This window comes from Carboxylicivirga longa, from assembly GCF_050589825.1.
Taxonomy (GTDB): Bacteria; Bacteroidota; Bacteroidia; order Bacteroidales; family Marinilabiliaceae; genus Carboxylicivirga; species Carboxylicivirga longa.
The window spans coordinates 230,686-288,356 of the sequence record NZ_JBNGOZ010000001.1 but is presented as its reverse complement, the minus strand read 5'-3'; the positions used below and the strand labels follow the sequence as shown (position 1 = coordinate 288,356).

Annotated in this window: 45 protein-coding genes (2 of these 45 only partly in view); 17 read left to right on the top strand and 28 right to left on the bottom strand. The window is 37.4% G+C overall.

Translation table 11 applies throughout. From position 1 onward, the window contains the following. The 5 genes in view from ACRD7A_RS01180 to ACRD7A_RS01160 are tightly spaced (at most 24 nt apart) and all read left to right on the top strand, a layout consistent with a single transcriptional unit that may run on beyond the window. Nucleotides 1-608, top strand: the 3' end of a protein-coding gene (locus ACRD7A_RS01180; protein ID WP_430809508.1) for an ABC transporter permease. It extends 2,515 nt beyond the left edge of the window; 608 of the gene's 3,123 nt are visible here — the last part of the coding sequence; its start codon lies beyond the left edge, outside the window; the stop codon is at nt 606-608. A 1-nt stretch (nt 609) separates the two neighbouring features. Further along, a complete protein-coding gene (locus ACRD7A_RS01175) occupies nt 610-1,881 on the top strand; it encodes a glycosyltransferase family 4 protein (protein WP_430809507.1) in 1,272 nt (423 codons plus the stop codon). 13 nt (nt 1,882-1,894) lie between these two features. After that, nucleotides 1,895-3,172: an outer membrane protein assembly factor BamB family protein gene (locus ACRD7A_RS01170; protein ID WP_430809506.1), complete on the top strand. Its 1,278-nt coding sequence runs from the start codon at nt 1,895-1,897 to the stop codon at nt 3,170-3,172. Nucleotides 3,173-3,196: 24 nt separating this feature from the next. Then, the gene (locus ACRD7A_RS01165) at nt 3,197-4,210 is read left to right on the top strand and encodes a sensor histidine kinase (protein ID WP_430809505.1); all 1,014 of its coding nucleotides are present in this window, start codon (nt 3,197-3,199) and stop codon (nt 4,208-4,210) included. Between the two features lie 3 nt (nt 4,211-4,213). Then, nucleotides 4,214-4,969: a LytR/AlgR family response regulator transcription factor gene (locus tag ACRD7A_RS01160; RefSeq protein WP_430809504.1), complete on the top strand. Its 756-nt coding sequence runs from the start codon at nt 4,214-4,216 to the stop codon at nt 4,967-4,969. Nucleotides 4,970-5,530: 561 nt separating this feature from the next. Here the strand turns inward: ACRD7A_RS01160 and ACRD7A_RS01155 are convergent. The 10 genes from ACRD7A_RS01155 to ACRD7A_RS01110 form a co-directional block, all read right to left on the bottom strand. Beyond that, entirely contained in the window at nt 5,531-7,087 is a 1,557-nt protein-coding gene (locus ACRD7A_RS01155; RefSeq protein ID WP_430809503.1) for a sulfatase family protein, read from the bottom strand. A 20-nt stretch (nt 7,088-7,107) separates the two neighbouring features. Then, entirely contained in the window at nt 7,108-9,540 is a 2,433-nt protein-coding gene (locus ACRD7A_RS01150) for a glycoside hydrolase family 2 TIM barrel-domain containing protein (RefSeq protein WP_430809502.1), read from the bottom strand. Between the two features lie 11 nt (nt 9,541-9,551). Then, entirely contained in the window at nt 9,552-10,997 is a 1,446-nt protein-coding gene (locus tag ACRD7A_RS01145) for a sulfatase (protein ID WP_430809501.1), read from the bottom strand. A 28-nt stretch (nt 10,998-11,025) separates the two neighbouring features. Beyond that, nucleotides 11,026-12,480 (bottom strand): arylsulfatase, encoded by a 1,455-nt coding sequence (locus ACRD7A_RS01140; protein WP_430809500.1) that lies wholly within the window; start codon nt 12,478-12,480, stop codon nt 11,026-11,028. 90 nt (nt 12,481-12,570) lie between these two features. Continuing rightward, nucleotides 12,571-15,036, bottom strand: a complete 2,466-nt coding sequence (gene galB / locus ACRD7A_RS01135) for a beta-galactosidase GalB (RefSeq protein ID WP_430809499.1) — start codon at nt 15,034-15,036, stop codon at nt 12,571-12,573. Between the two features lie 35 nt (nt 15,037-15,071). Continuing rightward, a complete protein-coding gene (locus ACRD7A_RS01130; protein WP_430809498.1) occupies nt 15,072-16,532 on the bottom strand; it encodes a hypothetical protein in 1,461 nt (486 codons plus the stop codon). Between the two features lie 99 nt (nt 16,533-16,631). Continuing rightward, nucleotides 16,632-18,104 carry a hypothetical protein gene (locus ACRD7A_RS01125; RefSeq protein WP_430809497.1) on the bottom strand — a complete coding sequence of 491 codons (1,473 nt, stop codon included), beginning with the start codon at nt 18,102-18,104 and terminating at the stop codon, nt 16,632-16,634. Nucleotides 18,105-18,171: 67 nt separating this feature from the next. Continuing rightward, complete coding sequence (locus ACRD7A_RS01120) at nt 18,172-19,206, bottom strand: hypothetical protein (RefSeq protein WP_430809496.1); 1,035 nt, start codon at nt 19,204-19,206, stop codon at nt 18,172-18,174. Nucleotides 19,207-19,227: 21 nt separating this feature from the next. Continuing rightward, complete coding sequence (locus ACRD7A_RS01115; RefSeq protein ID WP_430809495.1) at nt 19,228-20,751, bottom strand: RagB/SusD family nutrient uptake outer membrane protein; 1,524 nt, start codon at nt 20,749-20,751, stop codon at nt 19,228-19,230. Between the two features lie 14 nt (nt 20,752-20,765). Continuing rightward, nucleotides 20,766-23,789 (bottom strand): SusC/RagA family TonB-linked outer membrane protein, encoded by a 3,024-nt coding sequence (locus ACRD7A_RS01110; RefSeq protein ID WP_430809494.1) that lies wholly within the window; start codon nt 23,787-23,789, stop codon nt 20,766-20,768. Between the two features lie 383 nt (nt 23,790-24,172). Here ACRD7A_RS01110 and ACRD7A_RS01105 point away from each other — a divergent pair, with 383 nt between their 5' ends. After that, nucleotides 24,173-25,549 carry a choice-of-anchor Q domain-containing protein gene (locus ACRD7A_RS01105; RefSeq protein WP_430809493.1) on the top strand — a complete coding sequence of 459 codons (1,377 nt, stop codon included), beginning with the start codon at nt 24,173-24,175 and terminating at the stop codon, nt 25,547-25,549. Between the two features lie 73 nt (nt 25,550-25,622). After that, nucleotides 25,623-28,025, top strand: a complete 2,403-nt coding sequence (locus tag ACRD7A_RS01100) for a T9SS type A sorting domain-containing protein (protein WP_430809492.1) — start codon at nt 25,623-25,625, stop codon at nt 28,023-28,025. Nucleotides 28,026-28,169: 144 nt separating this feature from the next. Here ACRD7A_RS01100 and ACRD7A_RS01095 read toward each other — a convergent pair whose 3' ends face one another. The 3 genes from ACRD7A_RS01095 to ACRD7A_RS01085 form a co-directional block, all read right to left on the bottom strand. After that, the gene (locus tag ACRD7A_RS01095) at nt 28,170-32,219 is read right to left on the bottom strand and encodes a two-component regulator propeller domain-containing protein (RefSeq protein ID WP_430809491.1); all 4,050 of its coding nucleotides are present in this window, start codon (nt 32,217-32,219) and stop codon (nt 28,170-28,172) included. A gap of 754 nt (nt 32,220-32,973) precedes the next feature. Beyond that, nucleotides 32,974-33,279: a hypothetical protein gene (locus ACRD7A_RS01090; protein ID WP_430809490.1), complete on the bottom strand. Its 306-nt coding sequence runs from the start codon at nt 33,277-33,279 to the stop codon at nt 32,974-32,976. Continuing rightward, nucleotides 33,258-33,491, bottom strand: a complete 234-nt coding sequence (locus tag ACRD7A_RS01085) for a hypothetical protein (RefSeq protein WP_430809489.1) — start codon at nt 33,489-33,491, stop codon at nt 33,258-33,260. The genes ACRD7A_RS01090 and ACRD7A_RS01085 overlap by 22 nt, the downstream gene beginning before the upstream one ends. Before the next feature lie 425 nt (nt 33,492-33,916). On the opposite strand from ACRD7A_RS01085, the gene ACRD7A_RS01080 reads away from it, so the two are divergent. From ACRD7A_RS01080 to ACRD7A_RS01060, 5 genes are read left to right on the top strand one after another with little or no spacing between them, the layout of a single operon-like run. Then, a complete protein-coding gene (locus ACRD7A_RS01080) occupies nt 33,917-34,132 on the top strand; it encodes a helix-turn-helix domain-containing protein (protein WP_430809488.1) in 216 nt (71 codons plus the stop codon). A gap of 4 nt (nt 34,133-34,136) precedes the next feature. Next, nucleotides 34,137-36,446 carry a sensor histidine kinase gene (locus ACRD7A_RS01075; protein WP_430809487.1) on the top strand — a complete coding sequence of 770 codons (2,310 nt, stop codon included), beginning with the start codon at nt 34,137-34,139 and terminating at the stop codon, nt 36,444-36,446. Nucleotides 36,447-36,449: 3 nt separating this feature from the next. Continuing rightward, complete coding sequence (locus ACRD7A_RS01070; protein WP_430809486.1) at nt 36,450-37,541, top strand: hypothetical protein; 1,092 nt, start codon at nt 36,450-36,452, stop codon at nt 37,539-37,541. A 4-nt stretch (nt 37,542-37,545) separates the two neighbouring features. Further along, nucleotides 37,546-38,310 (top strand): hypothetical protein, encoded by a 765-nt coding sequence (locus ACRD7A_RS01065; protein ID WP_430809485.1) that lies wholly within the window; start codon nt 37,546-37,548, stop codon nt 38,308-38,310. Further along, nucleotides 38,307-40,127 (top strand): HsdM family class I SAM-dependent methyltransferase, encoded by a 1,821-nt coding sequence (locus tag ACRD7A_RS01060; RefSeq protein ID WP_430809484.1) that lies wholly within the window; start codon nt 38,307-38,309, stop codon nt 40,125-40,127. Before ACRD7A_RS01065 ends, ACRD7A_RS01060 begins: the two co-directional genes overlap by 4 nt. A gap of 351 nt (nt 40,128-40,478) precedes the next feature. On the opposite strand, the gene ACRD7A_RS01055 is transcribed toward ACRD7A_RS01060, so the two are convergent. Next, nucleotides 40,479-41,240 carry a metallophosphoesterase gene (locus ACRD7A_RS01055; RefSeq protein ID WP_430809483.1) on the bottom strand — a complete coding sequence of 254 codons (762 nt, stop codon included), beginning with the start codon at nt 41,238-41,240 and terminating at the stop codon, nt 40,479-40,481. A gap of 302 nt (nt 41,241-41,542) precedes the next feature. Here ACRD7A_RS01055 and ACRD7A_RS01050 point away from each other — a divergent pair, with 302 nt between their 5' ends. The 5 genes from ACRD7A_RS01050 to ACRD7A_RS01030 all read left to right on the top strand — a co-directional run bounded on the left by ACRD7A_RS01050 (nt 41,543) and on the right by ACRD7A_RS01030 (nt 45,803). Continuing rightward, the gene (locus ACRD7A_RS01050) at nt 41,543-42,607 is read left to right on the top strand and encodes a hypothetical protein (protein ID WP_430809482.1); all 1,065 of its coding nucleotides are present in this window, start codon (nt 41,543-41,545) and stop codon (nt 42,605-42,607) included. Between the two features lie 40 nt (nt 42,608-42,647). Beyond that, a complete protein-coding gene (locus ACRD7A_RS01045; RefSeq protein ID WP_430809481.1) occupies nt 42,648-43,070 on the top strand; it encodes a hypothetical protein in 423 nt (140 codons plus the stop codon). A gap of 129 nt (nt 43,071-43,199) precedes the next feature. Next, nucleotides 43,200-44,147, top strand: coding sequence for a DUF6557 family protein (locus ACRD7A_RS01040; RefSeq protein WP_430809480.1), 948 nt, complete (start codon nt 43,200-43,202; stop codon nt 44,145-44,147). A 979-nt stretch (nt 44,148-45,126) separates the two neighbouring features. Then, nucleotides 45,127-45,378 (top strand): hypothetical protein, encoded by a 252-nt coding sequence (locus ACRD7A_RS01035; RefSeq protein ID WP_430809479.1) that lies wholly within the window; start codon nt 45,127-45,129, stop codon nt 45,376-45,378. 86 nt (nt 45,379-45,464) lie between these two features. Beyond that, nucleotides 45,465-45,803, top strand: coding sequence for a cyclic-phosphate processing receiver domain-containing protein (locus tag ACRD7A_RS01030; protein WP_430809478.1), 339 nt, complete (start codon nt 45,465-45,467; stop codon nt 45,801-45,803). 30 nt (nt 45,804-45,833) lie between these two features. Here the strand turns inward: ACRD7A_RS01030 and ACRD7A_RS01025 are convergent, their stop codons facing one another. The 14 genes from ACRD7A_RS01025 to ACRD7A_RS00960 all read right to left on the bottom strand — a co-directional run. Continuing rightward, a complete protein-coding gene (locus ACRD7A_RS01025) occupies nt 45,834-46,109 on the bottom strand; it encodes a hypothetical protein (protein ID WP_430809477.1) in 276 nt (91 codons plus the stop codon). Nucleotides 46,110-46,280: 171 nt separating this feature from the next. Next, the gene (gene parA / locus ACRD7A_RS01020) at nt 46,281-46,925 is read right to left on the bottom strand and encodes a ParA family partition ATPase (protein ID WP_430809476.1); all 645 of its coding nucleotides are present in this window, start codon (nt 46,923-46,925) and stop codon (nt 46,281-46,283) included. Further along, on the bottom strand, nt 46,922-47,722 hold the full coding sequence (locus ACRD7A_RS01015) for a DUF5712 family protein (protein WP_430809475.1): 801 nt from the start codon (nt 47,720-47,722) through the stop codon (nt 46,922-46,924). The genes parA and ACRD7A_RS01015 overlap by 4 nt, the downstream gene beginning before the upstream one ends. Before the next feature lie 2 nt (nt 47,723-47,724). Further along, on the bottom strand, nt 47,725-48,333 hold the full coding sequence (locus tag ACRD7A_RS01010; RefSeq protein WP_430809474.1) for a hypothetical protein: 609 nt from the start codon (nt 48,331-48,333) through the stop codon (nt 47,725-47,727). A 159-nt stretch (nt 48,334-48,492) separates the two neighbouring features. After that, complete coding sequence (locus ACRD7A_RS01005) at nt 48,493-49,128, bottom strand: P-loop NTPase family protein (protein WP_430809473.1); 636 nt, start codon at nt 49,126-49,128, stop codon at nt 48,493-48,495. Next, nucleotides 49,112-49,909 carry a hypothetical protein gene (locus tag ACRD7A_RS01000; RefSeq protein ID WP_430809472.1) on the bottom strand — a complete coding sequence of 266 codons (798 nt, stop codon included), beginning with the start codon at nt 49,907-49,909 and terminating at the stop codon, nt 49,112-49,114. The genes ACRD7A_RS01005 and ACRD7A_RS01000 overlap by 17 nt, the downstream gene beginning before the upstream one ends. Before the next feature lie 80 nt (nt 49,910-49,989). Beyond that, nucleotides 49,990-50,283, bottom strand: coding sequence for a helix-turn-helix transcriptional regulator (locus ACRD7A_RS00995; protein ID WP_430809471.1), 294 nt, complete (start codon nt 50,281-50,283; stop codon nt 49,990-49,992). Nucleotides 50,284-50,458: 175 nt separating this feature from the next. Continuing rightward, entirely contained in the window at nt 50,459-51,637 is a 1,179-nt protein-coding gene (locus ACRD7A_RS00990; RefSeq protein WP_430809470.1) for a hypothetical protein, read from the bottom strand. A gap of 5 nt (nt 51,638-51,642) precedes the next feature. Beyond that, on the bottom strand, nt 51,643-52,770 hold the full coding sequence (locus ACRD7A_RS00985) for a tyrosine-type recombinase/integrase (RefSeq protein WP_430809469.1): 1,128 nt from the start codon (nt 52,768-52,770) through the stop codon (nt 51,643-51,645). 209 nt (nt 52,771-52,979) lie between these two features. Then, the gene (gene mnmE, locus ACRD7A_RS00980; protein ID WP_430809468.1) at nt 52,980-54,389 is read right to left on the bottom strand and encodes a tRNA uridine-5-carboxymethylaminomethyl(34) synthesis GTPase MnmE; all 1,410 of its coding nucleotides are present in this window, start codon (nt 54,387-54,389) and stop codon (nt 52,980-52,982) included. Nucleotides 54,390-54,594: 205 nt separating this feature from the next. Further along, the gene (locus tag ACRD7A_RS00975; RefSeq protein ID WP_430809467.1) at nt 54,595-55,299 is read right to left on the bottom strand and encodes a YjjG family noncanonical pyrimidine nucleotidase; all 705 of its coding nucleotides are present in this window, start codon (nt 55,297-55,299) and stop codon (nt 54,595-54,597) included. Nucleotides 55,300-55,308: 9 nt separating this feature from the next. Further along, the gene (locus ACRD7A_RS00970; protein ID WP_430809466.1) at nt 55,309-56,181 is read right to left on the bottom strand and encodes a Cbp1 family collagen-binding glycoprotein adhesin; all 873 of its coding nucleotides are present in this window, start codon (nt 56,179-56,181) and stop codon (nt 55,309-55,311) included. A gap of 21 nt (nt 56,182-56,202) precedes the next feature. Continuing rightward, complete coding sequence (gene rsmI, locus ACRD7A_RS00965) at nt 56,203-56,928, bottom strand: 16S rRNA (cytidine(1402)-2'-O)-methyltransferase (protein WP_430809465.1); 726 nt, start codon at nt 56,926-56,928, stop codon at nt 56,203-56,205. A gap of 91 nt (nt 56,929-57,019) precedes the next feature. Next, nucleotides 57,020-57,671 carry the 3' portion of a DUF8457 domain-containing protein gene (locus ACRD7A_RS00960; protein WP_430809464.1) on the bottom strand. 236 nt of this gene lie beyond the right edge of the window, so the window shows 652 of its 888 coding nt (coding positions 237-888); its start codon lies off the right edge, out of view; the stop codon is at nt 57,020-57,022.

The following is a 57,671-nucleotide window of genomic DNA, read 5'->3' as shown; positions in this document are numbered from 1 at the left end:
GTCAGAAAGTGGCCGCTCAACTTGTGGGCACCTTGCCCAATACCATCTTTCAGGGACATGTTTTGATGGACAAAGCCCTCTTTTCTCAGATATGGCCGGATATTACCGGAAGTGAAGTCTTCCTGTTAAACACAAAGCAGGATGCAATTAGTGAAACAAAAACAATCCTGTCGCAGGCTATGTACGAGTATGGAATAAGGATTAACACAACCCACGAAAGGCTGGCTCAATTTAATACAGTTACCGATACTTATCTGACGATTTTCATGACATTAGGCGGAATCGGTCTGCTCATTGGTATCATGGGCTTCGTGATTGTTATCCGTAAAAACCTGAATGTACGGCAGCACGAAATTGAGATGTATGCCCGGTTGGGTTTCAGTAAACAAAAAACGGAAGGCATACTATTCCGTGAAAATATTCCGGTGCCCCTTTATGCTATTGTAACCGGATTGATCAGTGCCGTGATCAGCATTGGCACCAATTACGTCCATGTCAGCTTATCAGTCTGGATCACCGCCCTGATTCTGACAGGTTTATTCATGCTTTTTACACTTCTTTTTATAAGCCGTGTGGTTAAACTTGAAGTTCAACGAAATTATAAGTAAAATGAAGGTTGTCTTTATTATTCCAGGAGTTGGTGATTCGTTTTATTGCGGCAATTGCATGCGCGATAATCTGCAAGCCTCCGCCTTGCAAAAACAGGGACATGAGGTGATTATTGTTCCACTGTACCTGCCCCTGAATAAACATGCTTTTCATACGAAAAGTCCGATCTTCTTTCCGGCTACAAGCTATTACCTGGCACAGAAATTATTCAAACGCATCACCATGCCGAAGTGGCTGGAGCGATTCACAGCATCAGATTCCATGCTTAAGATGGCTTCTTCCCTGTCGGGCACCACTTCTGCCAAAGGTATGGAGGGCATGACCCTATCGATGATACATGGCGATGACCCGGTGTTTCAGAAAGAAGTAAAACGCCTGCTTGCCTGGTTAAGCCAGGATGAAAAACCGGATATTATCCATTTGTCAAGCTCCTTACTCATTGGTATAGCCAAAGCGATAAAAAACAAAATGGATACGCCGGTGGTGTGCTCGTTGCAGGATGAGGAGGTATGGATTGACAGTATGAAAGAAAAGTATGCCCGCCGGGCCTGGAACAGCATTAATGAGAACCTTCGCTACGTAGATCGCTTGGTAACTACCAGTAAATTCTATAAGAAAATAGCAGAAGAAAGGTTACCAAATGCCATAGATATTGAAGTAGTGTACCCGGGTGTTAACCTCAGTAATTACACAGAATCGGAAGCACACGGAACTAAAGTAATCGGATATTATTACCGCCTGAACAAAGACAACGGACTCCATATTCTGGCCAGGGCTTTCGTAAACCTGAAAAAGAAAAACACCATTCCCGACCTCAAACTTAAAATAGGCGGCGGATACACAGATCATGACAAGCAATTTGTGAAGGAAGTAAGGCAAATTCTGGCACCGGTGATGAGCGACGTGGAATTCCAGGATGATTATTCGATGACTCACCATTCCGCGTTTTACAGCTCCATCTCGGTCATTTCCGTGCCCCTCACTTTTGAGGAAGGTGTGGGCTTATATCTGTGCGAAGCCTTCGCATCGGGTGTACCTGCCGTGGCTCCTTCCACCGGCTCCTTTCCGGAAATCATTGGAGATGCAGGCCTTTTATACCAACCCAACACACCAGATAAACTGGCCGAGGCACTGGAAAAACTCCTTAATAATCAGATTCTCTACAAGGAAACTACATCAAAAGCAAAAGAGAGAGCCAGTCAGGTATACAACCATGAGGTACTGGCCGCCCAACTACAGGAAATCTACAAACAAACCATTAATAATGACTAACAACGCAGACACTATGAAAACAATGAACAAACTAAAATTCAAGCTGATAGCATTTATAGCTTGCTATTTGGCCTTGCAACCTGCAGTGGCACAAAACCAACACGGCTGGCGCGGTCCTAACCGTGATGGCACCTATCCGGATACCGAATTATTAAAAGAGTGGGCAGCTGAAGGCCCCGAATTACTATGGGAAACACTGGATGCCGGCAAAGGATGGTCTTCCCCGGTAATTGTGGAAGATCGCTTGTACCTCACCGGAATGAATGAAGATGAAACAAAGGAAATCTTCTCGGCCTATACACTTAAAGGTGAAAAGATCTACTCCATCGAATACGGAAATGCCTGGAACAAATCGTACCCGGACACCAGAACAACACCTACCGTTGTGAATAAAAAGGCCTATGTAATCAGTGGCCAAGGTGAAGTGGTATGCATCGACCTTAAAAAAGGGGATATCGACTGGACGGTTGATGGAAAAGCACAATTTGAAGTAAAAACAGGCTCATGGGGTACTTCTGAAGCTCCCTTGGTTTTTGATAACAAGGTAATTTTTTGTCCGGGAGGAGACCAAACAACCATGGTGGCCTTAAATGCAAAAGATGGGGCATTGATTTGGAAGAGCCAATCTTTAGGTGAATTAAGTAGCTATGTTTCTCCTCTTTTGATCGAGCACAATGGAATAAGGCAAATAATAGGTATTGGGGGTGAAAGCATATTTGGTGTTCAGCCTGAAACCGGTGAAATACAATGGGCATTTAGCAATTGGGGTGAAGATTTTGCCTTTAAAAACGGGGATAAAATTTCATGCAACACCCCGCTTTTTAAAGACGGTAAAATATTCTTCTGCAATGGTTATAACCTCAATTCATATATGTTGCAATTGGCCGATGATGGAAAATCAGTAAGCAAACTATGGAAGAACTCGGATTTAGATACACATCACGGCGGCTACGTGTTGGTGGATGGCACTATTTACGGTTCAAACTGGCTCAATAACTCAAAAGGTAACTGGGTTGCGATAGATTGGAATACCGGTGAAACCCAATACGAAACGCCGTGGGAAGGAAAAGGAAAGGGTTCTATTATAGCAGCTGATAATATGCTTTACTGTTATGATGAAAAAAGGGGCTATGTGGGCTTAGTACCTGCCTCTCCAGAAAAATTTGATGTGATTAGTGAATTCAGAATCACCCAAGGTGAAGGCCCTTTTTGGGCGCATCCGGTAATTAACAACGGTATTTTATATATTCGTCACGGCAACGCCCTGATGGCTTATTCAATCCGTCAATAAATATACATTAAGCGTCTTTCAACTATGAACTTTTTTCAAAAATACAATCCCTATAAACTCATCCTGATCAGTCTGCTTGGGGCACTGCTTATCACCTATCCCAACTTTACCCAGCTTCCCTGGAAGCTGAGTTATCTGGAGGGCATTGAACGTGTCAAGCATATCAATTTCGCCATTATTCGCTTTGTATTTTTTACAATTTTGGCTGGGATTCTCTTTCATATTAACCTGAAAAAGATACCTACCTCCATATTTGGAAGACGCTTAATGCTAAACATGGCCATTTGCGCGCTTGCCTATCTTGCTTATGTGCTCATTTCTTATGCTTATTGCACCTTTGTGGATTGCTTCGGAAGCATCCTTATTTTCCAGTTCTTTTTCATATGCCTGATGGCTGCCTTCATTGGCCATGTTTATCACATGTATAAAGATCAGCGCCAAAAAGAACAAGAGATCGAACAATTGAAAATCGAGAACCTGGAAAGCCGATGCAGCGCCTTATCCAATCAGATTAATCCGCATTTTTTCTTTAACTCACTAAATAGTGTCACGGCCCTTGTGCGCAAAGGGAATGATGAAAAAACAATTGAGTTCGTGAATAAGCTCTCAGACATATTCCGGTACATATTAAACAGTGAAAATAAAGGACTTGTAAGCTTGGGAGAAGAACTGGAATTCGTGGCTTCATTCCGCTATTTAATGGAAGTACGCTTTGCCAATAAGCTGGATTTTCAAATAGACATTGAAGAAAACCAAAGAAGTTTAAAACTACCAAGCTTATCTATTTTGCCGCTAATCGATAATGTGGTTGCTCACAATACGATTGACAGCGAACACAAAATGGTAGTATTAATCAGACTAAACGAAAACAACGAACTGGAGATTCATAATCCAATATTCCCTAAACTCTCACCGGATAATACCAACGGCACCGGGCTCAAAAATCTGGAAAACCGCTTTCAGATCATGATGAATAAAAAAATAAGGGTAATGAATGACGGTCATACATTTATTGTAATTTTACCCTTAAAGCAGTAAAGGATGAAAGTATTAATTGTAGAAGATGAAACCGTGGCCTTTGAAAACCTGGCCACGATACTGAAAAGCATTGATTCATCTATTAAAATTATTGGCAATACAGAAAGCATCCGGCAAACCATCAACTGGCTAAGCACCAATGAAACACCTGAATTGATTATGATGGATATTCACTTGTCGGACGGCAATGCATTTACCATTTTCCAACACATTACCATTGAGATACCCATCATCTTTACTACTGCCTATGATGCTTATGCCATTGACGCGTTTAAAGTGAATAGTATTGATTACCTGCTGAAGCCCATAAAGGTCGTAGAGCTTGCAGGTGCCATTGAAAAGTTTAAAAAATTAAGCCCCGGTGATGAACTCAAGTACCTGAGCAATCAACAGGAGCTTACACCATCTAATACTTACATTGCAAAGATGCTGATCCGCGATGAAAACAAGCTGATTCCGATTGATATTAATGAAGTAAGTTGCTTTTATACCACAGATAAGGTAACCGAAATCTACCTGAAGAATGGTATGCATTACCCATATTCAAAAACTTTGGAACAGATTCTTCACAACCTTAATCCCAAGGACTTCATAAGGGCCAACAAACAATACATTCTGTCACGCGACAGTATTAAAGAAATGCTGATCCGCTATGATAACCGCCTGCAGGTGCAACTTAATATTGAGACACCGGAAAAAATTTTTGTAAGTAAAAATAAGTCGGCTGAGTTTAAGAGTTGGTTTACCCAGCTTATCTAGTTTTTAAAGTTACTTTCCGATACATAATTTTCTATGTGCTTAATATTAGATAGTTACAGAGTTTACGTTGTAAATATTGCGTAAAGAATATAAATCTGTGGTATTCACTACAAACACTATTATTACTGCCTTACGGAGCTATTTTACACCTACATTAAATACTTTGGCAATTTTAGAAAAACCGAAGGGTATTTACAACGCTTTTTCTCACTAAGAGAAGTCAGTTTAATACTTAAAACAGCTAAATGAAAAGTTGTAAAAATTGTAAATGATAATTTAAGAATTTCTGAATGGATTATCACCTGTGTTAATTTAACCGGTTATATATCAAAACCTAGGTTTTATGAGACATTTTCCTTAATTGCCATTGTTTATACTACTCTTTCTAACTAACACTATTCTGTTTTATAAGAAATAACCAAAAGGACATATCTATTTAAATAGAAAGGAGTATATAAAATGGAGGGAATCTAATGAATAATTAAGCCTTCCCTCCACCCTTATTAAGTTTTAAATAACTGAACTAACATTTAAAATAACTAGCCATGCCATAAGCTATATCTACTTCAATTCCATTTTCGTTATTTGCGAATAATCCCCTCTGGTAGTATTAAAGATGTCCAGTAATTCTTGTAGTTTCTCTGGATTGCTTTTGGCCAGATTGTTCTGCTGCCCAATATCTTCTTTTAGGTTATATAGTTGAAAGTTTTGAGCATTACCCAGTTCAATATTTACCAACTTGTTTTTTGCAGGGCCCTTATAAGGTGGAATCATAATCCAATCGCCATGGCGTAATGCGGTGCGGGTAGTCGCTTCTATAACAAGAGACTCACGACCATTAGTACTTTTACCTAAGAATACATCCAGCAGTTCCTCACTGTCTGTTGATGATTCGTTTGTGCCAACCAACTTAGCTAATGAAGCTAATAAATCCATCTGGCAAACCAATGCATCAGAAATACCGGGTTGAATAGTACCTTTCCAATAGGTGATAAACGGAACTCTTGTCCCAGCTTCAAACAAACTGTACTTTCCACCACGCAATTGACCTGCCGGAGTATGATTCCCTAGTTTTTCTACTGCATCATCATAGTATCCGTCGTTCAAAACAGGTCCGTTATCACTTGAGAATACAATTAATGTATTATCTAAAATGCCTTCTTCCTCCAAAGTTTTAATGAATTCTCCAACACACCAATCTGCCTCCAGAATGACATCACCTCGAGGCCCCATACCTGATTTGCCAACAAATCGAGGGTGAGGTGTACGCGGCACATGTGGTTGCTGCATGGCATAATACAAGAAGAAAGGTTTATCCTTCTGTGACTTGACATATTCTTGTGCCTTGACTAAAAAGTGATCGGCCATATCAATATCGTTCCATTTAGCTGCTTCACCACCTTTCATGTAACCAATACGAGGCACACCATTTACAATTGTTGAGTTATGACCATGATGCCACATCATCTCACAAAGTTCAGGGTTATCTTTACCAGTTGGCTGCCCCTCAAAGTTATTTTTATAATCTATCTCAATCGGGTCATTAGCATCGAGGCCTTCCACCAATCCATCTTTTAAATATACAGTTGGCACACGATCCTGTGTGGCAGCCATGTAATAGGCATAATCAAATCCTACTTCATTAGGACCTGGCGAAACAGTCTTATTCCAATCAACATGACCTGTGCCAAGGCCTAAATGCCATTTGCCAACTAATGCTGTTTGATAGCCTTGCTTTTTCAGCATCTTCGCTAAAGTAACCTGGGCTGTATCTATAATTAATGGTGCTGTTCCAGGAAGAATCTTAGCTTGCTTATTTTTCCATGGGTAAAAACCTGTTAACAGGGCATATCTACTCGGTGTACATGTGGCCGATGAAGCGTAGCCATTGGTAAATTTCACACCACCTGAGGCTAAGGCATCAATATTTGGGGTTTGCAATTCTGTTGCTCCATACGAACTTAAATCGCCATAACCTAAGTCATCTAAGTAAATGACAACAATATTTGGTGATTTGGCTTTTTGTTTATTTTGCTTGCCTTGCTTGTTATTGCAAGCCGTTAATCCTATTACTATGCTGAGAAGGATTGCTATAAATGCATGTGCATATCGTAACATGAAATATCTATTTATAATAATTACTCGGATAAAACTATTTTTTTACTACTCGTTAAGGTCTCTGCCTTTGCCGTAACCTCAATCTGACCGCTTTCACCAGTGGCTTGAATCATTAAGAGGCATTTGCCATTAAATGCTTTGCGCTGGCTGACTTTATGAGGTGATAAATCCAGAATATCACCATTTTCGACACCGATAATTTGAGCTGGCCCCTTCACCTCAAACTCAATTAGGTCATTCGCGTGGGGTACCATGGTACCTTGTTCGTCAACAACCGTAATTTCGCAATGCACGACATCTCTATTATTGCTTTTTATCTGGGTTCTATCAGCAACAATGTTTATACCGGTTGGTTCTCCTGCTGTGATATACTGTTTTTCAGCCATTTCAACACCGTTAGTTTTTGCAATGACTGTAAGTTTCCCATCTTGATACGGTACTAACCATACCAACTGTCTTTCTTTACCTATTTTCTTTTCACCTAAAGACTGACCATTTAGAAAAAGTTCGGCTGACTCACAATTAGTATAAACTACTACTGGAATTTCCACATTTTCCTTGTCAGGATGCGTCCAGTGCGGTAATAAATGTACCATAGGTTTATCACTCCACAAACTTTGGTATAGGTAATAATGGTCTTTAGGGAAACCAGCCAAGTCAATTATGCCAAAATTAGCTGTACGCGCCGGCCAATTAAATGATTCACCCAGGTAATCGAAACCAGTCCATCGAAAATTCCCCAGGTAATAGTCTCTTTCCTCAACCCTGTTCCATTCGTGGCGAACTCCAATGCGTACAATCGAATTGTCATAAGAAGACTGGTACCTTGGCGTAATACCGGTAAAAACTTCTTGTTCTGATAAATCATCAATTTTATAGACTTTGTGCTCCATCTTGGCAAATTGTTCGGGTTTCTCCCAAGGGGCAGGATTATCTTTTGTACGATACCACGTTTTTGTGCGGTAAACGCCTCTTGTTTGAAGTGTATGTGTTATCTCCGTACCGATAATGGCTTTCTGCGGATGGTTCTTGTTATACTTTGCCAAACTTCCTTTAAACTCTCCATGGCCGTTAAAGCCAGCAATATCGATATGAGGAGCCATATAACCACGACCTTGTGTGATAGGCCTTGTGTTATCAATTGCTCTAGCAAAGCCAACAATCTCCTTTTGTTCAGCAGCAGTGAAACCATGCACTTCATTACCAATACTCCAGATTACAACAGATGGATGATTACGATCGCGTTTCATGAAGTCAGTCAGGTCGCGTTTCCACCATTCCGCAAAATAATTGCCATAATCATGTTTGGCTTTAGGTTTCCACCATCCGTCAAACGCCTCATCCATCACCATAAAGCCCATGGTGTCACACATGGTATAGAATTCCGGGGAGAACGGATTGTGAGTTGTTCGTAAGGCATTACAACCCATTTCTTTTAGCATCTTCAAACGGCGGTATAAAACATCATCTGGCACAGCAGCACCAACCGGACCTGCATCGTGGTGATTACTTAAACCTTTGAATTTGATAGCTTTATCATTCAAAAGGAAGCCCTTACTGCCTTTTAGCTCTATGGAACGAATGCCCAATGGTGTAGTATATTGATCCATTTTTTCTCCGTTAACAATCAGAGTTGTTTCAATACTGTACATATTTGGTTGTTCAGGAGACCATAACAAGGGTTCTTCTACCTCAAAGCTTTGAGTTAATTCAGCTTGCGCATCTATCTTTATTTCGCTTTCGGCTTTGGCTACTGTTTTACCATCAGCATCTTTAATAAAGCTATTCACTAATACAGAAGTTTTATCGTCTGTTTCATTGTTTAACTGAATCTGTAAATTGACATTTGCTTTCTGAGAGCTCACGTGAGGAGTGGTCACAGCTGTTCCCCATTGCGGAACATAGATGTTCTTTGTTTTTGTGAGCCATACATGACGATAAATGCCAGAGCCAGTATACCATCTGCCACTGGGTGCTTTAGAGTGATCAACACGCACTGCTATTACATTAGTTCCTTCATTGAGGAAGGGTGTTAAATCGTAGCTAAAACTGATGTATCCATAAGGCCTATTCCCCAGATGATGTCCGTTAATCCAAACATCGCTATTCATGTAAACACCGTCGAACTCTACAAAATATTTTTCATCCGGTTTTAAGTCTTCAATGACTAATTGCTTTCTATACCAACCAATACCGGTGGGTAAGAATGCACCGGCAATACCTGCCGGGTTATTTTCATTGTACTCACCTTCAATACTCCAGTCGTGCGGTACATTTAACTGACGCCATTGGCTATCATCAAAGGAAACTTGCTCAGCGTTTTGAATATCTTCCTGAATAAAGTGCCAATTTAGGTCCAGTGATTCCCTTGTCCGAACCTCAACATTGTTATTATTGGTGCATGCTGTTGAGGTTATAAGCATAATAAATGCCAGTAACATATAGTATTTCATAGATATATCGATTAGTCGTTAACAATTCGTTTGTTTTTCTTTCGCTCCTTAATTGGTTCAAACTCGGGATTATTTTTTGGCATTTGTGCATTCACATCTTTTCGCCATATGTCCAGATTATTTTTTAACTCAGAAAGGATATCTGGATATTGACGATGTAAATCATTCTTCTCACCCAGGTCTTCTTCTAAATTGTATAATTCAAAGCTATTAGTTTCCAAGTTTTCTATAAGCTTCCATTTTCCTTGTCGAATGGCACTATGTGGCACTGCTCCTTCCTGATGGTAATGAGGATAGTGCCAATGTATAGCATCACGCTTAAGTGTTTGCTCTCCTTCCAGCAGCGGCAGCCAACTTTGACCATCCAATGCCACATTCTTATCAGCTAAATGAATGCCTGCCAATTCGAATAGTGTAGGATAATAGTCCTCTGTAATAACCGGCTCGTGAATTATGTCATTAGCTTTATTAATTGTTGGCGCATATAAAATGGTCGGTATTCGAATACCTCCTTCGTATATACCTCCTTTACCATGGCGCAAAGGTGCATTACTTGTGATTTTACGCTTCCCTTTACCAATTAAGCCACCATTATCGGAGGCCAACAAAATGATGGTATTTTCAAATAAACCACTTTCTTTTAATTGGGCAACTACCTTGCCGACAGCATCATCAGAATGTTCCACCATAGCAGCATATTTGGGATTATAATGGTTTTTAGCGCTATCACTTAAAGCTACATACTTCTGAATTTTGTTTTCTTTTGCCTGTAAAGGCATATGCACATTGTATAGCCAGAAATTAATAAAGAAAGGTTTATTCTTTTGTTCTTGAATCACTTTACAAACCTGATCAGTGAGGCGTTCTGTCAAATACTCACCTTCTTCGCCATCATTAAGGCGAGGATTACCATAAGGAGAGAAATAGCCTTTTGAACCATTTTTCGCATTTCTATTGGGTGCACCTTTTGACCAACCAGCAATATTAACATCAAAACCATGGTGTTCTGGCCAATCCTTTTCTGTTTCACCCAAATGCCATTTGCCAATATGAGCCGTATAATACCCGGCATCCTTAAAAGCTTCAGCCAAAGTGTATTCTTTTGCATCCAAATACATTTTCCACTCAGGCACTTTTAATTTGGCCCAAGGATATTTATGCCCTTCAATCCAATCGGTCAAATGCAAACGCGCAGGATTCTTTCCTGTCATTAGTGCCGCTCTTGTTGGTGAACATACATTACAAGAGCTATACGAATTGGTGAATAAAGTACCTTCGGATGCCAATTGGTCTATATTGGGTGTTTGATGGTAATCGCTACCGTAACATGCTAAATCAGTCCACCCCATATCATCTACCAATATCATAATCACATTGGGTGATGTTTTGTCATATGATGATTGACAGGCAATCAGGAATAAAGATAAAAAAATGATTATCCCAGAGAGCCACTTCATTTTTTGTATTTTTATTGAGCCACGCATATTAATCCACATTTAAGTAGGTTGGAGCTGCAAACTGATAAACCTCAGACTCTGTTCTTGCTTCTCGCATAATTCGATTCATCTCAATAACAATTTCAGGATAATCTGAAGCAATATTTTTAGTTTCACCCGGGTCGGTGCTTAAATCATATAACTCGATTGATTTCTCAGGTTGTTTTAGGACATTATATTTAACAGCTTTCCAATTGTCCTTACGGATGGCTATGCGTCCTCCTTTTTCATGAAACTCCCAATACAAATAGTCATGTTTCTTTTGATTCGACATACCAAACAGCGTTGGCAAAAATGATATGCCATCTATGTCTCCCTGTAGATCCATTCCAATCATATCGGCAATGGTGGGCATCACATCCCAAAATGCAGAGATATGCTCTGTTGTACTTCCGGGTTTGATTTTACCAGGCCATTGTGCTATCATTGGCACATGAATACCACCCTCGTATAAATCACGTTTATATCCTTTGAATTGGGCATTGCTGTTAAAATAATCGGGATCGGCACCACCTTCCTGGTGAGGGCCGTTATCAGATGTGAATATGATAATCGTATTATCAGCAATACCAAAAGCATTCAGTTTATTCACTATTTCACCAACCTGCTGATCCAATAGCGTCACCATAGCTGCAAACGTTGCATGGCAATCTTTCTGCGAACCATATGGTCCCTGACGATAGTTTTCACCCTCATCAGTTCCTTTATATTGCTTTTCAGGTAATAATTTCCCTTTAAAGGCATCAATGTTTTCCTGTGGCATTAACAGCTCTGCATGCGGTATTGGCGAGGCATAGTACATAAAAAACGCATCATCTTTGTTGGTTTCTATAAAATGCATGGCTTTATCATGAATCAGTTCAGCCGCGTAGTCATTTTGCTCAGCGCCTTTGTTACCCTCTAGTATAACCTTTGTCTGATTATGCCATAAATGATAAGGGTAGTAATGGTGCGCTAATCGCTGGCAGTTATAACCATAAAATTCGTTGAAACCCTGCTTATTCGGGTCGCCCTCAGACCCTGGATATCCAAGCCCCCATTTTCCAAATACACCCGTTTTATAACCGGCTTCCTGTAACATCTCTGCCATGGTGTAAGTACTGTCGGGCAATGGATACTGTCCTTCAGGTCGGACTTCCTTGTTACCTCTAATAGCAGTATGGCCAGTGTGTTGTCCGGTTAAAAGTGCAGAACGAGAAGGGGCACAAACTGTTGAACCCGAATAATGCTGAGTAAACACCATTCCATTCGCAGCTAACTTATCAATATTAGGTGTTTGGAATTTTGACTGACCATTAAAACCTACATCGCCATAACCTAAATCATCAGCCAGGATATATATAATATTAGGCTGTATGCTATTTGTTGCATCCTTTGAGGAGTTGCAAGATGAGAAGCCAGCTAAAATAACCAACAAAAAAAATAATCTATTTATGGTTTTCATATTTCCGTATTTAGTTAGCCTCTTTTGTCTTTCCTCTCACAGTTTCCGACAGATGCAAAAGGAAAGACAAGAAGCTTTAATAATCTCTATCTAATTAGTAATAATCTTTATTTTGCCCGTATTAAGGTTATCGGCGTAAGCTTTTATACTTACCTTACCAGCTTTACCCTTTTCACTTTTGATGATTAACATACATAAACCATTAAACGCTTTGCGATAGTGAGCCTGAAAAGGTTCTGTAGTGGCAGCATTACCATTACCAACAGCGGCAATAGTAGCAGGCCCTTTAATATCAAAATGTATTAGATTATCAGCCATAGGGCAGAAATTCCCTTGTTTATCTTCAATGCGAACGGTAATAAACGATAAATCATAACCATCAGCTTCGATAATCTTTCTGTCAGGCAATAAATTTATTTGTGCCGGCTCTGATGCAGTAACAATGGTCTTACTTGCCGCTACTTCTCCATTATTATAAGCTATTACTTTCAATTCACCCGGCTCATACTTCACATTCCAATTTATTCGGTAAGGAGAATCCCAGGTTGTCTGGGGCTTTTTCCACCAATTAAATACAGATGGAATGGTTGTCTTGTCTTTTCCCATTACCTTTTTACCAAGTGATTTTCCATTGAGAAATAATTCTGCTTCATCACAATTGGTATAGCAAAATACCGGAATGGTATCATGAGGTGAGTCCTCCCAATTCCAATGCGGCAGGATGTGTACCATTGGTTTGTCAGTCCAAACACTTTGATAAAGGTAAAAACGGTCTTTCGGAAAACCACATAAGTCAACGATACCAAAGTAGGAGCTTCTGGAAGGCCAGTCTCCTGTCCACTTCCCATGGGTATGGTTATCCTGTCCGTTATAAGGCGTTGGTTCGCCCAGATAATCAAATCCCGTCCAAACAAACTCCCCTAATGAGCGCGTCATGGTTTGTTGGGCATCAAACTCAAAATCTGGAGGATAAGCCCATGGCGGACTAATAATATCATAACTGCTAACCTGCAACGATTCGTGTTTGTCGTAATTTTCCAACGGCAAATGATAAACCCCTCTTGAACTCACACACGAAGAAGTTTCAGAGCCGTAAACAATCCAATCGGGGTGTTCGGCCAGCAGATTATCATACTGTGTTGGTTTATAATTAAATCCAACCAAGTCAATGGCTTCGGCGAGGCCATTCTTCACGCAAGCCGGATACATATTAAATCCAGCCGTTACCGGCCTGGTTGGGTCTTCATCATGACAAATAGCTGTTAATGAACTGGCCACTTTACCTCCATGTCCCAATCGTTGTTCTACAATTTCATTACCAATGCTATACATGACCACTGAAGGATGATTTCTATCACGCTTAATCATATCACGTAAGTCTCGCTCATGCCATTCGTCCCAATATTTGTGATAGCCGTTTGCAGTCTTTGGTGCTTTCCAACAGTCAAAGGCCTCAATCTGAACCAGGATGCCCATTTTATCACATAGTTCCAGCTGTTCGGGTGAAGGCGGGTTATGGCTGGTGCGGATGGCATTAACACCCATCTCTTTCATAATCTCCAATTGACGTTGCGTAGCCCGATAGTTGACTGCCGCTCCAAGCGGTCCTAAATCATGGTGTAGGCAAACGCCTTGAAACCGTACCTGACGACCATTAAGTAAGAAACCTTCCGTTTTAGAATATTCAATGGTACGTACCCCAAACGTTGAGTTGTAGGTATCAACTGTGGTTCCATCTCTTATTATGATTGACTTTAGCTGATATAAATGTGGATTGTCCTGTTCCCACAATTGTGGTGATTGTATTTCAATTTCCTGCTCTACTATGATTTGCTCCGAATCCAATTTCAAATCAGACTCAGCTGTAGCTACAATTGTCCCTTTGTGATCCATAATCTGCGATAGAAGACGGTAGTTACCTGTCTTATCAGTTGTCCTGCAGATAGTTGTTGATACTTTTACAAGAGCAGATTTAGAAGACACTGTTGGCGTCGTGATATAGGTACCCCAATGGGCAACATGCACCGGATTTTTAATCTCCATCCACACATTACGATAAATACCAGCACCAGGATACCATCGGGAAGATTGTTCTTCTGGGGCTACTTTTACAGCCACCACATTATCATGACCATATTTGAGATAAGGGGTTAAATCAGCCTCAAAACCGATGTAACCATAGGGTCTGTAGGCCACACGATGGCCATTAATATAGACCTCTGCATTACTCATCACACCATCAAACTCCAAGTTGACGATTTTACCCTGATACGATTTATCTAACGAAAAGCGCTTTCGATACCATGCCGTTCCTGATACCGGCAAACCACCCGTACGGGCATTGTGCTCTTCACTAAAGGGTCCTTCAATCGCCCAATCATGAGGCAAGCTCAAGACTCGCCAACCATCATCATTAAACTCAATCGAACTTTCTTTACCTGTTTCACCTATACAGAAGCGCCAATTCTGATTAAATGGAATTCGTTCTCTTTTCTCAAGCCCATGACTAGAAAAAACGATTAAAAAAAGAACTATAAAACTTATCGTATATCTCATCTTTATTTTTTTAGCACTAATTACTTCTCAGAGCTTTAATTACTGTGCAGAACTGCAATGGATAACGCAGGTATAACTACTTCTGCGATTACTTCACACAACACTCTTAACTCCATCTTAGTCGACTCCTCAAAATTCTTATCTAGAGGATTTTCACCTTGTATCCCCGAAAAGTTTAAGCTGCTTAATTTCGATGGCATATTTTGTATTTGAAGCACTACTCTTGATGGAACAGTATTCTTATTCATTAAAAAGACGCTACACTCTTTATTACCTTCATCAATACTGGCATAAGTACGTATGTATGGTGAGTTATTACTCGTATGAACACAATGTTTCATAAAATGCTCATTTACTATTTTAATTACCTCTGCAGTTGGCTTACGTGCATTATTGTCAACTCGTAAGAGTACCGATACATCGTCTGATTCATCATCCTGATAACCTTTCCAGGGTGAATGAGTTCCCCAGTTATAGATGTATGAAACATTGGGCATATTCATCTCATTCATCAGCACCTCAAACCACCATAAGGCCTTGTATACATTATTGATATTCCCCATCCCTTGACCTGATGGCGAAACACCGGTTTCTGTGATCAGTATTTCCATGTCGGGTTTTGATGATTGATGCACCGCATTTCTCATCTTGATAACATTGGGAATGAACGGATCATTGTATTCCTTCCATAACTCATAGTTTTTACATGATTCCTTATAAGCCCACAAGTATTGGTGACATGATGTAAAATCAATTAAATCGGGAGTTTGTGTAATAATCTTTTTGAAGAAAGCTACATTACTAAGGATGCCAGGTCCCACTTTTATATTTGGATCAACGGCTTTCATAGCAGCAGAAATTTGTTGGTAAGCATCAACATACTCGTCTTTACTAATAAGTTTTGGATGATGATCTACTTCATTGCCAATTTGCCAGTATCCAACCTGATAGTTCTTTCGTTTAGCATACTTTACCCATTCAGCTGCAGAAGTAACCAATTCATTAAGAGTTGGTCCTCCTTTATACTTGAATGACAAAGCATTTACTACAACAAGTGGTTTTATATTTAAACGAGCACACAAGGACATGTATTCGTCAAAATCCATAGCTGACATAAATGTGCCATCTTCATTTGTTGCCCAGTCCCATTGTGCAGGCGTTTGCGTTTTAGTTGCAACTGCAGGCTTCAGTCCATTTTGTGTATTATCATATGGAGCAGTATGCCATAGGTAATTATCAGCCAGGTGACCATATGGAAACCTTAAAGAGCCACACCCCAGTTCATTTATTGCTTCAGCAAATGATTTGTGAGGATTGGGTCTTTTTATATCTGAATCAAGCAACCAACATAAATTGGCTGAAGCTGCTCCTTCAGGAGTGGTACTTTTCATTATTTTATTGAAATCAATCCTGATAGTATCCTGTGAATAAGACAACCCAGGCAAAAAAGCAAGCAGCAAAAATAAGTTTAGGAAATGATATTTTTGTAAATTCATAAGGTCCGTATTTTGGTCTCCGCTTAACAAAACAAGCGGAGACTATACAGCTAATCAACATCGTTATGATGTATTAAGCCAGATAACGTTCAAGTTAACTTAGTTTGTAATAACAACTTTAGTTAAAGAGTTTTGAGGCAAACTTAACTTTACCCTGGATGTAGATTCTATGTTTGCTACTGTTTGAACTATTTCACTTGACGTCCCATCTTCAGAACTTATTAACGAATTAGCCGTAACCATTTTAGCAGTTATACCTTTTAAATCAATGCCTGTACTTAATGGTACTTCATTTTGATTTTTATTCACAAGATACATGATTAGCTGATTGTTTTCGTCGTCCCAAATGGCCACATCATAAACACCATTGATAAGAGATGAACACCTTACCTGCATTTTGCCCATGGCATCGCCAAACATTTCAAAAACTTTAACGGCTGGGTTCTCGCTGTAGTTATCAGTTGGATCTAATAAATAACGATTAACAGAAGGTGCATATGTTTCTGTAGGCCAATGCACACCCCAGAAGTTAGCCATAAATAAACCACCATCAATAAATTGGGAGAATTGTTCAGAAATCATCAAGGCAGATTCAAACTTGGATGGTGTTTCAGCTGGTGATGCAGCCGGACCTAAGTTCCATTCGTTGGATGCCAGTTTTATGTGTGTATGGCCAGTACGGTGAAGCAATGGTGTAAACTCCATTATTTCTCTAAAATAACTTAAACCATTATACCATTGATTTTTAGTACTCATTGGATAACTGTTAACCCAACGATTAAAGGTACCTGTTCCAAACTCCCAATACCAATGAACCTCCATGATATTAATATTTTCACCAGCTAATGAAATAAGGGTTTCCATACCTGATAACTGTGTAGAAATATGGCTATCCCAATTGACAATGGTTTCAATGTTTGGATTTACCGCTTTCATTGCCGGCACATATAGGTTAATCTGTTCCGCATATTCTGCTGGTGTCATTCTATAGTTGGCACCAGAGTGGTAGGCCTCGTTATCCAAATACCAGTATTTGACTTCATATCCTTGATCTTTGCAATACTGCACCAGGGCAACTGCCTCATCTATACCATCTTGCACTCGATTGTATTTCATGCCGGAACCCATGTTAATTCCCAGCATTGGCTCAGCACCTATGGCAATAATGTTCGCCATGTATTCATCAACATCCATAAACTCAGTAGCCGGCATATCGTCACTCGGATCATAATTTGGGTCCCAATTATCTTTCCATCCTTGTCCATTAAGGTTGTTCCAATGGTAACGGTTCACAACGGCACCCCCCGGATAACGAACAACACCAGTATTCATGCGTTTAAACATCTCTGGCAACTGTCCAGAACCATTTTGCCACATGGCATCTTTTTCAAAACAGTAGATATTGTTGAACCCCATCAGCAAAGGACTAACAATCCCCTTCTCTTCATTTAAATCCACCATTATATCATAGGTGGTATCATTTAATTTCGGAGTTTCTATTGTATCTTCTTCACAAGCACTAAATCCAATGGTAAAGAGTAATGCTGCAGTATATATATATAAACGATTCATTTTTTCTAGTTTAAAGATGAATGGCAACAGTCGTTTTTATACAGATACCGTTGCCATACATTACTAATTAGTCAACTTTAACGACTTTGAAATTCTTGATGTAATATGGATTTCGTGTGTTATAGCCAGCAGAAAGCTTTAAGCTAAATGCATCAATTTCGTTCACTGCTACATCACCTGTTCTATAACCCCCTGCTTTTTTAATATCCATGGTTACTGAATGCCAGGCATTGGCAGATGGCAGTGTCGCTGTATATGTCTCAAATATACCAGCTTTGTCATTTTTGTATTTAGCAAAATTGGCTAAATAAATATCGAAAGCTAATGCTGATGGCAAATCACTTGGTGCATCCGGGGTAGCCGTATTGTCATAATACACATCGAATTGAATTGCTCTTTTACCTGCCAGTATATCATTGATATATACTTCGGGGATGGCTACACCCAGATTAGCAATCACATTTGTAAAACCACTGTTCTTAATTACTTTAACAGCTTTCTCACCCTCCGGCGCATCTGCATTTACGGTAAATACAGAATTAAACTTAGTCTCATCGGTTAACCAAAGTGCCCGTAATGTATAATTATCTATTTCATGATCGCCTGATGAAGTGATTTTTGCCGCAAAATTACCACCATTCTGGTTAGGAATTGGCTCATCGACAAACTCTTCCAAACCACCCCCCAAATCAACCACTAAAAACTCAGGAGCCAAACGCCCTTCTCCCTTAGCTACGACCTTTTGAGCTGCAACGGTTACACCATCTTCATCAATCACCGAAAATACCAGCGACGTATCTTCAACATCCGGCATCACGAAGGTGTATGTGACATCTTCTTTTAACTGGCCATAAGGAGACGTATGCACTTGCTCATTATTTAATAGCATACCTACCAAACCAGCCTCACCTTCTAGATGAAATGAAAAAGGATAACCATCTTCAATCATAATAGAAACGGTATCAGGCATTTCTTCAGTAAAGGCAATGGTAGGTGCCGGATAACTTGGTAGTCTGGTTTCAAAGGTTGGCTCTGTTTCTTCACAGGCGAAGGAAACTATCGCCAGGAATGTTATAAGAGCTATATAATTTAACGCTTTCATATTCTTTCGTTTAGTTAGTTTTTACCATCCAAAATTCTGGTCTAAATTCCGATTAATTTCTCTCGCAGTAAATGGTATGGGATAGAGATAATTACGCTCTGATGGATACAGATAACCCGATCTATCACCATTTGAGTTACCAGGCTCCAATAGCACACCCAATCGTACATAATCAAACCAACCATGTCCTTCTCCAGTCAATTCCCATTTACGCTCCTGTAATATTTGTTGACGCAAGGTTTCCTGATCGTCTGTTGTTAATGGCTCTAAACCAGCTCTGACACGTACATCATTAATTCCCATTGTTTTATTGGCCGCATCCAATTCATTTAATGCTTCAGAATACATTAGTAAGACATCAGCATACCTTAGAACCGGGAAATCACAACCATAATCTTTACCATCAATGGCACTGAAGTTTGGATCCGGACCTTCCTGAATATCACTTAAGAACTTGCGAAGGTGAGGCGCTACAAGAGGAGAAGTTGGGTATTCTATTGTTGCTCCATTACCGTCGATATATGAAGTCATAAAAGAGGCATCGCGTCTTTGATCTCCAGCAGGATATGAATTAAAGAATTCAATAGGTGTTCCTGCTGATTTCCATTCAACCAGTGCAATTCCAGAACCTTTCGGTACCCATACTGGTGTCCAGGAGTTACCTTCGCCACCTTCCCAACCTCCTGTGCCTGCCATATATTGCACCGAGAATACAGTTTCTTTACCATTGGGATTATCCACATCAAAAACATCTTCGTAAATATCTTCCAACTTGTAAACATTCAGGTCTATAACCTCTTTTAATTTATCTGCTGCTAACTGATAATACTGATTATCACCCTTTTCAAGCTCTCCACTCACATAATTCAAAGCATAACCAGCCATAGTCAGGTAAACTTTACCTAAAAGAGCTTTAGCAGCACCTTGGGTAGCTCTACAAGCTTCCTCCTGAATCACAGGCAAGTTTTCTTCCGCATACATTAGGTCATTAATGATTTGGTCATAAACCTCTGCTCTTGGAACTTGCTCCATAAATTGATTCTCATCGATGGTAGTTGTCTCTGAAGTAATTAAAGGAATATGCCCGAAGAAACGTACCAAATTGAAGTAGTTAAGTGCTCTCAGGAATTTAGCTTCTCCAATAATTCGATTTTTGGTTTCTTCATTGTTAAAGCTAATAGCTGGCACACGTTCAATAACTGAATTGGCACGATTATTTATTTTCCAGGCTATGTTCCAAAACGGATATAAATGCTTGTTTTCATCATCCTCATAGGTATAGCGATCGAAAGCATCTGACCAGAAACTATAATGCATTTCTGTTGGATAATCGGCCAGATTCCACATGGTTCTGCCATAATAATTCTCTGCCTGAAAACCATCATACACACCATTCAAAGCTGCAATAGCATCAGCTTCTGTTTTGTAAAAATTAGCAGGGCCTAGTTGACTGTACATCTTCTCATCAAGGAAGCTATCCTCGCACCCAAATGCAGTCAAAAGAATCACTACACAAAAACTATATATTAATTTTATCTTATTCATGACGTTGATTATTATTAAAATGTGACACTTAGACCCATTGAATAAACTCTTGGCATTGGGTAAGCAGCGTTATCCACACCCAGGTTAGTCGCACTCTTACCGCCGGTATTTACATCAGGATCAAAACCAGAATAATCTGTTAGTGTAATTAAATTTTGCCCTGACACAAAGACTCTGGCTGCCTGAATATTCTTTATTCGCTTAACAGGTATATTATAAGAGAGATTCACATTCTGAAGCTTGATATAGCTTCCGTCTTCAATATTTGGCATGCTTCCAACACCGCCCATTCGCATAAATGAGGCATCTGGATTTTGTGGTGTCCAGCTATCCAAGACTACACGATCAAGATTGTTTCGCATATTACTCACCTGCTGTAAGTAACTACCCGTTCTGTTTAGAATATCATTACCCTGACTACCGGTAATGAAAACCGATAAGTCAAATCCTTTAAAAGAGAAGTCATTTGTGATACCAAAAATAAAATCCGGGTTTGGATCACCCAATATTGTCCAGTCTTCTCCAGAAATCTTGCCATCAGGAATGCGATTTCCATTTTCATCAAAAGCACCACCAATATCAGCATATCTTACATCTCCGGGTTGAGCAGCAGGCATCACCAAACTACCATCCGGATTCATATAGGCATATACCTCATCCCAATCTCTAAAAATACCTTCAAACTGTCTTCCGCGGAATACACCTACTGGTAATCCTACTCTCCATTGATTTGCCTCATCATCCAGAGCAATTATTCTGTTTCTGTTGAATGATATATTACCAGACACATTCCATTTGAAGCTTCCTTCCGTGATTGCTCCAAAAACAGAAATTTCCAAACCTTTGTTTTCCAACTCACCTGCATTTGTCATGGATGAGCCATAACCAGACATTGGATCCAGTTTTTTATTCCAAAGTAAGTCTTGTGTACTTTGTTTGTAAACATCTAAAGTTAAGCTTAAGCGATTATTTAATAAACCTAAATCAAAACCGAAGTTAGTTGTTGTCGTATATTCCCATCCTAAATCAGGATTACCTAGGGTACTAGGATAAACAGCTGTTTGAACTGCTTCATTAAAAGGATAGCCTCCAATACCTAGTATCACTTGTGATTTGTATAGGCCGATATTTGAGTTACCAGATAGTCCGTAACTGGCTCTTAACTTCAGATTTGAAATGGCTGCTATGTTTTCCTTTAAGAAATTTTCTTCCGACAAACGCCAGGCAATGGCTCCTGAAGGGAAGAACGCCCATCTGTTATCTTTTGATAACTTGGATGATCCATCATAACGTCCAGTAAAGGTTACCAGGTACTTTTCATTCATATTATAGTTAATCCTTCCAAAGAATGATTCCAATTGCCAGGCTGTCTTCCAGGATGTAGGGATACCGTGTTCCTCGGCTGCAGCCATGTTATTATACATTAACACATCAGAAGGAAAACCAGTACCATTCATCCCACTAGCTTCAGCTTCTTCCCATTCACGAGAATAACCTGCCATTACATCCAGCTTATGAATGCCCCATTGTTTTTTATAATTCGCAATATTATCACTTACAAAGTGATCAATCTTATTATTGTCCAGAGAGGCACGACCTCCTACTAAGACTCCGCTTATCGTTGTTGTAGGTGTGTAATTGTATCTTTTTACATGTCTGACATCAACACCATAGCTTAATTTGATATTTAAGCCTTTAAGGGGAGTGATATTTGCAAACAGAGAACCAATGGCTCTATCTGTAAGTCGTTTATTGGTTATTTCTTTTGCATTGGCAACTGGATTTTCAATCCCTTGTGCACCCGGGAAGTTATTGGCTGTATAATTACCATTAATATCGTAAACCGGTAAAACAGGAGACATTTTAATGGCTGCATTAATTGTTCCGCCACCTGACTCCATATTGGTATTTTCGCCAGAGCTATTGGTTGTGTACCTACTAATGGTTAAGTTATTGCCAACTGATAGCCACTTATTAATTGTTACATCCGTATTAACTTTAAATGACCCTCTGCTAAAATCACCACCCAAAATAACTCCTTCGTGATCAAGGTAATTACCCGAAAGCGCATATTTTACATCTTTCGTTCCTCCTGTTATGCTTACCTGATGATTCTGTGCAAAACCTGTTTGAGTAATTTGATCTATCCAGTCAGTACCTTCTCCAATCGTTTCCGGAGATGGAAAATAGCGATTGTCTCCAACATAAATGGGATCACTGCCTGTATTTACTAACCACTCGTTAAATTTATAGGCAAATTCCTCACCGTTTAACAAATCCAAACCTTCTTGTATTTGCTCGAATTTAAAATAATTGGAATATTCAACTCGTGCTTTTCCTTCTTTACCTCGTTTCGTTGAAATAAGAACAACACCGTTTGCACCTCTAGAACCATAAATCGCCGTTGATGATGCATCCTTTAATATCTCCATCGATTCAATATCTTCCGGATTGAAAGAATTCAATGTTCCCTCATCAACAGGAATACCATCTACCACATAGAGAGGCTGTATGGAACTATTAATAGAGTTACCACCCCTGATGATAACACTTACACTTCCTCCTGGTGCTGCTGATGATGTTTTAACCTGTACACCTGCAGCCCGGCCTTGTAGAGCTCTATCGAAAGATTGTACTGGCATCTTAGTAATTTCTTCGGCTTTTACGGATGTTACAGAACCCGTCAAATCACTTTTCTTAACAGTACCATATCCAATGGCAACGACTTCTTCCAGCCCAATCATGTCTTGAACTAACTGAATGTCTATCGTTCCGTCTCTGTCAACTTTTCTTTCTTCCTTTTTAAAACCTATAAAAGAATAAGTTATTTCAGCACCCTCACTAACTTCTAAGTAATAACGACCGTCAATGTCGGTTATCGTCCCGTTAGAAGTTCCCGTTTCAATCACAGACACACCCGGTACAGGAATACCTTTATCATCTGTTACTGTGCCATCCACTTTATATTGAGCACCAATATCAACAAATGACACAAGTGCTATATACAGTAATAGCAGAGTTTTTTTTGTTAATTTCATAAACTTGGATTTAATTATTTAAAGATAAATTTTTATTGTCATCAGGGTTAAATAAATCAAGCCACTAATAATTATTAATGAGATGATTTTTTCTAACCGGAAATGATTTTTGGTTATTTTTTTCATTTATTCAAACATTTGATTCTGTGACAAACCTAGCTATTAGACAGCTCATAAACATTGACAGAAACTACAATATAATAGCACACAGAACACAAATCTGATTTGTGCTATATTTTATCTATTCTGTGCTATTATCGCTCATTCCGTACTATTCTTTAGTTGTTTATGGTTTATCGTCTTCGATCGTTTCGTCATACTTTAACCATTAGACAGGCAATAACAAAAAGCCACATTAAATCAATCATTTTAAAGCAATAATTATGAAAAAATCTAGACTCCTTATTATGGCCATTATGGCAATGTTTTGTTCATTATCTTTCGCTCAAACCACATGGTATGTTAGTACAAATGGTGATGACGAAAATAATACTGGTAGTGAATCATCTCCATGGGCTAGTATAAAAAAAGCCATTAACACTGCACAAGCTGATGATATTATACAAGTAAAAGCAGGAACCTATACAGAAGTCAATATTACTGTTAGCAAAAACCTGACAATTATGGGAGAATCACCAGCTACAACCATTGTACAGGCAACAGGAAGCAAGCCAGACGGTGCTGGTACAGGGAAAGCACCTAATCAACGTGTATTTATGATTAGTGGTTCAGTAAGTGCAACTCTTAAAGACATGAGCATTCGCTATGGAAACCTAAGCGGTGGTGTTGGTGGTGGCATAAACACACAAGGTAATGCCGTTTTATCAATTGAGAATTGTAATATCTATGATAACTTTACTGATCGCGCTGCTGGTGGTATTGGCGGGTATGGAAATACAACTATCAAAAACTCATCAGTTTTTGACAATACAGCTGAAGGAAATGGCGGAGGTCTGGCATTCTTTGGCGTATCACTTTCTATGGAAAACTGTGTTGTATACCGAAACCACTCTAACTTAAAGGGTGGTGCCATTTCTATCACTAATACAGGAGGGGTTCTTTCTTTAAAGAATAATACTATAGTTAGCAATACTACAAATTCTGATGGTCGCAAAGGTATTTTTACTGAGAATTCAACCTGTTCTGCATTAACGAATAATATCTTGTTTAATGCTTCTTCTGCTGGTACAGATTTCGGTTATGACGGTAGTGTAAATCCAGTGGCAGCAGCTACTGTTAAGAACAATATTGTTTCAAAATGCTGGTTAGCTGAAATCAGGAACGAAGCAAATAGCATCACATGGGAAACTGCAACAGCAGTAACTGAGTCAAACCTCAAACTAGGAAGCTTGCAAGATAATGGAAGTGGACTACAAACTTTGGCTCTACAAGTTGGCAGCATCGCCATAGATGCAGGAGATGCCACAACAGCCACATCTACAGATATTCATGGTAGTAGCAGAACAGGCACTCCTGATATAGGGTCATATGAATACACCCCAGCGACCAACATTGAACAGGTGAGTGTTAAAACAAGTGTGGTACCAAATCCTAGCAGTGGAACATTTAATATCGAAGTGAATGAACTTTCAAATGGAAACGTTGATATTTATACTTTAAATGGCAAGCTTGTTCATTCAGAATCAATCACATCAGGACGTACTTCTATCACATTACCAGCGAACATTAACGGACTGGTATTTATAAAAGTAAGTGGTGAAGGTTATTCAGAAGTATTCAAACATATTGTGCGCAAGTAAATAAGTATTTATAAAAAGGTCCATGCAGTATAAAGCTGCATGGACCTTTTTTTATCACCTAAATCATAAGAATATGAAAAAGATTATACTCATTTCTATTTGCTTAATATTTCTGTCAATATTTATCCAGGCACAGATTCAAATCAACATTGACGGCACTCAAAAAAAGCACACTATCAGCCCAATGATTCAAGGGCACGGACTCGTTTATTCACATGAAGCCGATAGCATCTACACAGATGGTCAAATGGCACAACTCTTCAAAGATGTAGGAGCCGGCTTTTTGCGTTGGCCAGGGGGGACAGTAGTTACCCATTATCATTGGAACGACCTGAACGGTAATGGCTGGTCTGATAATTGGGATCCCAACTACAACACAGCTAACGATGCCGATCCTGCCCATTATATGGATCTGGATGAATACATGACTTTATGTGCCGCATCAGGAGTAGAACCTATGTTAGGCATTAATATGAGTTCCGGGATAGAATGGAACAGGCAGAGTGATGGATTAAATGAAGCTGTTTCTCTCATTAAATATTGCCAAGGTAAACAATTTGATGTTCGCTATTTTTATTTAGATAATGAGACCTACCATTCTGGCAACCTTTACAACAAGGACCCTGACAATGATGGAGAGTCGTGGACAGCATCCAATTATGCTGCTCAGTTAAACATCTATGCAGATTCCATCAGGAAATACGTACCTGATGCCAAACTCATTGCTAACTGGTCGAATAAAGTCAGGACAGATAATGGTTTCACAACTATAATCAATACTGCGGGAGATAACATAGACTTTATTGACATTCACTGGTACTGGCGGTGGGATGAAGCCAGCTGGGATTTATGGAAATCTCAAACACCCATTCAATTTGAAAACCAATGGTACAATGGAGGCACCTATATAGAAGAGATTGAATACTTTAATAACCTAACAGCTCAACTTAATAAACCGCATATTAAGATGGCCGCTTTAGAATGGAACCTTGGACCCGGCCCCTGGCAAACAGATACCAATCATAGTAAGTTTAAAACAGCCTTAATGCAATCTGAAATGCAAATGCAGATGATGCAAGGAGGTTTGGAGCTAGCAGCGTTATGGTCAACTCAATGGCCAGGAACTGTTGATGCGGATGATCGTTTTTTAGTAGACCCGGATGATGGTTATGCGGCTAATCCCACAACAACAGTGTTTGAACTGTATAAAAATGCATTGAATGGAGAATTAGTTGAGAGCACTAGTGTTGATAACAACATAATGCTGACAAGCGTTATTCAAAATAACAAAAGCGCATTCATATTCTTGTTAAGCAAAAAAGATAATGACAGCAATATTGAGTTTAATATTGATGGTTACGACATCCTATCTGTCAAACAAGCCGTAAGATTCAAAGACCCTGGAATACTACAGAATATAACTTTATGGCAAAACAGCAGTAACTATCTGGCTACCATTAAAGCAAATACTTTAACTATGATAGAGTTTGAAGTAGAGCAATTGAATCTAATTGATAACGGTAGTTTCGAAAATGGTATAGATAAATGGAATACATGGAATAGCGTAACGGCTGGTTATGAAACTATTTATGGTAGTGGTTCCTTGCAACTGAACGGTAATGCTTCCACCTATCAATGGGCACAGGTACAGCCTTCGACTACTTATACATTGTCAGCATTTGCCAAAGTTGATGACCCAACTGTTAAGGTACAATTAGGCGTAACAGACCATACCCTTATAGATATCGATGATACTTCTTTTACTTTGCACCAACTGATGTTTACAACTGGTGCTAATACTGATTCAGTTAAAATATATTTTTGGCGACCACCGGGAGGAACCGGTTCTGCATTATTGGATGAAGTTGTCTTAAAAGAAACAGCATACATCCTTAATCCGTCATTCGAAAAAGGATTACATGCCTGGAATACCTGGCAAACTGTTGTAGAAGAAAATACCGAAGTTGCGGAAGGATTAAAAAGTTTGAAATTAGATGGTAATTCATCCGCTTATCAATGGATATCGATAATGCCAGAAACCTCGTACGAAGTAACATTTCAAGCTAAAGTTGATGACCCAACGGTACCTGTTACCTTTGGCATCCAAAAACCGGATGGAAACAATTATTCCACTATCAATATTGATGCTACCAACTATACTTCATACACACTTGATTTCAGAAGTGAAGCTGGAGCAGAACAAACTAAACTCTTTTTTTGGCGACCACAAAACTCACAAGGAGGTGCTTATTTAGATGATTTGCAAATAATCGAAGATTTAAGCTTAAAAAGTGCAACACCAGTTGAGGAAGTTAATCTGAATGACAATAAGGTAAAAATATGGCCAAATCCTGCAACAAGTCATTTAAACATAAATTGCTCTTACATGGCCGAAAATGTCCAAATTACGCTTTATGATATTTCAGGAAGACTACTATTAAGCAAAGTATTTTCTGTTACGGATAGTCCAGCCTAAATTGATATTAGCCAAGTTCCAGCAGGCATTTACATAGTAAAACTCATTGATAGCAGAAATCAAAATTTTCATGCCAAACTAAAGATTGATTAGATTGATTTTCTTTACACATTCATTGACTCCCGATAGAAATGTCGGGAGTTTTTATTTGTATTCCTTTGGAGAAACACCATACAAGGCCTTAAAACTTCTGGTAAAGTATGACCGGTGATTAAAACCTACCATGTGCATCACATCGGTTACATTTAAACCTTCCTCTTTTAGTAGTTGAGCTGCTCTTTTCAAACGAAAAGTTCTAATAAACTCTGTAGCTGACTGTCCTGTTAATGCTTTTACTTTTCGATAGAGATTTGTGCTATTAAGTGCCATTTTTTCAGCCAGCAACGTAACGTTTAACTCAGGATTATCAATTTCTTGTTCCATATGCTTCTTCAGTTCGCTCAGAAACTTTTCATCTAATGAGGTCACAGTAATTTTAGAGGGCTCCAGTTGAAGCTGCTGGGCATAAACTGACTTAAGTCGTTTTCGTTGCTCAATCAGATTCTGTATCCTCACAAGCAAATATGCCATGTTAAATGGCTTCTGTATATAATCGTCTGAACCAATTTCAATTCCCTCAATCTGACTTTCAATACCTCCTTTTGCGGTTAGGAGAATAAATGGAATATGACAGGTTCTAAGATCACCCTTAATCTTATGACATAGCTCGATTCCATTCATGAGTGGCATCATCCAGTCAGATATAATAATATCAGGACTTGTTTTAATAGCATTATTAAATCCATCCTGGCCATTCTCAGCAACCGTTACTTCATAATTATCCTGGAGACCGCTTACAAGAAATTCACGCAAGTCAATATCATCTTCAACCACCAACACTTTTAAGGCTTTACTATTTTCGTCAGTATCATGTTGCTGTTCTACAATGGATTCTGCTTCTTTTTCTTCATAAGCATTCGAATACACCTTATCACTATTCATGGTCTTAACAGAACTCTCATTATTAAAGGGTAATGAAAATGTAAAACAACTCCCTTTACCAGGCTCACTTTCCAATGTAATTTTACCCCCTTGCAGAGTTAGATAATCTTTAACCATTGATAAGCCAATTCCTGTGCCTTGCTGGCTGCTATAATTATTTGAGCCTAAAGTATGGAAACGGTTAAAAATATTTGCCTGTTCCTCTTGAATTATTCCATCACCATTATCAATGACTGAGATTAGAATCTCATTTTTTTTCTTCGAAGTTAATCGACCATCTTCAACTTTAATTTTAATGGCACCTCCATCGGGAGTGAACTTAAACGCATTAGACAATAAATTCACCATTATTTTTTCCGTCTTCTCCATATCAAAATTCATCATAAGCGACACTTCCGGAGAATCGTATTGCAAAAGCATATCGCGACGTTCAGCTTCACTTTTGAACTGAGAAATGATTTTATTGATAAACCTAATTATATCATATTCCTGAAGGTTAAGAATCTCGCCTCCAGTCTCAATTTTACGTATATCAAGAATTTGATTGACAAGTTTTTTTAACTTATCTGTATTCCTCTGGACTAGAATTAGAGATTTCTTTACTGATGTATCAAGGTCTTTTGATAAGAGTTCATCAACAGGACTACTTATTAGTGTTAATGGGGTTTTAAGCTCATGAGAAATATTGGTAAAGAAACGTGTTTTAATTTCAATCAGTTCTTCACTTTTTTGTCGTTGAAGAGTTTGAAAGCGTATATCGCTTAGGTGTTTTTCTCTTGCAATCAACATGCGACGGGATATGACAAATAAAAGCACAATTAGAGCTATATACAATAAAATGGCCCATGTTGAAAAATAAAATGGTGGATTAATTTTTATGGTCATTATCCTTGCTTCACCCCCATACACCCCATATTTGTTCGAAGCTTTAACTTTTAGCTTATACTTACCAGGCCTCACCTGGGTGTACGACACATAGTTAATGTTTGATTTGGTGGTTTTCCACTCATTATCAAACCCTTCAAGCATATATTGATAATTACAAGCATCTTTAAAACTGTATTGAAAAGAAGAGAATCCTATTGAAAATGTGTTCTCACTGTAATCAAGTTCTATATACTCGGTTTCATCAATGTGCTTTTCAATGATCTTTCTCTCATTCTTTAATAAATATGGTTTTATTTCATCATTATGTATTGAAAAGGATGTCCAATGTACTTTGGGAATATTTCTATCAATATTTAGAGTATTTGCATTTAAAGAAACAAAACCTTTATTTCCACTAAGCACCATTAAATCATCTTCCAGCAAAGTTATATTTGTTAATGAAGTTAATCCTAGTATTACATTTGGAAAACAGTTTAATTTTTGAGTTTTTAAGTCAAACGAATGAAAACTATTTCGAGCAACAAAATAAACGATTGAATCAGAAACAGCGACACTACTAATGCTATTTGGTATCTGCTTCATTATTCTGAAATGCTCTTTTTTTGCCTCATAATAAAAAAGACCTTTATTAGTTGCTATCCATCTAATTCCATTTTCATCAACAAAAAAATGCGATACAAATTGAGGTTCTCTAATAACTGAATCGTTTTCAAAGCGTTCGATGGTACCCGTAACCATATCCAACCTGTTAACTCCTTTGTTTGTTGCTGCCCATACATCACCATACTGATCAATATCAATATCATATACCTTGTTGGATATCAATGAATTTTCATTGTCTGGTTGGTGTCTGTAATTTATAAATTCAAGCTTATTGTTATCCTTTTGAATTACTTTATAAATACCCTTGTTGAATGTTGCTAACCAAAGCGTTCCCTCAGAATCCTTATCAATGCAATTTATATAATTTGTTTCCAGATTCCTGTTACCTGATTCTTTCGCTACATAGGTATCAAACTTCCCACTCATACTATTAAATGTGTTCAGGCCACCAGCAGTAGCAATCCAAACTTTATCATTTTCATCACAAAATACATCGTTAACCTTATTGTGAAGTATTGTTGGGGGTAAGTAACGTTTATACTTTTGCAAGTCCTTGCTATAGTGAATCAAACCTTCATCTGTTGCAATCCAGATTTCTCCATTTCTTTGTTTACTGATTTTATTAACTTTAAACTCTCCCTGAAGGGATTCTGCATTTGGATATACCTTATTTCGTAAGATTTGTTGTTTATTCATGTATACCTTGTCAATGCCTTTATCAGTGGCCAACCAAAGGTTATTAAGTTTATCCAGATAGATTTGGTTAATTACATTGCTAGATGGAGAAAAGGTATTCTTATAATCATGATAATAGTTTTCGAAGTTGTTGTCAGATGTTAGAAGATTCAAACCTAAATCTGTTCCTAACCACAGGTTTGAGTCTTGTAAACAAATGGTTTTCACAACACTATTACTAATGGAGTTTCCATCATCGTTATGAACAAATTGAACAAAATTATTTTCAAATCTATCAAATAAACACAAGCCCGTTTCTGTACCTACGGCCAAGATACTATCTGAGTGAATTGTATATGGTTGAATACTTAGAATTAAGTTATTTCGATGATTAATTGAATCTGATGTTTGAAGCCGATATTGAGTAAACTCTTTTCTCTTCCTATCTAATAGATTCAATTTATTATATGTTCCAATCCACAATCGCTTATCCTGATCTTCATAAAAACATCTAACAACATTGTGACTAAGACCTTTGTTTAAACCTGTTTGATGGATGTAACGCTCAAGCATATTCAGTTTCTGATCATATATAAACATACCTTCCTCAGTTCCAATCACAACTTCTTCATCAGAAGTAAGGTATAATGCCCTACAAATTCTATCACCCAAATAGCGGTCATTGATCCGTTTTGTTAGCTGTCTACTTTTATCATAAACAAATACACCATTATTCGTACCCACCCAAATTTGATTATCTGCATCTTCAAGCAAAGCACTTACAAACCCAAATCCTTCTCTTACACCTGCACTATTTACATTTTCAATAGCTTTTATATCATAACCATCATAACAGATTAAACCACTTGAAGTCCCGAACCAAATCATTCCATTATTATCTTCCAAGATACAATGAACCTTTGCATTCATTATACCTGGTGGCAGATCGATATGTTCAAATTTTAATGTATTGTCTGCAATGGCTTTGCAGGTAAAATTGATGATGAGAATGGTAAGAATTATCTTAATACGGTATGATACTAGCATAATTCAAAAATAATCATTTAAAAGGATTTTTAAGGAAATCAAAGATGTATTACCACTTCCAAATCAAATAGACTATATAGTTTTATATATTTATGAACCTGACTGTTAGTGTCCATCTATCAAAAACTAACTTTCATACTCTCAAAAGGTAAAATCGTGAGAGTAAAAAATCCACGCCCAAAGGACGTGGCATTGAGATAAGCCCATAGGTCATTAAATACGAATATAAATCATTGAAGCCATTACGTATGATTGAATTTCTAAAATACAATTAATGCAAAATGTAAAGCTTCTCTGACCACGCTCATAGAACGTGGTTTTTTAATTTAAACTAAATTTAGAAAACAGTTTATGAAAATAGTAGAGGAAAATGTCTCTCCAAACGGTGGTTTTGTGACACTGAACAAATTTTGACAGATTAAATATATTCCCAAGAAAAACATCAACTAACACACTAGAGCCTTGATTATCAACCTATCAACCCCTATTGGATATATTACACAGAATCACTTACGACTCTGATTGTCAGTCAATTAACCTCACTTACCGATACAGAGTTTTCTAAGCTTTATAAATGAGGCATCTATAGGGCTTGAGTTGTAAAAATAGTGTAATGAAATTTTAAAATTTCTGAACAGTGTTTCATCGGTGTTAATTTAGCCGGTTATTTCACCTCAAAAGGGGAGGATTGTCAAGTTTTAAGAATTGTAACATCCAATTTTCTAAAATCTAATCTCTTTAAATATACCCAATGTTAATAATTTCCAGCTTGGTAATAATGTGATTTAGCCATGATTTTTAACCTGTCAATTATCTTGAAGTAAAAAGGATTGTGATTATGCCACTCTGCAACAAAGGCAAAGAATCTGAATTTAGCCCTGTTCTCATCTACAAAATGAAATACTTTACCCTGGAAGTTCTTATTACCTTTATACATGATATTCTCTTGAAAACTATTCGCATACCTCTTTTTCAAAATGGGAATATCCTCATTAAGGACTTCTTCAAATATTACTTCATGCCAGTAATCGTGTAACTTCATATCAATAAAAAAATCCATTTTTTTTGCTTTAATGATATATTAATAATCCTCACAGGTCTTCCTGATGAATAACTAAAGGCATCGCCTTTACCATCTATTACTTGAATAAAATCTCCTTGCTTTTGCTTTAAATAAGGAATGAATTCATCACAATCTTCAAGTTTTGTCGATAGTTTCGGAAATTCTATTTTCATTCTTTTACTATCAAACTTATAATAGTATTCATTCATATTTGTAAGTTTTATTCATTATCAAAGATAAGTACACTACCAAAGATATAAAGAAGAAATAGCATCCCTTATATTACGGATCCACAATTATTTGAAATAAATTGGTTGAGGTGGAAAATAAGGAGCAAATACTAATTAAATATAAGTATATTTTAGGTGTGTTATGCTCATGTCTATTTACAATTAGATCTTAAGGAAGTGATAGATGTTTTTTTTTGTATCACGTCTTATGGGGTATACGAATTAAAAATAACAGAATGGTTTTCAAACCTCACAAAGAAATGTTGAGAATGTAAGAATAGTATTTGAGCTAAATATTTTCGTTTAATTAATTGTATATGACAGAATTTTGAATAGTGTTTGATTTCGATAATCAATAAATTGATTTAATGTTTCTATATTTGCTTCCCGAAAATCTAAATGAAATGACTGAACTTGGCATCTTTTTAAGTAAGAAATCAATAAAAAAAGCAGAAGTTGCTAGACGAACAGGAATTAGTACATCGCGTTTGAGTGAGTTAACTTTAAATCCTACAACAAAGCTTAGAGCAGATGAATTGTATTTGATTGCTCTTGCAATTGATTTAAATCCGTGTGAGCTTTTAGAAGCAGTTTGTGGTCATATAACTCTTAAAAGATAAGAGGATGGTTAATAATGCTAAGATTGAACAGCTAAAAAGAAAATTGAGTGAAGAATTGGTTAAAGACAATTCTGATAATAGTTTAATTATTTCATTATCAAATGAGATTGCTAGTCTAGACGAAAAGCTTGTTCGTTTTTCTGTTGATGCTGGTATAATTAACCGATTAGGAAAAGAATTGGTCGGTAGACATGAAACGGCAGTAGCAGAGTTGGTTAAGAATGCTTATGATGCAGATGCCACCACAGTAGATTTGTATTTTGAAAATACTGAAAAAAAGGGAGGAAGGTTAACTATCATTGATAACGGTCATGGTATGACTAGAGATCAATTAATATTTGGTTTTATGAAGATTTCATCAAGTGACAAGATTCATAATCCTAAATCACCACGATATAACCGAACTAGAGCTGGACAGAAAGGCATAGGACGATTTGCTACGCATCGACTAGGAAACTACTTGACAATTATTTCTCAAACAAAAGAGAATTCAGAAGCGATTAAAGTAGAAATTGATTGGGCTGATTATAAAATAGATCAGGATATTAATTTAATCTCTAATAAATTAGAGTGGATTCCTAAAGATCGGCTTGAAGGTACCATAATCATAATTGATGATTTGCGTGATATTTGGTCAGAAGGGATGTTAAAGAGAGCATTTAGGTATGTATCAGAGTTGCTCCAACCGTATCCATTATCAGAATTGGTCAAGGAAAATACAAAAGAACCCGGGTTCAAAGCAAGTTTTTATCAAGGAAACATTGACAACGCAGAGCCAATTGTTGATGTCAACTCAGAATTTTATAACTATGCTACTGCAATAATTGAAGGGTATGTAGATAGTGTGGGTGATGGGTATTATTCTTTATCAAGTACCTATTTTAACTTTCCTGAGGATTTAATTGAGATAGGAGCAAACTCAAGAAATGAAAAATACAAACCTTTTAAATTTCTCAGAAATATCCATATAAAGATTTATTACTTTATATATTATTCAGGATTGATTCCGAAGCAGTCTGAAACCATTATCAGGAGAAATGCCGAAATATGGGGAGGAATTCGATTATACAGAAATGGTTTTAGAGTTTTACCATATGGAGAAGTTGATAATGATTGGTTAGGACTAGATGCTTCGGTGCGTAGAAGAGTTATTTTAGCACCTCATGGTAATAATAACTTTTACGGATTTATCGAAATTAATGATTCTGAAGGTGTTAATTTTCAGGAGCTATCAAGTAGAGAAGGTTTATTTGAAAATGATGCATTAAAAGAGTTGAGAGATTTTACTTATAAAGTAATAACTGATGCTGCTATAAAAGTTTCCGCTGAAAGGGGAAAGAAATCACAAACAACACAAAAAGATTGGGAGCCTAAAAAACCAAAGGAAATTTTAGATGATGTTGCAGCAAAACTTGAAAAGGCTGCTGAAAAAAAGGAACAAGAAGAAAAGTCAGATGATAAAAAGTCTAAGACTGAAGAAAATGATAACGATTTCTCTTCAAATGATTTTCGTGATTTTGCTCAAAGGATAAAAGATGCAAATTATGAACAGGAAAAAAAGACTAGTGAACTTCTACAGGAAATTCAGTTATTAAGAATACTATCTAGCCTTGGATTAATTATTGGTGAGTTTATTCATGAAATCAAACACCATTTAGATGCATTTGAACTTGATATACACGCTTTAATTAGAGATCATTCTGAAGAACAGGATGTTTTAAAAAAATTAGAGCGATTAGCTTTGAACTCTTCATCATTTAGAACTTATACATCTTATTTTGATAAAGCGGTTTCTGAGAATGTAAATAGAGAGTTGGAGCCAATTGAAATTAGGGATGTTGTTAAGCCTTTTTATAAAGTTGCAGCGCCTAACTGTGAAAGAATCGGAATTGAATTGATAAGCCCGGAATTTAATGGTTATGACCTTTTTACATGTCCAATGCATAAGTCAGAATGGGCTTCAATATTATTTAATTTTTTCTCCAATTCTAAAAAAGCAATTAAGCGTGCAGGAGCAAATGGTAAAATACTGGTACAAGCTGGACGCGTCAACAATCAAATTTATTTAGATTTCTCAGATAATGGTGATGGTATTCCTGTCGAACACCAAGAGAAAGTGTTTGATCCATTTTTTACTACGAGCAGTCCATCAGGTAAATTCGCTGATGAAATTGAAGAAATGACAGGCACGGGGCTTGGCTTGAAAATCGTAAAGGATATCATTGAAGGATATAATGGCGACATTTATATAAGAGAACCAGAAGAAGGGTATGCTACAACTATTAGGGTGATTGTACCCGTTAAAAATGATTAAGCTATGGAGAAAGTACTATATATTGACGATGAAATAAATGGTGGTCGTCCCCAGATTGAAGCAATAAAGGATGCTTTGCAGGCAAATGGATTACTAGAGGTTGAATTATTTGAAACCGCTGATTTGTCCGTAATTGCAGAGCGTATTAATCAGGGTGATATAAAAGCTGTTATTCTTGATTTAGAACTTGATTCTGCTGCAAATTCGAAAGGAGAAAGAGTTCAATATAAAGCACCAACCTTAGCGCAAAATATTAGAGAAAGGTCAATTGATTTAAAAAATCTTGATATTCCTATAATTCTTTGTTCTACTCAAGATAAGATTAAAAGCCTATACAAGAGGGATCTAAGTAGTCATGATTTGTTTGACATGCGTTTTCATAAAGAACAACAAAACTACGATAAAGAATCTAGAAGAATCTACGGACTTATAAAAGGTTATGAATGCATAAACCAAATTGGACTTAATATGGATAAGTTGCTAGATATTAAATACGATAAAATTGATGCTAGAATATACTCGTCTTTATTAATTTCTGAATCCTTGCCTTCTTATAATATTGCACAGGTAATTCTTAAGGATTTAATATATATGAATGGTCCATTGATTAGTCAAGATTTATTGGCAGTTAGGTTAGGTGTTGATATTGAAAGGTCTGAAAAATGGAATATTATAAGAGATGAAGTATTTAAGAATGCAAAATATAATGGAGTGTTCTCTGTTGGTTGGGATCGCTGGTGGATGATAGATGTTTTAGAAGTTTTTAAAGAAATTACTGGTAAGAATCTAGCCATGGTTGATGCAAATGAGCGAGTTAAGTTACTAAAAGAGAAGACTGGCATTTCAGAAATAGTTTATCCAGAAAGAATAGAAAAATCAAATAGTTATAAATTTTGGACTGTTTGTAGAGGATATAATCGAGCCCTAGATCCTCGAGAAGGGTTTAAGATAGTCATGTCCAGAGAGCCTAAGGTCTGGCAAGATTATGATTACATATCATTGGAAGCAGCTCTTGAAAGGGAAGGATTTGACGAAGGTATTAGGTTACATCCTTCAGAAATTGAAAGGTTAAACTTTATCAAGGAGTCTTTGTAGTTTTATGGCAATAAATATTGATCAAAAGAAATTCAGGAGTGAAAGGGCTCATGATTTAAAAAACCTTGCAGATCTTATTGAAAAAGTGGGGATAACAGGATATCCCTTAAGGGAAGCAGCAAATCAGTTAAATGACTTTACACGAACAAGAAAGGTTGATAAGAATGATGCGGTTGATTATTCCTATTGGGGGTATCAGGTTGATTCGTTAGAAATTCCATTTTATATGCCTCCTAGACATATAAGACCTTCAAATTTAAATCCATTATCCTTAGTTTTATCAATAGATATGATTGCCTCATGTGATTCATGGGGAAATCTAGTTGATCCACTTAAAAAATTGGAATTTAATATTGAAATAAAGGGAGATGGGCCAAATGATATGAAACATCAGATTTGCTATCATATTGATAGACATATTGATAGTGTTAGTAATGAGCCTCACCCTATGTACCACCTTCATTTTGGGGGTAACCGGATGAATTTTGATAATATGGATATTGGACAAACAATTTTTTTTGATGCCCCAAGAGTAATGTTCTATCCTATTGAGGTAGTTCTTGGCATTGATTTTGTTTTATCGAATTTTTTTCCAACATATTGGAATCAACTTCAGCAAGAAAGTGTTTATATTAGTTTAGTGAAGGACTATTACGATGCGTTGGTTAAGCCTTTTGCTCATACATTAGCTTCAAAATGGACTGCTTATAATCCTTCCTCAATTGATTGGCATCCCGGTTTAGTGTTCCCACAACTTGCCAATGTATGAGACAGGATATTTTTCAATATTTAAAAGGGTATTCTTCCGATGTTAGTAAAATAAATCGCCTATTAATATCGACTTTTATTAGCATTAATGACATTAAGGTGGTTAACAATAATCTTATTGGAAATCTTCTTATCAATTCGCAGGATGAAGATTGGGATTATTTAGCTGACTTTTTGAATCTATTTGAGGATAAATTTGAGCTTGAAAATTTAATTGAGCTATTTGAGTTTGTTATTTCACCCAAGGATAAAATTGTAAATGGCGCTGTATATACTCCTACAAACATTAGGTCTTTTATAATAAAAAGTGCTTTCTCAAGGACTGTCATCAAGCCTGATTTAAAACTTGCAGATATATCATGTGGATGCGGAGGCTTTTTAGCCGATTCAGCTATTTACTTGAGAAATAAAACTGGTAAAAGTTTTTATGATATATTCGAGAATCACATTTATGGATTAGATATTCAAGAGTATAGTATAGAAAGAACAAAGCTTTTACTGTCGTTGGTAGCCCTTTTAAGCGGTGAAGACGAAGACTTTAATTTTAATTTATTCGTTGGGAATGCGCTAAACCATGAATGGGCTTTATATTTTGATATCATTCTGGGTAATCCACCTTACGTCTGCTCTAGAAATGTAGATGATGATACAAAAAAATATTTGCAAAACTGGAGTGTGTGTGCAACAGGACATCCTGATTTGTATATCCCATTTTTTCAAATTGCTCTAGAGCAATTAAAGGAAAATGGAGTACTTGGTTATATAACTGTAAATTCATTCTTAAAAAGTGTAAATGGTAGGGCATTAAGAGAATACATAACTAAACGTAGGAATGAATTTGATTTGATAGATTTTGGGGGAGAGCAAATATTCCACTCAAGATCTACATATACTTGTATTTGTTTAATTAAGAATTGTGCTTCACAATTTATTAGGTATAAGAAAATAAATAGTTCTGAATTAAGATTTGGGTTAAATACATATACAAAAAGGAAATATGTGGATTTGGGTGTTGAAGATGGCTGGAGTTTTAGTAAGATAGATTTAATTAAAAGGATTGAGAATATTGGGAAATCTTTTGGTAGTCAATATAAAACAAGAAATGGAATTGCAACATTAAAAAATAATGTATATGTATTTGATCCAATTAAAGAGGATAAAAACTATTATTATTTGAAAGATGATGAAAAAATTTTTCAAATAGAAAAAGCAATATGTAGGGATATTATCAATCCAAATAAGTTAACTACAATTTCGGATATCGATTTAATAAAACGGAAAATAATATTTCCATATCGATATGTTAAGGAATTATCTCAGCCCAAGGTGATTGAGGAGAAATCCTTCTATAAAAGTTTCCCTAAAGCCTATAATTATTTATTTACAAAGAAAGAAATACTCGCAAGAAGAGATAAAGGTAATGGGAAATACGAAGCATGGTATGCTTATGGTAGAAACCAATCTCTTGAGAAAATGGGTAGTAAGTTATTTTTCCCACATATAGCACCATCGACTCCAAACTTTATAATTTCTAAAGAAGATCTTCTTTTTTATAATGGATTAGCTGTTGTTGATAATAACCCGATCAAGCTTCAGGTTATTAAGATTTTATTTAGTTCGCGTTTGTTCTGGTTTTACATTGCTAATACAAGCAAGCCATATTCTTCAGGGTATTTCTCATTGAGCAGAAATTATATTAAAAACTTTGGCATATATGATTTTTCAGATGCAGATATTGAATATATGCTTAGTGAAACAAATAAGTCCGAGTTAGATAAGTTTATTGAAAATAGGTATGGAGTTGTAATCGAAGGATAATGTCTCGATAGTTAAGTGTTTACTTAACTAGATTTTAAATGAAAGACTTTGCTTTCGAGGTAAGTGTTTCTGTAAAAACGAAGCACCTTCACCGTATTAAAAATACCTTTGACTATAATGAGTATGGGATTGCTGATATTTCAATGAAAATTGGCAATCGAAGAATTTCACGAATCCACAATTTCATGAAAATGGGTGGTTGTTCATACTGTTTTCCACATGGCATTGAATGTATCAATTCTACAGCCTCAAAAAGACGAAATCGCAACTGGAAGCTCTATCGTATGAGACAGTGGAAATAGACACCTACTGCATCCTACCACCAGGTAGGATGCAGTGTTGTTACTTTTTCTAAAATGTAAAGTATGCTCCATTTCGATAACTATGATGTTCACCCCAATCGACATAACCTAGCTGGTTTGTTACTAACTTGGTGCCATTAATATTAATTTCCGGCATATTGGCATGATGATGTCCATAAATCCAATAGTCAACATCCCAATCATGGATTAATGAATATTGCTCAGAAATAAAGGCTGTGTTAATATCTGAATTGCGATAACACTCTGGGTTACATATTTGCGTGGGAATATGATGCGTTACAACTACTTTCTTTTGTGCATTGGAAGCAGGTATAGCTTCTTTAAGAAACGACAAACTGTCTTTATGCAGCTGATTAAAAACTTTATAATTCAGCCTATTGCCTCGATACTTAATCTGGTGAAAATCTCCAACGCCATGCTCCACCCTAAGTGACTTAGATTCTGGAATATTTGACCATAAAACAGTAAAAAAGAAATCAACATCTTCGATAGACACAACCTGATTATTAACTAGGAATACATTCTCCCTTATGCACTCATATATAGGCTTGTCTAATATGCGAAGATCCTTTCCAGAATAAAATTCATGATTACCTGGAACGTAATACACCGTTTTAAAATGCTCCGACACATAATCAAAGAACGAATGCTTAAAGTGCTTTTTACCCCAATAGGTAATATCTCCAGCTAGAATCAATATATCACCAATTGGTTTTATAGAATTCTTATGAAGGAACAGACTATTTTGAGCAAACTCAAGGTGTATGTCAGAGCAAAATTGAATGGTCATAAGGGAATAAATAAATTGAGTACATTCGTATCAGCTAAAATAGTCAAACAACATTAATAGTTGAATCGATTTTATTATTTTTGACCTGACATATTAGAATAATTTATTGCGTTACTGACGCTTCTCCTCAGAAAAACGACCAATTTAAAGAGTACGAGAAGTCAGGAAGTGAACGCACTCTATATGGGTGTGTTCCTTTCGCTAGTATAGTGTACTCTGGTGCTTGGTCGTACCTTCTGAGGCTATATATAGTGGAGGTTCACACCCACCTTGTTTTCATGGGTGTTGAAAAGAGCAAGCCTATGGAAGAGCACAAAATCATCAAGCCCACCATTTCTGAGTATCTCGCGGGTCTTAGTGTTGACCAGTTGGATGAAGTTTTAACCTTATACAACCAGAAAGAGGTTAAGATTGTAGATATCATACATCGTTATAGCCTGGAAAAAATAAATATTGGTGCTTTCAAAAATCATCTGCCTCCAAGTATTTGTAAGGATTATGTTTGCCCTGTTTGCCTGGTCTATTCCTGGACGAAACCAATAACTAGGGGTATCCAGTCTATACCATTTTGTCCCCAATGTCATACAGCTATGTATTCTGAATATAAAGGACAAAGTGTGCAAAACAAAAAGATTCAGGGATTAAAGAAGGGCACAGGTCTAACTTATCACATAAACAGGGAACTATTTTGGGAATTAGATTTTGAGTCGAAAGTCTTTATTGGTGCCATTTCTGCAGGTTGCATGTCAGAGGAGATTAATTCGGTTCAGTGTTGGCGAATCAAAATGATGAAGTTTTATCCGCTGCCGGAGCTGCAGAATGATATGCTGAATAGTCTGAACGTATTTAATAATAAAATAGAGAATGTAATTATTGAAATCGAAGAAGACCTGATTAAAGAACTGCAAAATCCAACAGATGCATTTGGTAGTACCGTGCAGGAACGATATGAACTATGGAAAAAAATTGCTTTAGCCGAAGCTAGAGAAATATTTACTAATGAAATGAATAGTTGTGGTTTCTTTTCTCATCCAAATGAGACGGACGAGCTGGTTTTATATTCGTTGCTAGAGGATTATTCAGTTGGACAAATTTATAATATCATCTGGCGCTCCGTAAGGAAAGGTACCACTGATTATGCAAAAACGGATAATCGCTCTTTTGCTTCAAGTGCAGTTATAAATCATTGTCAAAAATTTGCAGCGATAAAGAAGGCTAATGGGGAGAAGATAGAAAACTACAACCGGCCTTATCATAGTCGCCAATCAAGGATATCTCAATATTATTTTGATTCAGTTTTGAAAATAGGAAAGACTGGTTTCGAAATGCATTCTTCTTCAGATTATTTTTTATGTTTGCTAATATAATTAATACTTACACACATTTAATTTCTATAACTTTAAGATTATGAAAAAAACACTGTTACTCCTTTCGATTGTATTCGTTTGTGGCTCTGCTATTGCACAAACGGAGAAAGCAGAATATTCAAATGTTATTAACGTTGAATTAGGGAAGGACTTAAAAGGACAGACTGTAACAATTGATGCTGAATTTTTTGGATTTGGAATGGCAGGTATGGCCAAACCAAACAAATTTAAGGTTGGTTACATTCCATTTAGATGCTTCGAAATTGGAGGAGAACCAGAAAAGAATTCATTCGGAGGTGAAGTCGGCAATTTCTTTTTTATAAAAAAGAAAAATGATTACGCAGACGAAGTAAAAAACTTAAAAAAAGGAGACAAAGTAACGATAACCGGAGAAGTTTATATAAACAACTATTACGGCTACAAGAATGTTAATTTCATAGTTCATGAAATAACTAAAATCTGACAAGCAGTTTAGTATTGTTTGACTTTCAAATTGGGAAATGGGGGTAATTCCCCATTTTTTGATACACTGGATGAGGAAATTGATTTTGAAGATTCGGTCGAAAATGAAGAATGGTAACAAAACTAAAAAATGACTTTAAAGGAACTCATTAGCCAATTTCAATGGTCAGAACTTGAAGTAAGGCTCCCTTATTTATATCCAGAGCAAGGAAAGGACTTGGATGGATTCAAGGATGCATACTCTCAGTTGATGTCATTACATCCTGTGGATTCTGATATGACAATCATTCTCACACCAACAAAGGAGGATTGGGAAGAAACGGAGTATGCTCATGTAAATGCACGTTATACTATTCCTAAAGATGAGGAACAAAAAGTAATGACTTATTCATTGATGCTTACGCCCTGGACTAAATGGCTGGGAATGGAAGTTTCAGAGGAAGCTTTCGCTTATTACGGAAAACTTGACACGCTGGTTCATATTTTATGGGAAATGACCTTTGTCGGTTATAAGGAAGAAAGTGTAACTGAATTTGAAGAAGAGCTAATGCAGCAGAAGCTTGAATATGAAGAAATGACGGAAGAGGATAAATCCGAATCAAGCCTGTATTCGAGGCTTGTTAAAAGTTGTCCGGATGGGAAACAAATTGTAACCGGTAAGGAAAAGGAGGCTTTCGAAAAATTCATAGGTATAAGTAATATAGAGGAAGTTCCTTCAAAAGAAGAATACGAAAAAGCCTGTCACCGCATGGAGGAACTTATTCACCTAGTCAATAATGATACTCCAGAGTCTGATCCAAACTTTCAGGAGCTGGACCGAGTTTCGGGTATCATTATAAAATATGAGGAAGTGCATTACCCAATCCCGGAACTTACTCTAAGACAAAGAGGTTTCACCGGAACTGTTGATTGGAATGACTCGGATGGACTATTCTATGGTCAGGTTAAAGGAATCGAGCCGGATTTAGTGTCTTATGAAGGTAAAACATTGGAAGATTTGGAGAAAGACTTCAAAGAGGCATTGGAACTGTACCTGGAGGGAAAAGATAAAGCCAAAAATCATCTTCGAGAATTATAAACCAATCAAAACATAAGCAATATGAGAACACAAAAAGACAGAGAATACGCCAAAAAGCGGAAGAAACTTTGGGACGCATTTGATTGGAAATATGCTTCAACGAATGCCCTGAGTAAAAACCACTCACTAAGGTGCGGCTGCTAATGGTGTATAATAGAAAGGTATAATAAATGGTTTAGAAATAAACGCAATCGTATTGATGCCAGAGAAGCACTTTCAAATGTAAACGACTTGCGTATTTATGAGGTAAATATAGAAGTTAAGAAGGTTTAGTTTAATCATCCAAAGATATAATCCAGGACTTACCTCTTTTAGTGCTTAAAAATATAATTACTACACTAGTGCAACCATTGTTCCTATGCCTATAATTAATCACATGAATTAGTATTTTTAATGAAATGAAAGAAAAAGCCATAAAACTAAAGGTGCAAATTTTTCAACCATTTAGCACCTTTTTTCGTGTTTACTAAAAATGCTACTATTGTTGCTATAACAGCAATTCCAATCAAAATATATGTTCCTACCGCCATGACCAAAATCTTTTGTTAGTATCAGCTGATTACTATCCTTATCCAAATTTAGGAAAAGAATCTGGGTTCAGAACAGTCATTACATTTTGCTGATTTTAAAATCTTCAATATTCGAGTCTCTTCGGGAGCATATGAACTCAAATTAAAAGAAAAAGCCATTTTGGTTACGATTCATTTGGGTGATGTTAAAATGCACCTGGGAACTACTTATTCTTCCACCTTATGAAGCGCAAGAGAAAGATAAATATAGGAAAAGATAATGGCTTAAGTAACCTGGATCATTCTCAAGAGGAAATACATGAATGGTTATCTAGAACACCAGCTGAACGATTTGCTTTCTTCTTAAAACTATCTAATTTATTCTGTAGTTTAAGAAAACCATTGCCCAATGATCCAAATTCGTTTGAATTGCAGAACCCAAGATTATAATACTACAATACCTAAGCAATATGAGAACACAAAAAGACAGAGACTATGCCAGGAAGCGCAAGAAACTTTGGGACGCGTTTGATTGGAAATATGCTTCGACAAATGCCCTTAGTAAAAACCACTCACTGAGATGCGGCTGTAAATGGTGTGCAATAGAACGATACCATAAATGGTTTAGAAATAAACGCAATCGTATTGATGCCAGAGAAGCCCTTTCTAATGTGAATGACTTACGAATTTATGAGGTGAATACAGAAGTTAAGAAGGTTTAGTTTTGATTTTAAAGTATTTTGCAATTAAAATAAGATGGACTGATTGGGCGCAAAATTAACCAGACTATAATCCAATTGAGAACAATATGAAAAAACTTTTTCTTGATGATATAAGAACAATTGATATGGTTTATGATAGGGCAATGCAATCTGAATTTGATATAGTGAGAACGTTCGATGATTTTGTTACCCATATCAAGAGAAACGGATTACCTGAATTTATCAGTTTTGATAATGATTTAGGTCTCGATAAAAATGGAGAGGTTGTACCAGATGGTTATGCGGCTGCAAAATGGTTGGTCTTCGAATCTGGACTTGATTTGAGAAACCTGAGTTTTAATGTACATTCTGCTAATCCTGTTGCCTCAAAGCAGATTGAGGGACTATTAACGAATTATATAAAACATTTAGAGGATAATTTATAATAGATTGTTAGTTAAGTTAATAAAGGCCTTCTATCCATTTGAAATTCGCTGTAGTTTCTCCTGAACGGCTTCGATAACAAAATCTTTCATTGTTAAAGTATCGCTTTGAGCCACAAGTATTTTAAGATCTTTGTGAAGTGATTTTGGCAAGTAAACTGTTGTGCGAAAAAATTCATTCTTCGCCACTTTGGGAGTTTTATGAATATCTTCAATTTCAGTTTTTATAACATCAATGGCCTTCGGTTTTTTAGACAAAGAAACTTTGTTGCTGAGGGTGCTTTTTATATTCAACGTCTGCTTTTTCATGTGTAATTTATTTGAATTTAATTGCCACATGGAACTCGCCAACTAATCCATTCTTAATGGATATATTATTTAGGCTCGTTTCATATTTATGTTTTTATGGCAAAATGCTTTTATGTCCAAGCATAAAAATGCCTGGACATAATTATGCTTGAATGTTAATATGTTTTTATGTTACTGATTATTTTGTCTTAATAATTCAAGGGTTTCATTTGCGAAAGAAGTAATTTCTTCCTGAGCCTTAACGTCTTTATATTCCAAAACACTTAATCCTGATATAATCGACTCTGAATAGGCCACCCTATTATTAAGTTTTGACTTCATTGCCGGAATAGAAAACTCACTCAGAACCTCAGAAATTTCATTACTCAGTTTTGTTCGTGGGTCAACTTGATTGAGAATAAACCTTGCATGAATATCGTCTTTAAGTACCAATGCCTGATTGTATTTTTCGATAAATATCTCAGTAGCCCATAAATCTAACACACCAGGTTTGATAGGAATGATCAATAAATCAGATAGCAGAATAATAGTCGTAGCCAATTCTGAAAGAGCAGGAGTGCCATCTATTAACACTAGGTCATAATCCTGATGAATCCGATTGATATTGCTTCGTAAAGCTTTGGGATCTGTCATCGAAATAGCTGTTACGCATGGTTTATCTTCCGGCCTTAATCCTGACCATTTTACTGAAGAACCGTTAGTGTCTGTATCGATAATAAGGGTTTTATATCCCATTGTCGAAAAACAAACTGCTAAATTTGTGCAGATTGTCGATTTTCCGGTGCCTCCTTTCAAGGAGCTTATTGATATAATCATAGTTTTAGATTTTGGGAATTACGCTTTTTAACTTTCTTCTTTTTAAATTCTTCCTGGTATTGCCCCCGTTGGGAATTGACCGACTGAATGCCTTGAGTAATAGATTTGCCAATTTCATTAGATTGAAATTGTGCTCTCTTCTCATCCAGTGCGGTAAAGTATTTATCTCTCTCGTAGAGGTTTCCGTATTTGATCATTTGATCGGTTTTTAATTTGCTTTCGAGACGTTCATAATGGAACAACTTATCAAATGCCTTTTCACTTTCAAGGTAGAAGTTGACTCGATTAAATCGTTTTTTGTCATTGGTGTTAGGCGATAGAGTAATCTGTTGCTCCTTATCTCTCGCAGAAACGATTACATGAACATGCATATTAGCTTCATTATTTCCGTTACGTTCGTACTCTAGTTTTGCAGCCCAAACCAGGTCATTTATGCCCAATTTCTTTCCGGATTTGAGGTGAAAGTTTTCAGCATAGGCTTTCATCACTTCGCAGGTATACTTTTTTAATGCAACTGGGTCGTTTTTGATATGTTCTTGCTCTTCCTTATCTGGTGCAATCACTAAGCTATTGAAGCGAGTTCTGCCTTTAGCGATTCCTTTCACATTATTGTCAATCATTTTAATGACAGCATTTGAACTTATCTCATCATCAGTCTGGTTAAAAAACATTTCGCGCTTATCTATGGCTAAAGATTCATTCTCTTTACCCAAATATTCGACAAGATTACTGCAGGAGCCGGTATTAGAGTAGGTTGCAGTTCCATGCTTGGTTGGATTTATAACCTTTATGTACATATCTACTCGTTTTGTTGTGATAGCATTTGATCAAATGATTCCAGTATGTTTATTCCCTTATGTCTTTCTTGTACCATTTTACAGTGCGTTCGAAGCTTATCGTAATTTTCCGCTTGAATGTTGTCAAGTCGAATGTTGAAATCAATAATGAAGTTGCTTAAAACGAAAACGGCTGCTATGATGCATAATGTGATTGCAGATTTTTTTAGCGTTGATAATAAACTCGCTCTTTCAATGGCTTTTTGATGGAGTAGTGCTTCGTACTTTCTATGGGATTCATCAGCTACTTCTTGAATTGAAGCGATTCCATTTTTGAATAGTTCTTCATTTTGAGTTCGTGTACTTACATCTTTCAATGTTCTGGACAAAACTATAAGGTCATCGGATACATTTTTAAAATAAGATTTCTCATGTTGGCGCATCCAGCTTTTAAAGGTTGATTCAAGACCTTGGATTTGATTGAATACATTTTTAGTAACTTCTTTTAAAGTCCCCTTTTTGAGGGCAGAATTGATTAATAATTCTGCGCCTTCGGTTAGTCCTTTTTTTTCCCTTATGCATAGTTTTTTAAAATCGTTATGCAATTCTGGAGATATGCGTATGATTTTCATTGAATTAATTTTAAAATAAGGGTAGCAAGAGGGAACGTAACAATGTTACATTCGGTCACTGAAAACAAAGTTTTCAGGGCATAATAGATGTTACATTATTATTTCAAATGTAACATCTATTGCTTCATCCCTTATGGTTATTAGTAGATAGTGTGAATTTTACTTTCTTCTATCAGTTCCTGGATAGATGATATCATTGCACATTTCTTTAAGCCTAGATCTTACGTGGTAGCCGTATTTTAACTGGATATCTTCTGGATGAAGATTTGATGTAATGTATGTTCGCATGCCATAATCACAAAAACCATCATATCTGCCAAGAAGAATAAATTGCATAAAGTTTATATGGTTTGAGTAATACGAAGCTTCTTGAACTTCTGTTCCTAAATCATCTAAGCAAAGAGTAACAGGTTTAGTTTTGTCGAGTAAGCCATTTGTTTTAAAAAAACTATTTATTGAATTATGCTCTATTGTAATTGGTCCGTTTTTAATGAACTCTATATTTAAAGTAGTACACCTTTTTATTAGGTATTCTCTTGAATTATTACAAGCTCTATTGAAATGTGAAAAGACTTTCATTAATGAGGTTTTACCGGTGCCTATATTGCCACGAATTAATAGTCCCTTGCGAAGGGAGTATTTAGGGTTTTCTTTCTCGAAACTTGGGTCATTATTAAAATACTTTAGTAGAAGTTTGTAGATCCACAGATCGGAATCTGTCAATTCAAAGTTGCTTGTGCATTTTCGGCCGATTTTATAGATTGCTTCTAAGTGTCTATTATAGTCCTGATTCATAATTTTTAGTTTGATTTGTTATGTTGATTCTTTTTAAGGATTTTAACTTGTGCTCCCAATTTTCAGTGTTCCAACCAGCTGTATTAATGTCATTAGGATTGTCTAATCCCAAAAAGCGATTGAAAGCATGTTTTCGCTCAGAAACAGATTGTTTGTAAGTAATATAGTTATTGGCTTGCTTAAAAAACACGACGAGAGGTATTTGATTCTTTGATAGTTGTTGTAATTGTTTTAATAGAAGCTCTCGTTTGTCGTCTTTGCCTGTAAACCCCCAAAAAGAAAGAATGTCTTCAATTTCCTTAGAGTAAACCTCAAGTATCTTTTCTTTTTGTTTTTTTTCTTCTTTTTCTTCTTCTTTTTGTTTTTCTTGCGCATCGGTATTGATAGACTTATCATAGTCTTTGTATAGACTATGCATACCATATATATACCCTATTAACTTCTTGTCTTTTACTTGGTTAAATTCCTTCCTAATGCATGCTTTTACTTTAGGACTCTGGGTAAAGTTGTACTTGCTGAAATTAATGATGCATATCTCCTTGGTTTCTAGGTTGTAACGAATCTTGTTCATTTTTACGAACTCATCCAGCAGTAGCAGCAATGTGTCTCGGTTATATCCTGTTTCAACTTCCATTTTTCGTAGCGGTATCTCATAGATACCACATTGTTTTACTTTATCATTTGTGAGGATATACAAGTAGAAGTACTTCTTTTCTGGAGTAAGATCCATTACCCAAGCATCAGTCCAAAAATGGGTTTGGATTTGCCTATATTTAGCCATTATACTATTTTTGTAAGTGGTTTAAAGGAATTAGAAGAATTGATGGGCGTTGATTGGGCAACGCCTTTTATATTTACGTATTATTGTTTTCTCCTACGCAATAAGAAATCAGATGCAGCTTGGTCCAAGTCGCTTTCTGTTCGTACTCGATTGGTTTCTAGTAGCCAACGATCAATTTCATCCTTATCAAAGAAAAGTTTTCCGCCGCCGGGTTTGCTGTAAGGTATTGAAAATGAACTAGTTAACTTATAGAGGTATGATGGCTTAAAACCAGTGTACTCAACCACATCATTAAATGTCATTGACTTTTTTTGGCACAATAAGAGCTTTTCGATTTTAGTTAATCGATCATTTATGTTTTCGTAATGATCCATGATACTTCATTTTAAAGGTTATACATGGATACTGGCCAGTATCAGTTTACATGGCAAACAAAGGAAAATGAGGTCAAGAAAAGAAGGTCATGCATTAATGATGACAATATGTGGCAGTTTAAAGTGTTGTATTCGTGATTTGTAGCGTTTGAAGGAGGTTGCATTTTATTATCATCTATGACATGTATTTCAGTTGTTCATCGATAATGTTTTTGTCTTTGAGAGGTAAATTGTCATTGATACTTCTTTCTTTCATTTTTGATAGAGAATTATTTTCATATTCATATGGTTCACCATCGAAAGTAAATCGATCTTTTATTACAGATATCATCCCATGTTTTGAAATGCATTCTTGGCTTAGAATATCAATAAAGTAGAAAAAGTAGGGTTTTTTAAATTTAGTAACATTAAATACTTGATTTTCATCAGAATCTACCTCTGTTAATTTTACAAACTCCAGAATCGTACAATCAACTATTTTCCAATTTTTGATAAAGTATTTACTAATGCTATTAAACTTCTTTTTAGCTTCTTTATCCTTGAGTTTGAATTTAAGGGGCAATGGGAGTTTACCTATGCTCTTTTGCGCATACTCGTAGTAATCTACTAAGTTATTAATTGTCATCCCATGAATATCTGACGACAAGTTTACTTTTGTTTGCGTGTCAATTCGCTTTATTAACTCTTCACGATATATCACTCTTGCTGGATATGGAAGATGTGATAAATCAGTTGGGTGTAGTCTGAAAATCGTTTGGTAGCTAATCGTTTGCTGATTATCCAATATATACAAAGATAGACCATCAAAATATCCTGTTCTTAATAAGCTATTACCAAATGAATATCCATATTCTGCTGTTTTTATAGGGCATAGTTCATATAGGTTATCTTTTACTATTGAATACTTAAAGATTTTATCATTAAAAAAGAATGTAATCCATATGTGCGTTGCAATAAGAATTTTTTCAAATTCATCAATGATGTGACTTTCCAATATGTGAATTGTCAGCTTTCTGCTTTCCTGAATATTAAGCGATAGCCACCTATGAAGGCTCACAGATTCAATATTTTTAAGAAGTTTACTCTTAAACTCACAAAAAAGGGTTGAAATTTGATCGTCGTTTAAATATACAGGTGAATTTATTTGACCTTCAATTTCTTTACATGATAGATTTATGTTTTCTATATCTGTTCTAATTTGAGTTAAAAGAGAAGCTATTTCGTATTGACTTTGGCAATCATTGTTAGTGTTGTGATAATAGAAAAACTCTTTGAAAGTTCTGACATGATGTTCAGTCTTAGAATCTTGTATAGCATTAGTTTGTTTAATAAACTTATTATATAATACTCTCATATTTATTATAAGGTGATTGTTGGAATGATATTAGCGGCTTCTCGTTGTTTAGCGTCAACGATCTTTGCGTAGATTTCAGTTGTCCTAATTTCTTTATGGCCAAGTCTTTTAGAAACTGTATAAATGTCTGCTCCATTTTCAAGCATAAGCACTGCGTTGGTATGACGGCTAGAGTGAAATGTGAACTCCTTGAAAATCCCGGCTTTATAGGCCCACTTCATTAAGATATTTGTAGTCTGGGCAGTATATTTTAGGTCTGGAATTACCTTTTCTTCAGGAGCTCCTCTTTCACCAAGTAATTCTCTCGCATTTTGACTGATATATAAATACTCAAGACCATCAGTTTTTTTCTGGGTAAAAACAATTCGCAACTCATCTTCATTTTCACGGACTTCTTTCCAGATTAGCTTTTCTATATCAGAATACCTTAGGCCAGTAAGACATGCAAATAAAAAAGCTTTCTTAATACTTGGTATTCGACATTCAGCCTTTGCTAACTTTTGAACTTCACTATGTGTTAAATATGGTCGTTCAACTTCCGCTTTAGGGAAGCCCTTTACTCGTTTACCGGGATTGTCATAGATGATATGCTCTTCAAATGCCTGGTTTAAAGCTGCTTTAACTTTTGAAAAATAGGATAACTTCGTATTCGTAGAAAGTCTTTTGCCTTGTGGGGTAGTTGCTTCTTTATCCAGATACTCCTTGAAGTCCTTGATTTTTTCAACTGTAAAGTCTTTAAATAGAAGCTTAAGACCGAAGTACTTTGTTAAGTGTTTGTAGCAGCTATCCCAATTGCCATGATTACCTTTACTTTCAAAACGTTCATCAGTGAGTTTTTTAAAGTACTCAATAAAGTTAGCGTTGAACTTAGTATTGCTTTGAAAGCCATATTTTCCCGAATCAAATTCAGCCTGCTTTTTAGTCCTAATTTTCTCAGCTAAAGTTAGTGTGTCTTTGTTATCCAGCTTTTCAGTCGGAGTCTTTGGTTTGTCAAAAATGGTCAGGTTAAGATTTTCAAATTCTCTGTTGTGCTTGATTTTACCGTTTTCATCTTTTGTGTATCCCTTATAGTATTCAAGGAATAAACTGGTCTTACCATTCTTAAGCTTTCTTTTTCGTAGGCTTATTTTCATTTTTTACAACGTTTACGATGTGTAGTTGTAAAAGTAGGGTAAAGAATTGTAAAATAAAAGTCAAGTGAAGTAAAAGGAAACTCATTATATAATTCAAGGCAGATTGATATCAATTATCCTTAATGCATTACTGGTAAGCTTTTTGATTGACTTTAATTGCATTCTATTTTACTTCTTTTGACCTTGTAGTTAAATTCGAAAAACACACTTTACTTTCCGATACAGAAATTCTTAAAAATATTACCCAATACTTCATCTGTATTGATCTGTCCGGTTATCTCGCCTAGGTAATGCAGTACTTCGCGGATGTCTTGCGCCAGGAAGTCGCCGGACAAACCACTTTTCATCCCCTCTCCCACTCGCATAATGGCCTCCAGCGACTGCTGCAGGGCCTCATAATGGCGGGCATTGGTCACTATCACCTCATCGTTATCCAGCGCCGAAAGATTAACTGTCTTTAGAAGTGCATCGTGCAGGGCTTCAATATTTTCCTGTTGCTTGGCCGAAATGGGCACTATGGCATCGGTACCCGACAGCTCACGAAAGCTATTCTTATTAAAACGGGCAGCACCTTCCTCACCAGCCAAATCAATCTTATTGATCACCACAATCAACTGCTGCGACTCATTAAGTCGTTGTTTAACATTGGTAATGGCCTCGTGTATCTTTTCATCCGGATCATTCACATCCAGCATTAGCAACACAATGGTGGCCTTGTCAATTTTCTGGTAAGTACGCTCAATGCCCAAACTCTCGATGGCATCGTGCGTATCACGTATCCCAGCCGTATCGATAAAACGGAAGCTCATTCCTTCGATATTGATAATATCCTCAATGACATCGCGCGTAGTACCGTGTATATCCGATACAATGGCCCGATCCTCTTTTAACAAAGTATTTAAAAGCGTTGACTTGCCGGCATTGGTATGTCCCACTATGGCCACAGGGATTCCGTTTTTTATGGCATTACCCAAAGAAAAAGACTGCACCAGCTTAGTTAGTAAATGCGCTATCTCATCCACCAACTGATAGAGTTCCGAACGATTGGCAAACTCAACGTCCTCCTCACTAAAATCCAGTTCCAGCTCAATCAAGGAGATAAAATTAAGCAAGCGCTCGCGCAGATGAATCAATTCATTGGAAAAACCACCCCTCATCTGCTGTAAGGCAACACGACGGGCGGCTTCGCTGCGCGAGGCAATCAAATCGGCAACGGCTTCGGCCTGCGACAAATCCATTTTACCATTTAAAAAAGCCCGTTGCGTAAACTCCCCCGCCCTTGCCAGGCGCGCACCACGTTGGGTTAACAATTGTAATAGCTGTTGCTGTATGTAAGGTGCGCCGTGGCAGGCAATCTCAACAATATCCTCACCGGTAAACGAATGAGGGGCTTTAAAGATACTCACCAACACCTCATCCAAATCCTTTTCACCATCGCTGATACTGCCAAAATGAACGGTATTGGCTTTTTGCCTAGTCAGTTTCTTTCCTTTGGTGGCCGGCACAAACACTTGTTCACAAACAGAAAGCGCCTCAGGCCCTGACAAACGGATTACAGCGATGGCACCGGCTCCCTGAGCGGTTGATATGGCACAAATGGTATCTTTACTATCTAGCATAACTAAATTCTTACAACTTGCCTGAACCTCTCTTAACTGAGACTACACAAGCGATTATTTCTGCAAATATAAGGAAATGCCATTGAACGACTCAATCACCTAATCTGGACAAGCCAGAAAAGTACAAAGTATCAAAATTTGAGAGACTATTGACAGCTTGCAAATATAGTCTGCCAAAAAATACACGAATTTCAATTGTCAGGCATTAAAGAAAGGTGAGCAGCTCCTTTAGGGCGGATATTTCATGGGTCACCTCTCCTTCAAAATCAAGCTGTCGCGTATTAAAAAACACCTGATCGATGCCGGCCTTTTGCGCACCCCGAATATCCGCTTCCAGACTATCGCCGATCACCAGGCATTCTTTTTTACTGGCATGACAACTTTTTACGGCATAATCAAAAAAATAGGTATCGGGCTTTTGTACGCCTATCAACTCCGAAATAAAAATATTGGTAAAATAAGACCGCAAACCACTATTAACCAACTTCTTGTTCTGCACCTCTTTAAATCCGTTGGTGATAATATGAAGCGTGTAACGCTCTTTCAGTTCATCGAGCACCTCCATCGTATTTGGGAAAAGAAGCGTTTGCGTGGCACTGATGCGCAGGTAATCATTGGCAAACTGCTGCGCCACGGCATGATCATCAAAACCCACCTCGGCAAAAGGCAGGTAAAAACGCTGCACGTTAAGCGTTTTCTTATCCACGTTGCTACGACGGTACTGCGCCCACAGAAAACGGTTGTGAACTTCATATTTGGCATGGAACTGTTCGTAATCCGTAAAGTAACGCGACAGCTGATAGCTACTAAATAAAATACGCAGTGTGGCCTCCGAATTCGCCTCAAAGTCCCACAGCGTATGATCCAAATCAAAAAACAGATGTTTGTACTTATGTGTCGTCTTCTGCATGTATTGCTCTTACTTATTTACTTGAATAACCAAGTGCCTTGTTAATCGCCAGAACTGCTCCTTATCCCTAATTGTCAAAACCATAGCTCCTCCCTCACTCTCTTCAAGCGTATAAGATGATTCCGGATGATTCGACAGTATTTTGGCCTTGGGCATAAACAGATTCAAGGAATCCAACTCGCGATAATCAATGGCGGTGAAATAGTCTTGTGAGAAGCCATCAGAAAGCAGCTTATTCTTACTCAGGAAACCATCACTGCTGATGATATTCTCCTCTTTCAGCTCCTTTTTGGAGCCAAAGGCATAATAAGCCCTGTAGAGTTTCTCCGTGGTTTCATCCAAAGCCTGCTGCGTAGCATGGCGGGCGCCCTCCAGAGAATCAACCACCAACTGAAGTCCTTCCAAGCTAAAGTTAAGATCATCTATAGTGAGGCGCTGCTCCTTCAAGCGAGCCTGCAATTCAATAATCTCAAGGGTTTTATCTTTCAGTTGAGTATTCAAGCGCTTCACCAGCTTATTAAGATTACTACTGTTAGTGCTCGCCTGCTTTAGCTGACGCTCCAGCTGGCTTATGGTTTCCTTATTTTGCACCATCAGTTCGTAAATAGCCTGTATATCGCGATTTATTTTATCTTCAACGGCTTCTGATCCGGCCTCATCGCGGCTCACATTGAGGGTTATCAGCTGTTCTTTTTCTTTAATCTGCTGAAGGTTATCATCAATATCGAGTAAGGCACCTACGAGCTTGTTCATCTGTCGGTCTTTCTCCACGGATACCATCATCAGCGAGTCGCGCTCACGATTGCTTAAGGCCTGATCGCCCCGGCCTGACTTACAGGCAAACAGCAGCGGCAATAACATTAAGGAAACAAAATACTTCATCTGCATATATTTGTTTTGTAACTAATTATCCTCATTATGGGCAGCTTTGTTTCCACGCTCTTTCTTGCGCTTCTCCTCCACCTTTCCGGCCACTACCACCACAATTTCTCCTTTAACATTCTTAGCCGAAAAATGTTCCTTTAACTCTGTGAGGCTACCCTGCTTGTTTTCCTCATGCAGCTTACTGATCTCGCGCGACACAGAAGCCTGACGCTCACTCCCGAAGTACTCGATGAACTGCCCCAATGTTTTCACCAGCCGGAAGGGCGATTCGTAAAACACCATGGTACGCGTCTCTTCAGCCAGGTATTCCAGGCGTGTCTTGCGACCTTTTTTCTGGGGTAAAAATCCTTCGAAGCAAAAGCGATCGTTGGGCAGACCTGAATTTACCAAGGCCGGCACAAAAGCAGTGGGTCCGGGCAGGCACTCCACCTCAATACCCTCTTCAATGCATTTCTTCACCAGCAGGTAGCCCGGATCGGAGATGGCCGGTGTACCTGCATCTGACACCAGGGCGGCCGTATCGCCTCCTTTAATACGCTGACACACCTTATCCACCGAGGAGTGCTCATTAAATTTATGATGCGACATCATACGGGTGGATATGTCAAAATGCTTCAAGAGAAAACCCGTGGTACGGGTATCCTCGGCCAGCACAAAATCCACTTCTTTAAGTATGCGGATGGCACGCATCGTAATATCTTCCAGGTTACCAATGGGCGTTGGTACTACATACAATTTACTCATTTACGGTCTTTTTATTGTCTTAAGAACACACTTCTCCTACTACATCCGGAAACTTCTGCCTACTGACTAAAACACTGAATACTTATTGCGATTAAATAAATCGGCGTTGAATACTTTTATAAAACGATTCGCTGGCATCATTATCGGCTTCCCAGCTATAATTCGACTTGAGAAAGCTGAGGGCCGCCTGATAGGAATCCATCTGATTAATCTGATCGAGCGTTTGGTTAAACAGATCGGCATTATTACCAAACAACTCGCGCTGATAATAAAAACGATCATTGAGTCCCAGCGCCTTACGCACATCATCCACCGGCTTACCCAGGTGCTTAATATCAGCCACCTGCTCCTGACGGTTGGCCATGGCCTCATTCACCGACGACCGCTCTTTCTTGATCATCTCGCCCAACACCATAGCTTTAGGGGCCGTGGCTACAACAGGCGATTCTTCGTCCGGTCCGACTCCTGCAGTACTGATCGCTTCATTACGAACAATCGCCTCACCGGGCTCGGCAGCCGGCCTCACCTCCTCCTTCGGCATCTCACTTTCCTGTGGCACTTCATCGACAGGCACTTCTTCCTTTACTGCCGCAGGCTTTGTAGCCATTGCCTGTGGTGCTTCGTCATTTTCTGACACAACAGGCTGCGCCGGCTCCGGTGCCGATGGTAAAACCTCCGTTTCCTCGTTGGACTCGCCGCTGGCAAAACGATGTGATGACTCAGCGATAGCCACGCCATCCGAA

What these genes read in the sequence shown, in the direction of transcription:
- ACRD7A_RS01000 (WP_430809472.1), bottom strand. Translation starts at nt 49,909, where the DNA reads ATGGCTAAATATAGGCAAATCCAAACCCATTTTTGGACTGATGCTTGG.
- ACRD7A_RS01055 (WP_430809483.1), bottom strand. Translation starts at nt 41,240, where the DNA reads ATGACCATTCAATTTTGCTCTGACATACACCTTGAGTTTGCTCAAAAT.
- ACRD7A_RS00985 (WP_430809469.1), bottom strand. Translation starts at nt 52,770, where the DNA reads ATGAAAATAAGCCTACGAAAAAGAAAGCTTAAGAATGGTAAGACCAGT.
- ACRD7A_RS01090 (WP_430809490.1), bottom strand. Translation starts at nt 33,279, where the DNA reads ATGGATTTTTTTATTGATATGAAGTTACACGATTACTGGCATGAAGTA.
- ACRD7A_RS01085 (WP_430809489.1), bottom strand. Translation starts at nt 33,491, where the DNA reads ATGAATGAATACTATTATAAGTTTGATAGTAAAAGAATGAAAATAGAA.
- ACRD7A_RS01030 (WP_430809478.1), top strand. Translation starts at nt 45,465, where the DNA reads ATGAAAAAACTTTTTCTTGATGATATAAGAACAATTGATATGGTTTAT.
- ACRD7A_RS01110 (WP_430809494.1), bottom strand. Translation starts at nt 23,789, where the DNA reads ATGAAATTAACAAAAAAAACTCTGCTATTACTGTATATAGCACTTGTG.
- rsmI (WP_430809465.1), bottom strand. Translation starts at nt 56,928, where the DNA reads ATGAGTAAATTGTATGTAGTACCAACGCCCATTGGTAACCTGGAAGAT.
- ACRD7A_RS00970 (WP_430809466.1), bottom strand. Translation starts at nt 56,181, where the DNA reads ATGAAGTATTTTGTTTCCTTAATGTTATTGCCGCTGCTGTTTGCCTGT.
- ACRD7A_RS01145 (WP_430809501.1), bottom strand. Translation starts at nt 10,997, where the DNA reads ATGAAGTGGCTCTCTGGGATAATCATTTTTTTATCTTTATTCCTGATT.
- ACRD7A_RS01065 (WP_430809485.1), top strand. Translation starts at nt 37,546, where the DNA reads ATGGCAATAAATATTGATCAAAAGAAATTCAGGAGTGAAAGGGCTCAT.
- ACRD7A_RS01120 (WP_430809496.1), bottom strand. Translation starts at nt 19,206, where the DNA reads ATGAAAGCGTTAAATTATATAGCTCTTATAACATTCCTGGCGATAGTT.
- ACRD7A_RS01015 (WP_430809475.1), bottom strand. Translation starts at nt 47,722, where the DNA reads ATGTACATAAAGGTTATAAATCCAACCAAGCATGGAACTGCAACCTAC.
- ACRD7A_RS01105 (WP_430809493.1), top strand. Translation starts at nt 24,173, where the DNA reads ATGAAAAAATCTAGACTCCTTATTATGGCCATTATGGCAATGTTTTGT.
- ACRD7A_RS00990 (WP_430809470.1), bottom strand. Translation starts at nt 51,637, where the DNA reads ATGAGAGTATTATATAATAAGTTTATTAAACAAACTAATGCTATACAA.
- ACRD7A_RS01155 (WP_430809503.1), bottom strand. Translation starts at nt 7,087, where the DNA reads ATGTTACGATATGCACATGCATTTATAGCAATCCTTCTCAGCATAGTA.
- ACRD7A_RS01115 (WP_430809495.1), bottom strand. Translation starts at nt 20,751, where the DNA reads ATGAATAAGATAAAATTAATATATAGTTTTTGTGTAGTGATTCTTTTG.
- mnmE (WP_430809468.1), bottom strand. Translation starts at nt 54,389, where the DNA reads ATGCTAGATAGTAAAGATACCATTTGTGCCATATCAACCGCTCAGGGA.
- ACRD7A_RS01125 (WP_430809497.1), bottom strand. Translation starts at nt 18,104, where the DNA reads ATGAATCGTTTATATATATATACTGCAGCATTACTCTTTACCATTGGA.
- ACRD7A_RS01070 (WP_430809486.1), top strand. Translation starts at nt 36,450, where the DNA reads ATGGAGAAAGTACTATATATTGACGATGAAATAAATGGTGGTCGTCCC.
- ACRD7A_RS01035 (WP_430809479.1), top strand. Translation starts at nt 45,127, where the DNA reads ATGAGAACACAAAAAGACAGAGACTATGCCAGGAAGCGCAAGAAACTT.
- ACRD7A_RS00975 (WP_430809467.1), bottom strand. Translation starts at nt 55,299, where the DNA reads ATGCAGAAGACGACACATAAGTACAAACATCTGTTTTTTGATTTGGAT.
- ACRD7A_RS01075 (WP_430809487.1), top strand. Translation starts at nt 34,137, where the DNA reads ATGGTTAATAATGCTAAGATTGAACAGCTAAAAAGAAAATTGAGTGAA.
- ACRD7A_RS01010 (WP_430809474.1), bottom strand. Translation starts at nt 48,333, where the DNA reads ATGAAAATCATACGCATATCTCCAGAATTGCATAACGATTTTAAAAAA.
- galB (WP_430809499.1), bottom strand. Translation starts at nt 15,036, where the DNA reads ATGAGATATACGATAAGTTTTATAGTTCTTTTTTTAATCGTTTTTTCT.
- ACRD7A_RS01060 (WP_430809484.1), top strand. Translation starts at nt 38,307, where the DNA reads ATGAGACAGGATATTTTTCAATATTTAAAAGGGTATTCTTCCGATGTT.
- ACRD7A_RS01130 (WP_430809498.1), bottom strand. Translation starts at nt 16,532, where the DNA reads ATGAATTTACAAAAATATCATTTCCTAAACTTATTTTTGCTGCTTGCT.
- ACRD7A_RS01140 (WP_430809500.1), bottom strand. Translation starts at nt 12,480, where the DNA reads ATGAAAACCATAAATAGATTATTTTTTTTGTTGGTTATTTTAGCTGGC.
- ACRD7A_RS01080 (WP_430809488.1), top strand. Translation starts at nt 33,917, where the DNA reads ATGACTGAACTTGGCATCTTTTTAAGTAAGAAATCAATAAAAAAAGCA.
- ACRD7A_RS01025 (WP_430809477.1), bottom strand. Translation starts at nt 46,109, where the DNA reads ATGAAAAAGCAGACGTTGAATATAAAAAGCACCCTCAGCAACAAAGTT.
- ACRD7A_RS01165 (WP_430809505.1), top strand. Translation starts at nt 3,197, where the DNA reads ATGAACTTTTTTCAAAAATACAATCCCTATAAACTCATCCTGATCAGT.
- ACRD7A_RS01040 (WP_430809480.1), top strand. Translation starts at nt 43,200, where the DNA reads ATGACTTTAAAGGAACTCATTAGCCAATTTCAATGGTCAGAACTTGAA.
- ACRD7A_RS01175 (WP_430809507.1), top strand. Translation starts at nt 610, where the DNA reads ATGAAGGTTGTCTTTATTATTCCAGGAGTTGGTGATTCGTTTTATTGC.
- ACRD7A_RS01095 (WP_430809491.1), bottom strand. Translation starts at nt 32,219, where the DNA reads ATGCTAGTATCATACCGTATTAAGATAATTCTTACCATTCTCATCATC.
- ACRD7A_RS01150 (WP_430809502.1), bottom strand. Translation starts at nt 9,540, where the DNA reads ATGAAATACTATATGTTACTGGCATTTATTATGCTTATAACCTCAACA.
- ACRD7A_RS01100 (WP_430809492.1), top strand. Translation starts at nt 25,623, where the DNA reads ATGAAAAAGATTATACTCATTTCTATTTGCTTAATATTTCTGTCAATA.
- ACRD7A_RS01050 (WP_430809482.1), top strand. Translation starts at nt 41,543, where the DNA reads ATGGAAGAGCACAAAATCATCAAGCCCACCATTTCTGAGTATCTCGCG.
- ACRD7A_RS01045 (WP_430809481.1), top strand. Translation starts at nt 42,648, where the DNA reads ATGAAAAAAACACTGTTACTCCTTTCGATTGTATTCGTTTGTGGCTCT.
- ACRD7A_RS01005 (WP_430809473.1), bottom strand. Translation starts at nt 49,128, where the DNA reads ATGAATCAGGACTATAATAGACACTTAGAAGCAATCTATAAAATCGGC.
- ACRD7A_RS01170 (WP_430809506.1), top strand. Translation starts at nt 1,895, where the DNA reads ATGAAAACAATGAACAAACTAAAATTCAAGCTGATAGCATTTATAGCT.
- parA (WP_430809476.1), bottom strand. Translation starts at nt 46,925, where the DNA reads ATGATTATATCAATAAGCTCCTTGAAAGGAGGCACCGGAAAATCGACA.
- ACRD7A_RS00995 (WP_430809471.1), bottom strand. Translation starts at nt 50,283, where the DNA reads ATGGATCATTACGAAAACATAAATGATCGATTAACTAAAATCGAAAAG.
- ACRD7A_RS01160 (WP_430809504.1), top strand. Translation starts at nt 4,214, where the DNA reads ATGAAAGTATTAATTGTAGAAGATGAAACCGTGGCCTTTGAAAACCTG.